Here is a 57671-nt window from a genome sequence, read left to right on the forward strand (position 1 = left end):
ACGTCTTATCCAACAAGGCGCGCGTCATATCATTCATACCAATGGGCCTATTGATGTGAATACGCCTGCCAATCTAAGACAAACCGGTTATGAACAAACGATGCATAAACATGGTTTATCACCAGTGACCTATACTGTTGATTTTAGCTTAGGCTACGAAGAAAAATCAGCAATTTTTAATCGTATTTTTCAAGAACATCCTAACGTTGATGGCATCTTTGCCTCCAATGATACAGATGCTATTCAAATCTATCATCTTGCCCAAGTACTCGGTAAACGAATACCAGACGATTTGAAATTGATTGGTTATGATGGAACTCAACTCATGAGATATATGCATCCTTACTTAACAACAATCATCCAACCTATCAGTCAAATTGCGGATAAAGCCATAGACATCTTAGAGCAAAGAATTCACAATAAGGCTACGCATCAAGAGTATATTTTTCCAGTTGAATTGCATGAGGGAACGACAGGGTAATTTAATAAAAAGGCTCTTTTCGTATAGTGAGTTAATAATTTCTAAATTAGTACATAAATTCAAAGGTGTATTTCCTGAGAAATATAGGAAACACACCTTTTTTTGCTTTCTTACATTATTATAAAACGCAATATAGCGATGAAAAATTTATTCTAACAGAATTTTTCATCGCTAATCGTAGTGTATCGTTTATTTTACAATTTTATATTCAACTGTATTAAGGTTTGGTGTTGGGCCTGATTTAATAATAACTTGAATTCTTTTATTTTGCTTTGCTGCTGACGTAAAAGTGTCAACTGTCTTTTTCTGTGCGTGGTTGCTAGCTAAAATTGACGCTTCTACAGGAATGCTATATTTACCAAATAATTCTGATACGATGCCTGCCCACTTATTAATATTTTTATATTTTTTAGGCATGGATGACGCCATTGATTTAACCTCACCTTTGCTAAGCGTGTATTTAGAAAGAACTTTACCTTCAGCATGTGCGGTGTGATTGTTTTGTGAAACTAGATTAATGTCGTTTGGCAAATTAAATGCTAATGGAGAAAGGATAATGGTACTTGCAATAATTGTTGCTAGCTTCTTTTTCATTATAAAACTCTCCTTTTAATTTTATTCAAACATATCTAACAACCACTGCAAATGTAACATAATTTTACTTACGTTTCTTGTAAAAAGGTATTTCTATCGGAATCACTTGCACAATATAAATAACATCATTTACCTTTATCGTTTGTTTATCCCAAATTTCATATAATAATATTGGGTATACTTGAACCTAACGAAGCACCTATCCAAGGGATGCGTTAGCGCATACAAAACTATACAGTGATATGCTTTTACTTTATAATGGCATTGTATTAATTCATACAGAAGGAGCTGTTCATATGCTAAACATTCAAGATGTCAGCCATCTTCCTGAAGAAGAACAGACGGCTTATAACCGCTTTGTCGAATCGGTGAAGCAGAGCAATCTGCCGGTACGTCCATGCATTAAAATGGAACTATCTGAAATGCAAGATGAAACTTTACTTAAAAGTAAGATTGGTGGAGTTCCATTTTTGAAGTCAGTGGATGATATTCCATTGGATGAAAATACTGAGCCTATGGCCTTGTTAGCACAGATTAACTTAAGCGAACTTCCAGAAGAACAAAAAGTATTTCCTGTAAAAGAAGGAATAATACAATTCTGGATTAGTGCACAGGATGAAATGTATGGTTTGTCTGATGAAAAAGGAAATGACAATCCAAATTCAAGTCTTATTTATATTAAAGACCCAGTTACGAATTTAACATTTGAAGACATACGTGCTCATATGGATTCATTGGCGTTTGATAAAGAGAATATTCCATTTGATGGAACGTTTTCAATAGAATACAAGCTTACTGAACAAACAGTATCTTCTTCTGATTATAGATATGATGAAGATTTACGCTCAATCTGGAATAAAGTTAACCCTTCATTTAAGTTAGAATCAATGTTTGATGGCTATGATGATTTAATGGAACTTGTATTTAATACGTTCTCTGCTGAAGAGCCAAGCAACCAGCTAGGCGGCTATCCACTATTTATGCAAGCAGACCCAAGAGCTTATGACAAAGAATTAAGAGTATATGATACGCTCTTACTACAGATTGATTCTACAAAAAAAGGCAATGCTAAAATTATGTGGGGAGATTTAGGAATTGGTAACATCTTTATTAAGCCCGAAGATCTCTTAGCTTTGAAATTTGATGATTACATGTATACTTGGGATTGCGGATAATGTGAAACGTCCACACTTAATTAATTCTCTATTTCTAGGCGCAATGAACGTTATCGTTTAGAACCTGGGACATAATTATTTTTAAGTTATGAACTCTATATTGTCAGTAGTTGACTGGATTGAAAATACGCTTATACTAAGCTTTTTTCAATCCTAGTCAACCTTGCCGGGGCGGGACTAAGAATTCATAATGAATTCTGTCCCGCTCCCATAAATGATGACACTTATCCATGAAAAATTCTCAATTATTTAACGATAATGAATGATCATACTCTTCTCGCAACAAACTATATACATAACTATCAGAGAATTTTCCGTGCAATCTTTCATTGCTTCTTAAAGTACCTTCTTTTGTGAATCCAAGACGTTGAGGTATTGATTGACTTTTTTTATTATCGGTACTCATACAAATCTCGATACGATTTACATCAAATTCCTCATAAATGTAACGAATTAAAGCTTCAGTACATTTAGTCATAATCCCTTTCTTTTGAAAAGTTTCTGCTAAGTAATATCCTATCGATGTTTTTTTATTAACTAAGTCCAAATAATGCAATCCAATGACGCCGACAAGTTCTCCATCGAACCAAATCCCACTGTGAAAGCCATTGCCATCACTAAATTGTTGTAGCGCCGAACGTATAAACTTTTTACTATCTTCAACTGTTGTTGTGTATTCAACAAAAGGTAAAAATTCGGATAGATACTCACGATTTGAATCTACCAGTTTGAAAAGAAGGGGTGCTTCACGTTGTTCTAGTATTTTCAAACTAATACTTTCATCTATTTTATATCCAAATATCATTATTATCCCTCCATGATTTATAAATAATGATTAGCTAAATTAATCAACAGGTTGATATAACGCATCTACTTCAGCAATCTCTAATCTTTCGAAATGAATACTATTATTGACTTGAAAATCAAATATCTTCATCATGCTCCCTTTAACATACAATAATAAATTATCATTATACTAACATATCCTTACCTCATTCTCGACCACCATCCATATATTTTATTATGTATTTTTAACCGATAATATTTTAATAACTAATTTGTTTTTATTATAAAAATATTATTCCATTACCAAGAAAATTATATTAAGATGATGTTAAGTATTTGTAAATTTAATAAAGGGGTGTTGAAATGTTCAACTTTTTAAAGCCGCCAGCAGCTAAACAACAACTTCCACAAAGTGATGTTGATGCAACTTATAAGCGTTTGCGTTGGCAAGTATTTTTAGGCATTTTTATTGGCTATGCAGGCTATTATTTACTGCGCAAAAACTTTTCTTTAGCAATGCCAGCTTTGATTGAACAAGGATTTAGTAAAGCAGAACTCGGTATTGCATTATCTGCTGTTTCTATTGCTTATGGATTTAGTAAATTTGTGATGGGGACGGTAAGTGATAGAAGCAATGCACGTATCTTTTTAACAGTTGGCTTAATCCTTACTGCCGTTGTGAACTTATTATTAGGATTTGTACCATTTTTCACATCTAGTATTCTTATTATGTTCATTTTATTATTTCTCAATGGTTGGTTCCAAGGCATGGGATGGCCACCGTCTGGTCGTGTACTCGTGCATTGGTATAGTGTGAGTGAACGTGGTAGTAAAACAGCAATTTGGAATGTTGCACATAATATCGGTGGTGGATTAATGGCGCCACTAGCAACTTGGGGTATTTTTGTGACAGCACAATATCATTTAGGCTATTTAAAAGGGTTTGAAGGTGCGTTTATCTTTCCTGCATTATTAGCCATCATTGTAGCTATTATTGCCTTCTTTTTAGTTCGTGACACACCGCAATCACAAGGATTGCCACCAATAGAAGTTTATAAAGATGACTACCCGACGTCTAAGAAAGAAACATTTGAAACTGAACTCACTACAAAAGATATTTTGTTTAAGTACGTGCTAAATAATAAATGGGTTTGGGCTATCGCCTTTGCCAATATCTTTGTTTATTTTGTACGCTATGGTGTGCTTGATTGGGCACCTACTTATTTGAGTGAAGAAAAAAGTTTTGATCTTAAAAGCTCTGGTTGGGCTTATTTTCTATATGAATGGGCTGGAATACCTGGCACAATTATCTGTGGTTATCTATCTGATAAAGTTTTTAAAGGACGTCGTGGACCAGCTGGATTTTTGTTTATGCTAGGTGTTACTTTCTTTGTACTCATCTACTGGTTAAATCCACCAGGACATGCCTGGTTAGATAATATCTCATTAATTATGATTGGATTCCTTATTTATGGTCCTGTTATGCTCATTGGCCTTCAAGCACTAGACTATGTACCAAAGAAAGCTGCAGGTACAGCAGCTGGTTTAACTGGCTTATTTGGCTATTTGTTTGGTGCAGTGATGGCTAACATCGTACTCGGTTTTATTGTTGATCACATGGGCTGGGATGCTGGGTTTATCTTATTAACCATTGTTAGCATTTTAGCTATGCTCAGCTTTATTTTAACTTGGAACAAACGTGGTCAAGAAACCGTGTAATCCAATAAACTAATCTATATACATTTTAAATATATAATAAAGTCTGGGACAAAATTATATTTTAGGCTCTGAGTTCTATATTGGCATTAGTTGACTGGATTGAAAATACGCTAATGCCAAGCTTTTTCAATCCTAGTCAACCTTGCCGGGGCGGGACTAAAAATTCATAATGAATTCTGTCCCGCTCCCTTTTATAAATACTTATTTTTTATTAATGATAGTGTGTTTTAATAATAAACTTTGTTTTTTTGTAGTCAATGCCATAATACAATTTGAAAAATGGTGTCATATAGGTATTTTCAGTTGGGTCTCCCATATGATGAAACTGTGGATATGGCAAGCCCGGTAACTCCACTGTTTTCGCATTTTTAGGTAGATGTTCAACAATTTGAGTACGTTCCATTTCAGTTTTCTTATTTTCACCGATTGGTAATAATATCGTAACGACTAACGTCACAATCAATCCCACATTGATCCAATTACTATAAGTAAAGGTAACATCTGGTGTCACCTCATCTACCATGGTTAACACAATTAATAGAACAAAGATTAAACTTGCTAATGCTGTACGACCACCATATGGTGTGATAAAGAAAAATGGTACCGTACAGACAAATGTACTTAAAGCATACAGCACTAACATGTCGAAACGTGATGTTTGATAAAAATTATATAAAGCAAATCCTATAAAAGCACCAAGGTAAATAATAAATAATATACCTGCTACAATGTGCGTCATGCTAGGGTGTGGTACTTCTAAGTTACGATGGTTAAAGAATAAATATACCGTTCCTAAAAACATGCCGAGTAATAATATCACATTCACTTTATCAATGCGATTCAGTTTCTTAGCAACATAAACACATGCTAGAAAAATAAGCGGAATCAAATACATATTATGCGTATAATAAATATCTAACATCGCATTAAATAAGCCTTGATCTGTTCCTACCGTGCGATAAGCATCTTTTGCTGTAGCAATTGAATAATATGCTTTATTTGAGAACATTGCTATAGCTCCAATAAACAAACTAACAAAACCATAGACTAGATATTTAGAAATACGTTTATATTTTAAATAATAAATAATACTAAAATAAACAGTGACAAACAATAAATATAAGCTTACATGTTCCACAAGTAACATCGATAAAATTGCCAAAATAATATTTAGCACAACATTTAATAGCGTAACTTTCCATTGACGATTAACAATAGCCTGCCCCAACAATACAAAGTAAAGCATGGCAACAGCTGAAGTTACGTAATTTACATATCCTGCTACCCATCCAAATGTTTCAGCAAAAATCTGAGTTGGCATAAGCATCACAATAATTAATGTGACAATACTTTTTTGTAACGCGCGTTTCTTATATGCTAAACGACTCATTAATAAAATTAATAATGATGAAAAAATGGTCATTCCTATCACTCTAATAAAACTTGAACGCACAAAGATAATCTCAATAATATTACTGATATATCGTCCATTATAGTCATAAAAGAAACTTTTTAATCTATCCATCCCAACATGCGTGCGCCAAGTCCAATCATCACCACTTAATGGCGTAATGGCACTTAAAAGTAAGAAAAATAAGATAATAAATACACTTTGATAATTCTTTAATACTTTCATTTAATTTTCTCCTGATACAATTATGTAATTATAAAACATTATATCATCTTTATAGCAAAATGTGACAAAAAATAAAGCGTACAATCTATTTTGTTACTCATAGATTGTACGCTTACTTTTGATTATTTACTTATCAAATGTTCCAGGATTAAATTTTGTTGTCCACTCACCAAATGGCCAGAAACGTAACACAACTTTACCTACAATTTGTTCTTTATCAATAAGCCCTACCTGTGGAAAACGACTATCTAAACTGTTTTGACGATTATCACCTAGCACTAAATATTTGTCTTTAGGAATCTTCGTCTCACCATTAGCATTTTGCAAATCACTCGATTTGAAAGAACCTGTCAGATACTTACCATTTTTATGCTCTTTGTTATATTTTAAATAAGGCTCATCAATTTTTTTATTATTAACATATAGTTGGTCACCTTTATACTCAACTTTGTCTCCAGGTTTACCAATTAAACGTTTAATAAAGTCTCTATCTTTATCTTTTTTAAAGACAACGATATCACCATTATCAATATGGTCTAACGTTTTGGAAATTTTACTCACTACTACTTTTTCTCTATCTTTAAATGTTGGATACATTGAATCTCCCGAAACTGAATATGTAACTCCAATAAATTTAACAACTATACCTACAATGATAAGTGCAACTGCTATAGACACAATCCACTCTAAGATCTCTTTTTTCACTTTTATCCCGCCTAATTATTTTAGATTTCTATTATGCTAACGACTTATGTCTCATTTTACAATTTATAATCTGCGTTATTTGATATATTCTATTTTATCATAGTTCATTTTTAAAATTATAATCTATTCCCGCTAAAAATAAAACTCATATTAACTATAGCTTGTTATTATTTATTTCTTTCAACTTTGTAAGTTAAACATCATTTTTTGTAAGATTAGATAAAGGCGCTTGTGTTGAATAACTCATAAAATAAAAATATCGATAAAACAAGAGGAGTGACACAATGCCTATATTAAATGTTAATCATTTATCTAAAGTTTATGGTAAAAAACAAAAATATAAAGCACTACACGATATTAACTTTTCGGTTGATAAAGGAGAATTTGTAGCAATTATGGGCCCATCTGGTTCAGGTAAAACAACGTTACTTAATGTAATCAGCTCTATTGATACATTATCAGGTGGTACTGTTGAAATTAATGGTCACACATTAAACAACTTAAATGATAAACAACTTGCACAATTTCGTAAAACAGACCTAGGTTTTATCTTTCAAGACTATAGCGTCTTACCAACGTTAACTGTCAAAGAAAACATCATGTTACCACTATCAGTACAAAAGTTATCTGCAGCAGAGATGGAGCAAAATTATAGCGAAGTAACACAAGCCTTAGGTATCCATGACTTAAGTCATAAATATCCTAGTGAAATTTCTGGTGGTCAACAACAAAGAACAGCAGCTGCTCGTGCTTTCGTTCATAAACCAAGCATCATTTTTGCTGACGAGCCTACAGGTGCGCTTGATTCTAAAAGCGCCCAAGATTTACTACATCGTTTAGAAGACATGAACCAACACTTTAATACAACGATTGTAATGGTTACTCACGATCCTTCAGCAGCAAGTTTCGCACAACGTGTCATTATGTTAAAAGATGGTGCTATTTATTCTGATTTCCGACAAGGTGAACACACTAAAAGCGCCTTTTATGACCGCATTATTCAACTGCAGTCTTCAATGGGTGGTGTAGCTAATGACGTTTAATCAAATCATTTTTAAAAATTTACGTCAAAACATCAAAAACTATATGTTGTATTTATTTTCACTTATTTTAAGTATTATACTGTATTATAGTTTTGTCACATTACAATATACAAAAAGTATTAATAACGAGAATGCTGGTACAATTGTTCAAAAAGGTGCAATGATAGGTGCTATTTTTCTCTTCATTATTATTATCATTTTCTTAATGTATACCAATCATTTATTTATTAAACGACGAACAAAAGAATTTGCACTATTTCAATTGATTGGTTTAAATAAACATAACATCTTACGTATGTTATCAATAGAACAGTTTACCTTTTTTGCACTGACAGGTATTATAGGAATATTTATTGGAACGTTTGGTTCACAGCTTTTATTATCAATCTTAATACGTATGATGCATTTATCTATTAATGTCTCAATTAGTTTTGAACCCATGGCGTTGATTCAAACCATGATCATGCTACTATTAGCTTTTATTATGATATTTTTGCAAAATCGACGTTTTTTAAAGAAACGTAGCATTTTAGATATGATGAAAGATAATATATCTTCAGAAGCTACTAAAGCACGCATCACCATACCTGAAACGGTTGCCGGCCTATTAGGTATCATCATGATAGCATTTGGATATTATATTTCCACGGAAATGTTTGGTCAATTTAAAGCCTTAACACTCACAATGTTATCACCTTTTGTTATTCTATTCTTAACGATTGTCGGTGCCTATTTATTTTTCAGAAGTTCAGTTTCTATTATTTTTAAATCTTTGAAAAAATTAAAGCATGGGCGTATTAATATTACAGATGTCGTCTTTACGTCGTCTATTATGCACAGAATGAAGAAAAATGCTTTATCGCTAACAATCATCGCAATCATTTCAGCGGTCACGGTTACGATTTTATGCTTTGGTGTCATTAGTAAATCCAATACTGATTACACACTTAAGGCAACGTCACCACAAGATATCAACTTTTCAAAAGCATCTTCTGCACAAAAATTTGAAGAACAGTTAAAGCAAAAAGGCATTCGTTATCATAAAAAAGAAGTATCTGTCTTAATGACCAAAATTGTCAAAAGTGAGGCACTAAAAAATAAATTAAATGATACAAATAATCAACTAAGCTTGGGTATCATGCCAGATCAAAAAGTACAAGGTAATAAGGCAACACTAACGAATCTCAAGGGTCCATTAAGCGGTATAGTTAACATTCACTTAAATCGCAATGTCACTGTTAAAGGACAATCACAACAAACCTTTAACGTTAACGCAATAAATAAAGATGAAGTGATTTCAATGCTTGCATCAAATGGCGGGCCTGTATTAAAAGTAAGTCCGGAAAAATACCAATCGTTGGCAAATGATAAGCTCATTGCTACACACTATGGCTATAATATTCACACGCATCAACAGCTTAAACAGGCCGAACATATAGCTCAGCGTGTCGCACCTAATGTCACGATTCAAAGTCAAACAACAACCATGCTAGATCAATCAAATGGTATCTTAATGTTTGTTTCTTCCTTCCTTGGTCTAGCCTTCTTAGTTGCAGCGGGTTGTATTATTTATATTAAACAGATGGATGAAACCGAAGATGAAATGAGCAATTATCGTATCTTACGTCGTATTGGTTTCACGCATATTGATATGATGAAAGGTATAGGTTTTAAAATATTATTCAACTTTGGTTTACCTTTATTGATTGCCTTATTACATGCTTTATTCGCAGCTCTGGCTTTTATGAATTTATTAGGGCAACAAGATTTAAGACCTGTTATTGTAGTCATGGTTGTGTATACCATCGTTTATTTAATATTTGCTGTTATTTCATTTATCCATGCAAACAATAAGATTAAACAAGCATTAAATTAATATATTTTGAAAGGATGTATTGTCATGAAATTTAAAGAATTAGTTAAACAATCATACGAGGATTTAAAAAACTTAGAGGTTAATTGGTTTAACGGTATAACATTGACACTAGCTGTTATCATTTTAAGTAGTATAACAACACCTATTCTTGGTGTGCCTGCAGGGTTACTCGGGGGCGCTTATTACTTAAAACGTCGTGAAGAAAAGAATAATCATAAGTAGATAGTATATAGGGGCAGTAACACAGCTAAATGAAATAACTGTGATGACTGCCCCATTTTTAAATTTATAAGAATACATCAGTTAACCATAAACTAGCTAGTACAATAATCATAATACTACCAACAAAACAGATAAAAGCTAAAGCACTCGTGAAGAGCTCACGTTTTTTCGTTACTTGAACTTTATTAGGATCTTCTCCATTCATAAATGCAATAATACGATCTGCATTTTCCATGTTATGTTTATATTTAAGTCGATCTATTCGTATACTTGCAAAAAGGCCTATCATGTATAAAATCAATATGATAAATAATCCTAGCCAACTAAAATAATGTATCATAGGCCCTATCAACACAGCGGCTATTACAAATGTTACTAACATACACCATGTCCATTTGTTCATTTCCTTACGTACTACTTCTCTATCCATTTGATATACGTCTCCTTTAACAAGATCATCTAAGGATACATTAAATAGCGAGCACATCATTAATAAATTGTGGATATCGGGCAAACTTTTATTATTTTCCCAGTTAGAAATCGTTTGTCTAGAAACATATAATTTTTCAGCCAATACTTCTTGTGAATAACCTTGCTGTATTCTATATTTTTTTAATTGTTGCTCAACATTTATCATTTTGCACTCCTTAGATTATCTCTGTGAAAATTTCACTCATTTAAATAAGTGATAGTTTTATAGAAACGTATGTTATAGTATTAATCTATCAAATATCTTTAGAAACTGCAGTATTAATAGTGACAAAATGCTTTGACAATTTGATATCATCGTGTTTTTTAGACGTCCGTATGTCTAAAATTTTATTTATGTGTTACAAAACAATGTGTATCTTTGGTAAAAAAAGGAGCGGAACAGAATGCATTATGAATTCGAAGTCCCGCCCCAGCAAGGTTGACTAGGAATGAAAACAGCTTGGTATAAGCGTATTTTCAATCCAATCAACTACTAACAATATTTAGTTCATAACTTAGGACATAATGATGCCCAAACTGATATGGTGATACCCTTCTGTTAATATTTCTAGCCGTCTATCAAGATACGGTTATCTCTAACTTTCTTAAAGTCCGCTTCACTTGTTTTTTCATATCCTTCATGGTCAAAGAGGTCATGAATTAATTGACGTCCTTCTTTCTTTTTGCTGACATTAATAAATGCTTTTGCAATTTTATTACGCCATTCGTCACTTAAATCTACACGAACCGAAATAGTGTCATTTGGTATTTTATCTGATGTATAAATGACTCTCGTATCTTTATAAACATTAGGTTTAGATTTTTTTAGCTCTACACGTGCATCATCATAAGTAGCCACGGCATCTATATCTCCATCTAGCAACGTCTTTAATGCTTGATCTTCATCTTTAAATTGAGACACACGCAATGCACTTTTAGGAATATGTTCTCTTTGCAAATCAGCTAATGGATAAATATATCCTGCAGCTGAATCTGCATCTTGTAACCCAACTTTTTTCCCTTTTAAATCTTTAAGCTTTTTAATGTCACTATCTTTTTTAACCACAATTTGTGAACGATAATAATCTCCCAATTTCTTAGTTTGATTTCCTTTATCATCAACTAAATAGTCTTTAGATTTTAACAGAACATCTACTGTTCCTTTATCTCGACCAATTGTATAGGTTACTGGCGACATGATAGCCACATCCATTTTTTTAGATGCTAAATCTTCAATCATCTTATAATCGCTAGTTGTACGCTGTATATTCACAGGCGCTTTTAACTCTTTAGACAATAACTTTTGTAATGACTCAATTTTATCGTCATATTTCTTTCCCGTTTGTGATTGAGGCGCAACATATTCAATATTAACAGGCTTCTTTGCTACTTTCTTTTTCTTGTTCTCTTCGCAACCATATAAAGAAATTGCCATACACATTGTTAGTATTAGAATTAGTATAATCTTTTTCAATGATATTCCATCCTTTTGTATGAAATTTCTTTTATCATATACTAGTCAAATCATTTTGACCACCCCATTTTTGACAATATTATTAATTATTAATTTTTTATCCCATTTAATACGATTCCTTAACAAAATTTAGCGATTTATTTTACATTTCAAAAGATCATTGAATATAAAACAAGCACAACGATGATTATGGCAAACCATCATTGTGCTATTATTGTGAGATTGATATCTCAGACTGTTTTGAAATTATATTATAATGCTGTGTAACCACCATCGATTGTAAATACACTACCTTGAGCAAATGTTGATGCATCAGATGCGAGGTAAACGACAATACCGCCTAATTCGTGTGGCTCACCTGGACGACCCATTGGTGTTGCTCCCATCCAATAATCAATCATATCGCCACCAGTATTAAACATTGGTTCAGTTAATGCTGTTTTCATATAACCTGGTGCGATTGTATTTACTTTAATACCGTATTTAGACCATTCCATGGCTAAACTTTTCGTTAACATAATGACGCCTGCTTTAGATGCGTTATAAGATGCTTGCTCTTGTGGTTTATTTGCAATTAAGCCAGACATTGATGATGTATTAATGATTGAACCATTTCCTTGTTTAATCATTTGGCGTCCAACTGCTTGTGCCACTAAGAAAACACCATTTAAGTTGAGATTGATGACTTTTAACCAATTTTCATAAGAAACATCTTCCGCTTTTTCATTAATTGTCATTCCTGCATTATTAACTAAAATATCAATTTTTCCATATTCTCTAACAACATCTTGTACCATCTTATTAACATCATCAGGATTTGTAACATCTACTTTTAATGCTGTTGTTTTAACACCTTCATTGTGTGCAATAGCTTGAGCTGTTTCTTCTGCTAAATCTAACTTAATGTCGGCAATTACAATATCTGCACCTGCTTGTGCTAGCGCTTCAGCCATTGCTTTACCTAGACCCATCGCCCCACCAGTTACGATTGCTACTTTACCATTTACTCTAAATTGATCAATAATATTTGTCATAAATTACACTCCTTCATTCGTTTGTACTTGATTTGTTATTTCTACTTCTTTCGTTGGTTGCTGCACTTTCATAAAGAATGTCAAGATGAAGCCTATGATATAAAGAATGGCATAGACCCAAATAGTTACTTTTTCTGTAGTAAACATTAATGTGACACTTGCTATCGCAGGACCACAAAAATTACTTAATCCTGCAGCCAGGTTATGTACAGATACTGCCGCACCCTTATGTTCCGGCACTAATGTTGGGAAAATAGCAGACATCGGTACATATGCCGCCACTGCGAAACCTAACATTAACGCTATTAATGTCGTCACAAAGATGTTTGGACCACTCCACGATGGCAAATAATAGAAGGCTAAAGTTGATAAGGCCATGCCAATACAACCGAACCAACGCACTTGGCGCACCCAGCCAATTTTATCACCGACAACACCCCAGAATAAGTTAGTGAAGATTGTGATAAAATACATCAGTCCCCATACGCGTAGCCATTCAGATGTTGTAAAGCCGAATTCATCAGTATATACACGCGGTAAAAAAGCAACTAAGCCAAATAGCGATAATTGGTTAATAATCCGCACCACAAAAGCAATAGCTACTTGCTTATTACCTAGAAGCGTGATTCCTCGACCAAATTCTGCAAACATTTCTTTTGTCGTCATACGCTTTGCTTCAACGTCTTCACCTTTTTTATCTTTCACCAAGAACGTTGCAATGAGTCCACCAACTAGAATAAATACAATTGATAACCATAATGAACCCAACTCTCCAATAAATGGAATCGTAAAGCTTGGTAAATATGAACCTAATACACCAATACCTATAGAATACATCGCCCAGAACCAACCCATCGCGGATGCGAGTTTATAGGCAGGTGAAGAATATGTAATCCATACGACAAAGCTATAAATAAACATTGGATAAGCAAAACCGCGGATACCATACATAATAAGCATCATGGCATAGTTTTGTTGTTCTAAACCAAACACTAGAAATCCTACATGAAAGATAATCCAAATAATAAAGGCAAATGTCATGATACGTCTTGGGCTAAATATTTCTGCTAACACACCTGATAACCATGATGCGATAGCCACAACCAAGCCATAAACAGCCAGTACTCTACCAGCTTCTGAGCTACTAAATCCTAGACTCCCAATATATTTAGACAAGAACGCTTGCTCAACACCATCACCCGTCATAAAAATAGCCACTGCAACATAGCCCCAAATAAGTACCATTGGTAAGCCTAAAAATTGACGCTCTGTTTGCTGACTTTGTATCTTATTAACCACGTTTCCATCCCACTTTCATTATTTTGTTTAAACTTTTACATTCCGAATTTTTTTGCTGCTAATTTTTCAAGTGGAATGCCTTGCTTGAAACGTTCAGTATACATTCGAAAACTTTCCACTTCTGCAGCAGTTGGCTCAATAGCAACAGACGTCGTATTCTTAAACGCATAGTTGCTTAAATAAGTGGCTAAATCACTATTGCGTTGGTCTTTTAAATATTGTGCTAATACTGCAATGCCCCATGCACCGCCTTCACTTGCCGTTTGCATGACACGTACATTTGTTTCAAGCGCTGCTGCTAAAAACATTTGCGCAACCTTTTCAGTTTTAAAAATACCACCGTGACCAAGCATAGAATCTATAGTAATATTTTCATTTTCTTTCAATAAATCAACGCCAATTTTCAACGTACTGAACGCGCTATAAATATGCGTTTTCATTAAGTTTGCTAAATTAAAGTTACTATCTACCGACCGCACTAACATAGGATAACCTTGAGGTACATCGGTAATAAATTCCCCAGAGATATAGCCATAAGATAATAAATTTCCCAGGTTATCCTCTCCGTTTAAAGCGCTTTCAAAAACTTTTGTAAAAAGCTCATTTTTGTCGTAATTGACGCCCATCGTTTGTAATACTTCTTCAAAAAGATTTATCCAAAGGTTAATATCAGACGTGCAATTATTCGCATGAATCATGGCTACTTCATAACCATCTGGCGTCGTTACAATATCTACTTCTGGATAAACACGTTGAATAGGTTGTTCTAACACAATCATTGAGAAGATACTTGTACCTGCTGAAACATTACCTGTACGCGGTGCTACACTATTCGTTGCAACCATACCTGTTGCTGCGTCTCCCTCAGGGGCACAAAGAGGACATCCTGCCTGCAACTCACCATTTGGATCAATTAATTTTGCACCTGTTTCGGTTAGTCTTCCAGCAGACTCACCTGCTACGACAACACGAGGTAAAATGTCACCAATCTTTTGGTTATAACCACGCTGCGCAAATAACTTATTAAAGCGGTCCATTAAATCTTGACGATAATCTAGCCGTTGACTATCAATTGGAAACATTCCGGAAGCATCACCAATACCAATCACTTTTTCATCGGTTAAATACCAATGAATATAACCCGCTAATGTCGTCATATATCTTACACGTTCGACATGGGGTTCTGTCTCCATCGCTGATTGAAAAAGTTGTGCGATACTCCAACGCTCGGGAATATTAACATTAAAATCTTCACGTAATACCGTAGCTGCTTCATTCGCATTATTGTTACGCCATGTTCTAAAAGGTACAAGTAAATCATCATGTTCATCAAATACTAAATAACCATGCATCATGCCACTAATACCTAATGACGCTATTTGATTAACAGTCGTATCATATTTATCTTTAACGTATCGTGTCATTTCACCATAACTTTTTTGTAAACCAACCCATGCATCATTCATGGAATAAGTCCAATAGCCATTGTCAAAACTATTTTCCCATTCAAATGAGCCCGTAGCTATTGTATTAAAATCATCATCAATGGCTACCGTCTTAATTCTTGTCGATCCAAATTCAATGCCTACGGAAAGATGACCCGCTTCAATAAAGCGTTTTGTTTCTTCAATATTCATTAACAACCCTCCTTTTCACATTTTATGAAACCGTTACCATTTACAATGCTAACACAATTTATTTTACAACCATAGGAAAATAACATGTATTTCATAGTTAATTTTGAATAAAATAACAACTTTATGCTAAAAGTTCAATATTTCTAACTTTATTAGAAAATATTAAATAGAATTTTCAAAAATATATCTTAAAACTAAAAAACAATAAGGCTATACTGCTATATTGCATAACAATGTATAACCTTATCAATAATGATATATCCGTGAGTGGGATAGTATTCATGATGAATTCTGTCCCATCCTAGCACAGTTGACTAGAAGTGAAAAAATATTGGTATAATCATATTTTCAATCCCGTCAACTACTGCCAATATATCGTTCATAGTCTAAAATATAATGATGTCCCAAACTGAATATTTATCTCTAAATTTATAATTTGGCTGCTTCGATACCATTTGGATATACAATCACTTTTAACGAACCCGATTTATCTGTTCTTGCACGCTCCATTGCTGCTTTTGTTTCTGACAAAGGATATTGATGTGTAAACATAGAATTTAAATCTGCATCAGTATGACTTAAAATTTGAATGCCTGTATCATACGTATTTGCATATCTAAAAATACCAACAAGGTTTATTTCATGATTGGTAATAAAAGGAATATTAAGAGGATTATCCGCCTCTTGAGCTAAACCTACCGCTGCTAGAGTACCACCATTTTTTAATGCTGCTAAAGCACTGCGTAAGGCAATTTGATTTCCTGCTGTCTCAATTGCGTAGTCAACACCATGTTGCTGTGTTAATTCATTTATTCGTTGATTAACATCTTCGTCTTTGACATTAATAGTTGTTGTTGCCCCTAATTTTAGTGCTTCATCTAAACGATTTTGTTCCATATCAGATACGATAATTTGAGTAGCTCCAAAGGCTTTGGCCGCGACAACCGTCATTAATCCCACAGGTCCCATTCCCATTATCACTACAGATGATCCTGGTTGAATATTTGCTCGACGACAAGCTTGTATACCAACTGACAATGGTTCATTCAGCGTTGCTTGTTCATAGCTCAATGTGTCTGGAATATGGAATAAATAATCTTCTGGATGCTTCAAATATTCCGTAAATGCCCCGTCAACAGGAGGTGTTGCGAGAAATACAACGTCTGGGCACAAATTATATTTTCCGGTTTTACAATATTCACATGTTCCACATGGCACACCCGGTTCAACTGCCACGCGATCTCCAGGTTTAAAATGCGTTACATCACTGCCTACAGCTGCTACTTTTCCAGCGCATTCATGTCCTAAAATAAGTGGTGCTTCAACTACAAATTCACCGACACTACCATGAGCATAATAATGCACATCAGAGCCACATACACCAACTGCTAACATTTGTACCAATACATCATGCGGCCCAAGTTCTGGCACATTCACTTCTTTAATTTCAATATCGTACGGTTCATTTAACACTGCCACTTTCATCTTTCTAGGAATTTCATGATCCATCTTTATCCACCTCATTGTTTTGTTGTTACATTGATGTCGATATCTCGATGTTTGATTTTCCACAAGATTGCTAAGTTAATGCTAGCATTATGAATATATTATGTAAACGATTTCAATAATTATTAGTTTGTTAAATAAAAATGTGAGCGGGACTGAATTCATTATGAATTCGTAGTCCCGCCCCAGCAAGGTTGACCAGGATTGAAAAAAGCTTAGTATAAACGTATTTTCAAATCAGTCAACTACTGCCAATATATCGTTCATAGTCTAAAACATAATGATGTCCCAAAATGATGTCCCAAACTGTTCAAATCGTTATTGCTCAATATCATAGGCCTTAAGCAAACGCTTTAATAACCGTTGAATATAATGCTCATCTAACTCTTGAGGCTTAATTAAGATATTAAAATAAATGGGTGAAAATACTAAATCAATCATTAAATCTTGGTCTTCTTCATTAAGATAAGGTGCAATCATCTCTTTAAAATTTCGCCGATTACTTTCAAAGTAACCTTTCATAAATAATCCTCTAGCCTCAGATTGCTTAGAACTGACTAATATCTCAATCACAGCTCTTCCTAAATTCGTCTTATAAATAGCCATGATTTGTGTGGCAAAAGCAAACAATGCATCATATAAATTTATATGATTAAACGTAATATCACGTGTATGCGTAACAAACATATCGATAATAATGGATGCTTTATCTTTCCATCGTCTATAAATCGTTGCCTTCGATACACCAGTATTTTCTGCAATTTGCTCTATCGTAATCTCACCGTAGTGTGACATTTCTAACAAACGTTCAATTTCACTAAAAATCTTTTTATCTATCGTTGGATCCTTTGGTCTTCCAGCCATGTCGTTCCCTTCTTTTACGTGCTATAAATTCAACTAACTCAAATATTAAAAATGCACTTACAAACCAAACTATGAAACCAATAATAACACTTAATAGCCACTGATGTGTATAGTTGAGCATGGCCCATGTTGCGATAATACTACATAAGACACCCGTCATACCAAAAATAGCACCACGACTCACATGCATGGCTACTTCATCACCAAATTGCATACCCGTAATAAATAATGACACTAAAAAGACTGCCGGTAAGGTCGCAAAGATACCTCCAAATTCTTTCCATGGCAAAACGACAGATACAATATAGCTTAATAAGACTGCCGTGCCACCAACTAAAAATTTAATTACAGCAAGTTTCATGTTACGAAAGCCTCCAAATTTAAATGTGTTTTACTAAAAAGATGGCAACTGAAATAATAAACCAACAAACAAGTGCAAAAATGCTACCTTTAACATAACCTTTCTTACTTATATAGATAGATGTTAATGCCACTGTTAATATACAAGAAGCAATACCAATAATTGCACCTGTACTCAAATGCATAGACATTTTAACAAGTTCTTCACCACGATGATCAATTGCCAATGCAATGATTGCTGCTAAATAGACTGCCGGCAGTGTAGCGATAATTCCTCCTAACTTACCTCCAATTTTTTCTGACATAATCGATGCAAATGCCACTGCAAAACCACCGATAACAAAGTGTAGAATAGCACTAGAAATACTAAACAATCTTTTCCCTTCTTTGACATTTTATTGTAAAACGAAACGTACCGTTTACTATTAATATAAATCGTAATTTCTAAATTGTAAACAGGGCAAATGAAAATAAAAACAGTTAGGGATTTAACTGTAACGAAATATCATTGAAACACCAAAATCTTTTCTTCGAGTATGATTTCCACACTCTCATTAATATGTTAAGAAATATTATTTAAAGGTATTAAAGTTGAAAGTTCTATTCGTAACGGATGTTGCCTTTGATACATAAGACACCGTGTTCATTTAGTTAAGTGACATCTATTAAATGATGCAAATATGCTTTATTTTTAAACATAATTTGATATAAAAAGACATGCTAATACAAAGTATTATAAACAAATAAGCCAGTAAATGATTTTTTTAAACTCATTTACTGGCTTATGTTTCTTGGAACGATATCCCAATCTGTGTTATCTAGTGTTTATATATTTTGATTTTAATTTCATAGTAATCATCGTGATCTTTATCACGATGTTCTACTCGAATACCTGACTGTTCGATTGCTTGGATGCTCTTACCCACTTCATCCCTAGCTTGCGTTAAATCATGCGAAAACTGAAATGTTTGTGCTGTAACCTTTTCTGGTCCTACTTGTTGCTTCACTCGTGCTTCTGTTTGTTTAACATTAAGCTTTTGTTGAATGACTTGTTCAATGAGCTGTTCTTGTGCTTCATTAGACAGAGGTAAGACTGCTCGTGCATGTCGTTCAGTAATTTTACCTTCTCTAAGGCGCACGATAACTTTAGGTGCTAATTTCAACAGACGTAACTTATTGGCAATAAAGCTTTGGCTTTTCCCCAAACTCTTAGCTAATTCACTTTGTGTTGTATTACCTATTTCAAGTAGTTTTTTATAGGCTTCCGCTTCTTCTACTACAGATAAGTTCTCTCTCTGAATATTTTCAATTAAAGCAACTACGGCCGTTTCCTCATCACTCATGTCACGAATAATGACATCAGCATGTGATTTTTGTAACGATTGCAATGCCCTAAAACGTCGTTCTCCAGCAATAATTTCATACATGTGCTCTTCAATTGGTCTTACAACAATGGGTTGTAACAAACCATGTTCATCAATCGATTCAGCAAGTTCTTTTAATTTACTAGGGTCAAAAACCTGTCGTGGTTGATAACGATTAGGCACAATACGTTCAATTTGAATGGATTCAACATTAGAATTGCGATCTTCTTCAATATAGCCAACAATGTCTTCTTTATTTTTTAAACCAAATAATTTTGAAAAAGGCTTTTTCATTATCCATTCGCTCCTTCTCATTTGAGGTTATTTTAATCTGTTTTATTTTTCAAGTAAAGGAGATTTATTAGGTGTACCAGGTTTTCTCGGATACTTTTTAGCTGTTTGTCGTTGTTTATCGATAACAATCATTTGTCTTTCACCAGCATTTTCAGGTAAGTCAAAATTGAATGTCGTTGCTAATTTACCACCTAAAACGTTAATAGCAAATTGCGCTTCTTCGAGTTCTTCGCCACCTTTTGACGACTTCAATGCAATAAACTGACCGCCTTTTTTCACAAGAGGTAAGCATAATTCACTAAGTACCGTTAAACGAGCCACAGCCCTCGCTGTTACAATATCATAAGACTCCCTGTAGACACCTTTACCAAAGGTTTCTGCACGATCATGAATAAAGCTAACATCTTGTAATTCTAGCTCACTAGCTAAATGATTAAGAAATTGAATGCGCTTATTCAGTGAATCAACAATTGTAACTTTCAAAGCTGGATAAACGATTTTTAATGGAATGCTAGGAAAACCAGCTCCTGCACCAACATCACAAACAGTTAATGGTTGATTAAAATCATGATAAAAACTTGGTGTAATAGAATCATAGAAATGTTTTAAATAAACATCATGTTCATCGGTAATACTTGTTAAATTCATCTTTTCATTCCACTCAACAAGTAATTGATAATACGTTTGAAATTGTGCTTGTTGTTTTTCAGTCAATACAATATCATGTTCTTTTAATTTCTCAGTTAACCATTTTACAGCGTTCATTCGCTTTTCACCCTTTGCAACTTACCTTGTTCTAAATACACAAGTAAAATTGAAATATCTGCAGGATTAACACCTGAAATACGTGATGCTTGTGCGATATTCAATGGTTTAACCTTGGCTAATTTTTCACGTGCTTCCGTTGCCAAACTATCGACTTTACTATAATCCAAGTCTTCTGGAATTTTCTTTTGTTCCATACGTTTCACTTTTTCTACTTGTTGTAATGATTTATTGATATAACCTTCATATTTTGTTTGTATTTCAACTTGTTCAGCAACTGCTTCAGGCAATTGATGTGCTTCTCCTAAAATTTCTAAAATAGTATCATACGTCATTTCAGGACGACGTAATAAATCAATAGCTAGAATACCATCTTTAAGCTGAGAACCTCCATGTGCTTCAATCACAGATTGCGTATGTGCATTTGGTTTAATGCGAATATGAGTTAAACGGTCAATTTCATCTTGAATTTGTTGACGTTTTTCATTAAAACGTGCATAGCGTGCTTCAGAAATCATACCTAATTCATAGCCTATGTCAGTCAAGCGTAAATCAGCATTATCATGACGAAGTAATAAGCGATATTCGGCACGAGAAGTTAATAAACGATATGGTTCATTGGTACCTTTAGTTACCAAATCATCAATTAACACACCAATATATGCATCTGAACGACTTAGAATTTTTTCACCTGTGCCTAGCACTTTTCCTGCAGCATTAATACCAGCCATAATGCCTTGGCCAGCCGCTTCTTCATATCCAGACGTACCGTTAATTTGTCCTGCAGTATATAGGTTTTTAATCTTTTTCGTTTCTAATGTAGGCCATAATTGAGTTGGCACAATCGCATCATATTCAATTGCATAACCTGCACGCATCATATCGGCTTTTTCAAGACCAGGAATGGTTTCTAACATTTGACGTTGTACGTGTTCAGGAAGGCTTGTAGATAACCCTTGAACATATACTTCATTCGTATTGCGACCTTCTGGCTCTAAGAATAACTGATGGCGTGGTTTATCATTAAAGCGCACAAACTTATCTTCAATTGAAGGACAATAGCGCGGTCCTGTACCTTTAATCATACCTGAATACATCGCTGATAAATGTAAATTATCATCGATGACTTTATGTGTTTCGCCATTAGTATAAGTTAGCCAACATGGCAATTGATCTAAAATATATTCCGTTGTTTCAAAGCTAAATGCTCGACCTACATCATCACCTGGTTGAATTTCTGTTTTAGAATAATCGATGGTTTTCGCATTAACACGTGGTGGCGTTCCAGTTTTAAAACGAACTACTTCAAAGCCGAGTTCTCTTAAATTATCTGCTAACGTAATAGATGGTAATTGATGGTTCGGCCCACTTGAATATTTCATATTTCCTAAAATAATTTCACCACGTAAAAATGTTCCTGTAGTAATGACTACTGCTTTAGCATGATATTCTGTACCAATATTTGTACGCACACCTTTAACTACATTATCTTCAATAATTAAATCATCAACCATACCTTGCATAATATCTAAATGTGCTTCGTCTTCAATAACGCGTTTCATTTCTTGTTGGTATAGCACTTTGTCAGCTTGAGCGCGTAGTGCTCTTACTGCAGGTCCTTTACCTGTGTTTAACATGCGCATTTGAATGTGTGTTTTATCAATTGTTTTCGCCATTTGGCCACCTAACGCATCGATTTCTCTTACCACGATACCCTTTGCTGGCCCACCAACTGATGGATTACATGGCATAAACGCTATATTATCTAAATTGATGGTTAACATTAATGTTTTAGCGCCACGACGCGCAGAAGCTAAACCTGCTTCAATACCTGCGTGACCAGCACCAATAACAATCACGTCATAATTTTGTGTCATGATTCAACCTCCCTTTTCCATTTACATATTTATAGACTACCAATCCACTTATTTATTTTCCTAAACAGAATTGACTAAATAACTGATTAATAAGTTCATCACTAGCTGATTCACCAATGATTTCACCTAAAATTTCCCATGTTCGTGTTAAATCTATTTGTACCATATCCATTGGAACGCCAGATTCAGCAGCGTCAATAGCATCTTGAATTGCATGTCTTGCCTGTTTGAGCAATGCGATATGACGTGAATTAGAAACATATGTCATATCTTGATTTTGAACATCGCCACCAAAAAATAAATCTCGTATTTGAATTTCAAGTTCATCTATACCTTCTTGTTTAAGCATAGATGTTTGTATCAATGGTTTATTACCAATCATTTCCTGAACTTCTTCAATGTTTAATTGCTGTGCTAAATCTGTTTTATTAACAATTACGATAACATCTTCATTTTTAATTACTTCAAATAAAGTACGATCTTCTTTTGTTAAAGGCTCATTATAATTAAGGACAAACAAAATTAAATCGGCTTGACTTAAAGCTTTACGAGAACGTTCAACACCTATTTTTTCTACTATGTCTTCTGTGTCTCTAATACCTGCTGTATCAACTAATCTTAATGGTACACCTCTTACGTTAACGTATTCTTCTAACACATCTCGTGTTGTTCCTGCAACTTCGGTCACGATTGCTTTATTATCTTGAATAAGGTTGTTAAGCATTGAAGACTTGCCTACGTTTGGCTTACCAACGATGACTGTTGATAAACCTTCTCGCATGATCTTACCTTGAGCACCTGTCTCTAATAACTTGTCAATCTCGGCTTTAATATTTTTAGATTGTTCCAATAAAAATTCGGTCGTAGCATCTTCGACATCATCGTATTCAGGGTAATCGATATTCACTTCTACCTGTGCCAATATTTCTAAAATAGATTTTCGCTGTCGTTTTATTAAATCACTTAAACGCCCTTCAATTTGATTCATCGCAACTTTTGATGCGCGGTCTGTTTTAGAGCGAATAAAATCCATAACTGCTTCTGCTTGTGATAAGTCTATCCGTCCATTTAAAAAGGCACGCTTAGAATATTCTCCTGGTTCAGCCATCCTTGCACCATGAGTCATAGTCAATTCTAACACGCGATTAATGGTCAATATGCCGCCGTGACAATTAATTTCAATGATATCTTCTCTAGTAAACGTTTTAGGCGCACGTAATACAGATATCATTACTTCTTCTACTACTTCATTCGTCTCAGGATCAACAATATGACCGTAGTTTATCGTATGAGAATCGACTTCAGCTAATTTGTATTTCCCTTTATAAAGCTTATTACCGATTTCAATTGCTTGTGGTCCTGATAGTCTGACTATTCCAATAGCACCTTCTCCCATCGGTGTCGAAATACTAGTAATTGTATCGAAATCCATAACGCTACTCGCCTCCTTATTCAAGTAAAATTTCATTTTAACATTGTAAATTGTTTCATTTTAAATTGCGAGTATCCCGCTTTATATCTTTAGGTAAGTATTCGGTTTGTCTGACGTTAGACTTACGGATGTCTAATTGTTTCGTCTTGCTAAATTTTTTTATTAAATACTTTAGCTATTTTTAAGACATGTTCCAAACTACTTTGAATTTCTAAAGTCGTCATATTTTTAGCTGGATGCCTAGCAATAACAATGATGTCTTTGGCAATAATATCTTGTTTGTGTACTTTAAAATTCTCTCTGATCGCACGTTTAATCTTATTGCGTATCACTGCATTCCCAATCTTCTTAGAAACACTGATACCTAAGCGAAAATGAGCTATCTGATTCTGATATGTGTATACGACAAATTGTCTGTTTGCTACTGACTTTCCATGGCGATAAATCAATTGAAAATCAGCATTTTTTTTAATTCGATATGCTTTTTCCACGTCCACATCACTCGCTTAATTCATTATCTTATTTTAATATAATACATTCTAAACGAAAAAAAAGACCACTGATGAATCAGTGATCTTATGCTGATAAAACTTTGCGACCTTTACGACGACGACGCGCCAATACTTTGCGGCCGTTTTTAGTGCTCATACGTTTTCTGAAACCGTGCACTTTACTGTGTTTACGTTTATTTGGTTGATAAGTACGTTTTACCATGCAAAACACCTCCATCTTTAACTAATAACTAACTCTTTTCATTCACCTGAGCCAATGAAACTGATTATTTTAATAGATAAATATCATTTCTGTTTATCAGAAATCTTCATTTGTTTTCGTTTTATCTAGTCATAATTCAAGCAACTACTACAATATAACAAAATACTTTTTATAAAGCAAGATAGTTTTAGCTGAACACCAAAAATATTTTCATCACAGTTTTAATTAAAATAAACACTACATATATTTCAATTTAAAAGCAATCAGTATAATTATTTCCCGTAACTGTTATCGTCAAAATATGAGACGTGCATAAGTTATCCACTTATACACAAAAACAACCAAATAAGTTGTGGATAATTTTGCAGTTATGCACATAGTTACGCTCGATTTAACCACATATTCACAGTTATTTGACATGTTCTAAGCTTAACAATTATAATTGTGTGGATAAGTTGCTCGAATATTGATTTTATAAGGGGTTATTTATTCAAATTATATACAATTTGGTTGTGAATAAAGCGATAAACTAAGTGAGTTATCCACTATTTGTGATTAACTTGTGGATAATTATTAACATATTGTGATTATCTTTATCCACCATACTGAATTTTGTGTATAAGTCAAAATTAAAGAAAGATGGAGTTTTTATGTCAGAACAAGAAATCTGGGAAAAAGTTTTAGAAGCAGCAAAGTTACATATTTCAGAAACAAGCATGAACACCTTTTTAAAAGATTCGGAACTATACAAAATTGAAAATAATACAGCAATTGTGCTTGTTGGTTATGAATTTTATGCTAGTTGGCTCAACCAAAAGTACTCAGCCATATTCGAATCCATCTTTTCAGAGATAATGGGATTAGATATTACACCTAAGTTTCTTACAGCCGAACAACTTGCTGAAATTGTTAGTGAAGGGGATTCAGCATCTAAAAAAGCGCCTGCATCATCAAAAGCTAAAGCAGAGGATGAACATGACGCGCACGTAGGTACTGATCAATTTAATACACATAATACCTTCGATACATTTGTCATTGGGCCAGGTAATAGATTTCCGCATGCCGCAAGTTTAGCAGTTGCTGAAGCGCCTGCCGAAGCATACAATCCTTTATTTATCTATGGTGGTGTTGGACTAGGTAAAACACATTTAATGCATGCAATTGGACATCATGTTTTAAGTAATAATCCTAATGCCAAAGTGCTTTATACTTCTAGTGAAAAATTTACAAATGAATTTATCAAATCTATTCGTGACGGCGAAAATGAAGCCTTTCGTGAAAAATATCGAAATATTGATGTGCTGTTAATCGACGATATTCAATTTATTCAAAACAAAGAGCAAACACAAGAAGAGTTCTTCCATACATTCAATGAATTACATCAAAATAATAAGCAAATCGTTATTTCTAGTGACCGTCCTCCAAAGGAAATCGCTAAACTGGAAGATCGCTTACGCTCGCGCTTTGAATGGGGATTAATCGTTGATATTACACCACCAGATTATGAAACACGTATGGCAATCTTACAAAAGAAAATGGAAGAAGAAAACTTAGAAATACCAATGGAAGCCTTAAACTATATAGCTAATCAAATTCAATCAAATATTAGAGAATTAGAAGGTGCACTAACCAGATTATTAGCTTATTCTCAGTTGCAAGGACGACCTATTACTACTGAACTCACTGCTGAAGCACTCAAAGATATCATTCAAGTTCCAAAATCTAAGAAAATAACAATACAAGATATTCAAAAAGTTGTTGGCCAGTACTATAGTGTACGGATTGAAGATTTTAGTGCAAAGAAACGTACCAAATCCATTGCATATCCAAGACAAATTGCAATGTATCTGTCTCGCGAACTTACTGATTTCTCATTGCCTAAAATAGGTGAAGAATTCGGAGGACGTGACCATACGACAGTTATTCATGCGCATGAGAAGATTGCAAATGATATTAAAACCGATTCAACTTTCAAACAAGAAGTAGAAAATCTTGAAAAAGAAATTAGGAATCAATAAGTGGGAAATTATTTTCATTGTTTAGCTATAGATTAGCCCGTCAATTTATGGGAATATATAACTGTAATATTTCTTAAATGAGACTATATATTTAAAATACGATAATGTGATTTTGTGGATAATGTGTAAAAGTCATACACACAGTACACAGTTTATCCACATGTGCATAACTTAGCTATCATCAATGATTGAGAGACTTATCCACTAATCCACAAGCCCTACTATTATTACTATGAATTTAAAACCTATATAATTATATATAAACGACTGGAAGGAGTTTAATTTAATGATGGAATTCACAATAAAACGAGATTACTTTATTACACAACTCAATGATACGTTAAAAGCAATCTCACCTAGAACAACATTACCGATTTTAACTGGTATTAAAATTGATGCTAAAGATAATGAAGTGATTTTGACCGGTTCAGATTCAGAGATATCTATTGAAATTACAATACCCAAACAAGTAGATGGTAAAGATATTGTTACCATTTCTGAGACTGGTTCAGTTGTACTTCCTGGTCGTTTCTTCGTTGATATCATTAAAAAGTTACCAGGAAATGAAGTTAAACTATCTACAAACGAACAATTTCAAACACTTATTACATCTGGACATTCTGAATTCAATCTTAGTGGCTTAGATCCAGATCAATATCCACTATTACCACAAGTTTCAAGAGACGATGCGATTCAACTATCGGTTAAAGTACTAAAAAATGTGATAGCACAAACGAATTTCGCAGTGTCCACCTCAGAAACACGACCAGTATTAACTGGGGTTAACTGGCTTATACAAGATAATGAATTAATATGCACAGCAACCGATTCACATCGTTTGGCTGTTAGAAAATTGCAGTTAGAAGATAACTCAGAAAATAAAAATGTCATCATTCCAGGAAAGGCTTTATCTGAATTAAATAAAATTATGAGTGATAGTGAAGAAGATATTGATATCTTTTTTGCACAAAACCAAGTTTTATTTAAAGTTGGCCATATCAACTTCACATCTCGTTTGTTAGAAGGACATTATCCAGATACAACACGCTTGTTCCCTGAAAATTATGAAATCAAATTAGGCATTGATAATGGTGAGTTTTATCATGCGATTGATCGTGCGTCATTATTAGCACGTGAAGGTGGAAATAATGTCATTAAATTAAGTACAGGAAATGACGTCGTTGAATTATCTTCAACATCTCCTGAAATTGGTACAGTTAAAGAAGAAGTAAATGCAACCAATGTTGAGGGCGGAAATTTAAAAATTTCATTTAATTCTAAATACATGATGGATGCGTTAAAAGCCATCGATAATGATGAAGTAGAAATAGAATTCTTTGGAACAATGAAACCATTCATTTTAAAACCTAAAGCCGATGACTCAGTAACACAGCTTATCTTGCCAATCCGCACATATTAAAACACATAGCGTATATGATTTAGTTCAAATCAAACAAAAGAGAGCAATCTTGCTTTCTTTTGTTTATCAATGCTTCATATAAAGCCTCTAAGAGCTTAAATTAGAGGCTAATTTTTAATTTATGATGAAGTTTTAGTAAATATGTTAAACGCGTTGTATGCCCCTTTAAAATGCAAAAAAACGATATAAGCTACTTTAAACCTCTACTTATTCTCATTTTTACTGTATTGCATCATTTTTTATTGTAAATAACAAAATAAATTATTTGTTAAGCGCTTACACACTTTCTTTTAAATGAAATTTCCTGATAAAACAGGTATAATATACTAATGATATGAAAAAGAAACGGAGTGATTAATTTGGTTCAAGAAATTGCTGTTGCAGGAGACATTACTTTAGGTCAATTTTTGAAGACTGAGGGTATTATTGAATCTGGTGGACAAGCAAAATGGTTTCTCCAAGATGTTGAAGTCTTGATTAATGGAAGTCGAGAAACACGTCGTGGTAAAAAATTAACACATCATGATCACATTGCTATTCCAGAAATTTCTGAAATAGACGACTTCATTATCATTCATCAAGGTGAACAATGAAATTAAAAACACTCCAATTAGAAAACTATCGTAACTATGAAGCAGTTACGTTAAATTGTCATCCAGAAGTGAATATCCTTATTGGTGAGAACGCTCAAGGGAAGACGAATTTACTTGAATCAATTTATACTTTGGCATTGGCTAAAAGCCACCGTACTTCAAATGACAAAGAGCTTATACGTTTTAAAGCTGAGTATGCTAAAATAGAAGGTGAGCTAAATTATCGCCACGGAACAATGCCACTAACAATGTTTATAACTAAAAAGGGCAAACAAGTTAAAGTGAACCACTTAGAACAAAGTCGACTAACTCAATATGTCGGTCATTTAAACGTGGTTCTTTTTGCACCTGAAGATTTAAATATTGTTAAGGGGTCTCCACAAATAAGACGTCGATTTATCGATATGGAATTAGGACAAATATCAGCAGTATATCTGAATGATTTGGCTCAGTATCAGCGTATTCTTAAACAAAAGAATAATTACTTAAAGCAGTTACAATACGGACATAAGACGGACGTCACTATGTTAGAAGTCCTAAATCAACAGTTTGCGCAATATGCATTAAATGTCACTTTAAGACGCGAGCATTTTATTCATGATTTAGAAGCTCTAGCACAGCCCATCCATGCGGGAATAACAAACGATAAAGAAGCGTTATCACTTAATTATTTACCAAGTATTAAATTAAGTGATACAAGCCAAGATGAATCTATTTTATTGTCAGAAGTAATTACGTTTTTAAATGACAATCTTGATAGAGAAATTGATCGTGGTGTTTGTCTTTTCGGTCCGCATAGAGACGATTTGGGATTTAATGTAAATAGCATGGATGCACAGACTTATGGTTCACAAGGTCAACAACGTACGACGGCGTTATCAATTAAACTAGCAGAAATTGAATTAATGAATATTGAAGTTGGGGAATATCCAATCTTATTACTGGATGATGTTTTAAGTGAATTAGATGATTCGAGACAAACACATTTATTAAGTACGATTCAACATAAAGTACAAACATTTGTAACGACAACATCGGTAGACGGTATCGACCATGACATTATGAATAATGCAAGGTTATATCGCATTAACCAAGGTGAAATTATTAAGTAACAGAAAGTGATGGTGACTACATTGTCAGATGTAAACAACACAGATAACTATGGTGCTGGACAGATACAAGTATTAGAAGGTCTTGAAGCGGTTCGAAAAAGACCAGGTATGTATATTGGCTCGACTTCAGAAAGAGGTCTACATCATTTAGTTTGGGAAATTGTAGATAATAGTATTGATGAAGCATTAGCAGGATATGCAGATCAAATAGAAGTAATTATTGAAAAGGATAATTGGATTAAAGTAACGGATAATGGCCGTGGCATTCCAGTTGATATTCAAGAAAAAATGGGGCGCCCAGCAGTTGAAGTTATCTTAACAGTCTTACATGCCGGCGGTAAATTTGGCGGCGGTGGCTACAAAGTTTCGGGTGGACTTCATGGTGTAGGATCTTCCGTTGTAAATGCGTTATCCGAAGACTTAGAAGTCTATGTACATCGAAATGAAACGATTTACCATCAAGCTTATAAAAAAGGTGTCCCTCAATTTGATTTAAAAGAAGTTGGGGAAACAGATAAAACAGGTACGGTGATTCGCTTTAAAGCGGATAGCGAAATTTTTACCGAAACAACAGTATATGATTACGATACATTGCAAAAGCGTATTCGTGAGCTAGCCTTCTTAAATAAAGGTATTTCTATCACATTAAAAGATGAACGTGATGATGAAGAACAACGAGAAGATACATATCATTACGAAGGCGGTATTAAATCATATGTTGAGTTAATGAATGAAAATAAAGAGCCGATTCATGAAGAACCGATTTATATTCATCAAATGAAAGATGATATTGAAATCGAAATAGCCATTCAATATAACAGTGGTTATGCGACGAATTTATTATCTTATGCGAATAATATACACACGTATGAAGGCGGAACGCATGAAGATGGTTTTAAACGTGCACTAACACGTGTGTTAAATAGCTATGGTACAAAAAGTAAGATTATTAAAGAAGATAAAGATAGATTGTCAGGTGAAGACACACGAGAAGGTTTAACGGCCGTAGTGTCAATCAAACATGGTGATCCACAGTTTGAAGGACAAACAAAAACAAAATTAGGAAACTCAGAAGTACGTCAAGTGGTAGATAAACTATTTTCTGAGTATTTCGAGCGCTTCTTATATGAAAATCCAAATGTGGCACGCATCATTGTTGAAAAAGGAATTATGGCTTCACGTGCACGCGTTGCAGCTAAAAAGGCGCGAGAAGTAACACGCCGTAAATCACATTTAGAAATTTCAAGCTTACCAGGTAAATTAGCAGACTGTTCAAGTAAAAATCCTGATGAAAGTGAAATCTTTATTGTAGAGGGTGACTCTGCCGGGGGGTCTACGAAAGAAGGTCGTGACTCTAGAACACAAGCAATTTTGCCGTTAAGAGGTAAAATCTTAAATGTTGAAAAGTCACGTTTAGATCGCATACTAAACAATAACGAAATTCGCCAAATGATTACTGCATTTGGTACTGGTATTGGTGGAGAATTTGATATTTCAAAAGCACGTTATCATAAAATTGTTATTATGACGGATGCTGATGTTGATGGTGCGCATATTAGAACGTTATTATTAACATTCTTCTATCGCTTTATGCGTCCACTTATCGAAGCAGGTTATGTTTATATTGCGCAACCACCATTATTTAAGTTGACGCAAGGTAAACAAAAATATTATGTCTTTAATGATAAAGAATTAGATAAATTAAAATCAGAGTTAAGCCCAACACCTAAATGGCAAATTTCTCGATATAAAGGTTTAGGAGAAATGAACGCAGATCAACTTTGGGAAACAACGATGAATCCAGATAATCGTATGATGTTACAAGTAAGATTAGATGATGCCATTGAAGCGGATAAAACATTCGAAATGTTGATGGGTGACGTTGTGGAAAACCGTCGTCAATTTATTGAAGATAATGCGGTATATGCAACTTTAGATTTCTAAGCACTATGAAATGAACTTTTGAAGGAGGATTTCTTGATGGCTGACTTACCACAATCAAGAATTAATGAACGAAATATAACCAGTGAAATGCGAGAATCATTCTTAGACTACGCCATGAGTGTTATCGTTTCACGTGCTTTACCTGATGTTCGAGATGGTTTGAAACCTGTACACAGACGTATACTATACGGTTTAAATGAACAAGGTATGACACCAGATAAACCATATAAGAAATCAGCACGTATCGTGGGTGATGTAATGGGGAAATATCACCCTCATGGTGACTCGTCAATTTATGATGCAATGGTTAGAATGGCGCAAACGTTTAGCTATCGTTATCCGCTCGTAGATGGTCAAGGTAACTTTGGTTCTATGGATGGTGATGGCGCTGCAGCAATGCGTTACACCGAAGCAAAAATGACTAAAATTACGCTAGAACTTCTTCGAGACATCAATAAAGATACGATTGACTTTTTAGATAATTATGATGGTACTGAAAGAGAGCCGGCAGTCTTACCAGCACGCTTCCCTAACTTATTAGTTAACGGTGCATCAGGTATTGCAGTAGGTATGGCTACTAACATTCCTCCACATAATTTAACTGAAGTCATTGATGGTGTGTTAAATCTCAGTAAGAACCCAGACATAACCATTGCTGAATTAATGGAAGATATTAAAGGTCCGGACTTCCCAACCTCTGGTATAATTTTAGGAAAAAGTGGTATTCGTCGTGCATATGAAACAGGTCGAGGTTCCATTCAAATGCGTGCACGCGCAGAAATTGAAGAACGTGGTGGCGGTCGTCAGCGTATAGTCGTCACAGAAATTCCTTATCAAGTTAACAAAGCTCGTATGATTGAAAAAATTGCTGAATTGGTACGTGATAAAAAAGTAGACGGTATTACTGATTTACGTGATGAAACAAGCTTACGCACCGGTGTAAGAGTTGTAATTGATATTCGTAAAGATGCTAATGCCAACGTAATTCTAAATAATTTATACAAGTTAACGCCATTACAAACATCATTTGGTGCGAATATGATTGCCCTTGTTGATGGGCGACCTAAGTTAATTAACTTAAAAGAAGCATTAGTACAATATTTAGAACATCAAAAGGTTGTTGTACGTCGTCGTACAGAATATAACTTAAGAAAAGCAAAAGATCGTGCCCACATCCTTGAAGGTTTACGTATTGCGTTAGATCATATTGATGAAATTATTAGCACTATCCGCGAGTCAGAGACGGACAAAGTGGCAATGACTAGCTTACAAGAACGCTTTAAGTTAACTGAGCGACAAGCTCAAGCAATTTTAGATATGCGTTTGCGCCGTTTAACTGGATTAGAACGAGATAAAATCGAAGCGGAATATAATGAATTATTGGCATATATCGATGAACTTGAACGAATTTTAGCTGATGAAGAGGTCTTATTACAATTAGTGCGTGATGAACTGACTGAAATTAAAGAGCGTTTTGGTGATGAACGTCGTACGGAAATTCAGTTAGGTGGCATTGATAATATTGAGGATGAAGACCTCATTCCTGAAGAACAAATCGTGATTACGTTAAGTCATAATAACTACATTAAACGATTACCAGTATCAACTTACCGTGCTCAAAATAGAGGCGGTAGAGGTGTGCAAGGTATGAATACATTGGAAGAAGACTTTGTTAGCCAATTGGTTACGTTAAGTACACATGATCATGTGCTCTTCTTTACGAATAAGGGTCGTGTCTACAAACTTAAAGGCTATGAAGTACCAGAATTATCTCGCCAATCCAAAGGTATTCCAGTCGTTAATGCAATAGAACTTGCTAATGATGAATCAATCAGTACCATGATTGCCGTCAATGACTTAGAAAGCGAAGGTAACTATTTAATCTTTGCTACTAAAAATGGTATTGTGAAGCGTTCAGCATTAAGTAACTTTTCACATATCAATAAAAACGGTAAAATTGCGATTGGCTTTAAAGAAGATGATGAACTTATTGCGGTACGCTTAACAGATGGTCAACAAGATATCTTAATTGGTACAGCACATGCATCACTTATTCGTTTTGCAGAAACATCGCTACGTCCACTTGGTCGTACTGCTGCCGGTGTTAAAGGTATCACTTTAAGAGAAGGAGATACCGTAGTAGGTTTAGATGTTGCTCATTCAGAAAGTGAAGATGAGGTCTTAGTCGTTACTGAAAATGGTTATGGTAAACGTACGCCAGTAGGAGAATATCGCTTGTCTAATCGTGGTGGTAAAGGTATTAAGACTGCTACGATTACGGAACGAAATGGTAACGTTGTTTGTATCACTACAGTTACTGGAGAAGAAGATTTAATGATTGTCACAAATGGTGGCGTTATTATTAGATTAGACGTTCAAGATATTTCACAAAATGGTCGTGCTGCACAAGGTGTAAGATTAATGCGTTTAGGTAATGAACAATTTGTATCAACTGTTGCTAAAGTACAAAATGATTCAGAAGATGATGAACAGAGTGAAGCAATGACAGATGATGATAATAAATTAACTAACGATAGTGAAGAAGTCATTGAAAATAGTGCACCAGGTGATGCAATTCATACAGAGGCACCTGAAGCAGAACATGAAGATAATGACAATACATCAAATGATGATCGTATTGATGTTAGACAAGATTTTATGGATCGTGTGAACGAAGACATAAATCATAGTGATGCAACTGAAGATGATCATGAAGAATAAATTGGTATAAAAAGAAAACATAGTCACGCTTTAGAGTTGCTAGAATAGTAGTGCAGTTGGCTGACTTTATCAGTGCCCTTTTAGGGCTGGCCAGTATGAAAGGTTTATAGCCGCAAAACAAACCACCCGTGTGAACGGGTGGTTTTAATTTAAAATCTTATGCTTTAACTTCTAATTCTTTCATGACATATGGAATCTTACTGATTAAAGTTGAAGGTGGTACAACGTACATTTTTTCAGAGAGTTTTTCACCAATGTAGCTATGTGTATATGTGGCACTTGTGACAGCGTCTTTATAGTTATCAAATTGTCCTACAAAGCTTGTAATCATACCTGCAAGTGTATCACCCATGCCACCTGTAGCCATTGCTGGGCTACCAATTGTAAGCTTGTAATCTTCTTCTTTGAAATAGATTTCTGTACCATGTTTTTTTAAGACAACTGTTGCACCAAGTTTATCAACTGCTTCGCGATTACGTTCGTAAGTTTGTTCTTCAATTGGAATACCACTTAAACATTCCCATTCCTTTTGATGTGGCGTAAATATAACGTGACATGTCGGAATTTCTGGTTTAAGCTTGCTAAAAATTGTAATTGCATCGCCATCAACAATCAAGGTTTGATGAGGCTGAATATTTTGTAAAAGGAATGTAATCGCATTGTTGCCTTTAAAATCACAACCTAGCCCTGGACCAATCAGGATACAATCGGTATTTTCAATCATTTTAGTCAACATTTTAGTGTCATTAATATCGATAACCATGGCTTCTGGGCAACGTGAATGCAACGCTGAATGGTTTGTAGGATGCGTTGCGACCGTAATCAATCCACTACCACTAAAAACACAAGCGCGTGCTGCTAGCATAATTGCGCCACCTAAATTTACTGTTCCACCAATGAGTAATATTTTGCCGTAATCACCTTTATGTGTTTCATCTTTTCTTTTAGGGATATTAACTGAATTTAACGTTTCCATTATATATCCTCCTTTAACCTATACTTTAACTGTATGATAATGATTAAATGTCTATTTTTTCTATATATTCTAAGTCCTATAAATACAATAGAAAATACTATACCTGTAATCGCATTTCGTCAATAGATTTTGTAATGAATTCAAGTAGAAGAAAAAGTGGCAATTTTGTAAATATTATTATCTATACAAGTTATGGCTTAGAATTTAACTTGAAATGTGAAAGATACTTTGCTATATTGAAATTAACTTAATAAGTTATTGTTCGTAGGATAAGTAGTATAAACATGTTGATTTCAGAGAGCTTGTGGTAAAAGTGTGAACAAGTAATCACTATTTATATGAATCTACCTACTCATGTGAGCAATCGGTAATACCGTTATAATAGTGAAGTGCAATTGATGCTTTAGCATGAATTGTTAAATAGGGTGGCAACGCGTAAAGACCACGTCCCTTGTCTAGGGATGTGGTCTTTTTTGTGTTTTGCTGCACTATATATAAATTTTGGGAAGGATGAATATTACATGTTAGATATTAGATTATTTAGAACTGAGCCTGAAAAAGTTAAGGATAAAATTAAACTACGCGGGGATGATCCTAAAGTAGTTGATGACGTGCTTCAATTAGATGAACAACGCCGTAAATTAATTGGTCAAACTGAAGAAATGAAAGCGAATCGCAATAAAGTAAGTGAGCAAATTGCTGAAAAGAAACGCAATCAAGAAAATGCGGATGATGTTATTAAAGAAATGCGTGAGCTAGGCGATAAAATTAAAGAAATTGACACTAAACTTAACGAAATTGATAACAAGATCAAAGATACATTAATCCGCATTCCTAATTTAATTCATGATGATGTGCCACAAGGGGCTTCTGATGAAGAAAACGTAGAACTTAAAAAATGGGGAACGCCACGTGACTTCGACTTTGAGCCAAAAGCACATTGGGATTTAGTTGAAGAATTAAACATGGCTAACTTTGAACGTGCTGCAAAAGTATCAGGTGCGCGTTTTGTTTATTTAACAAAAGACGGTGCACAATTGGAACGTGCTTTGATGAACTATATGATTACGAAACATACAACACAACATGGTTATACTGAAATGATGGTTCCTCAGTTAGTAAATGCTGATACAATGTTTGGTACTGGACAATTACCTAAATTTGAAGAAGATTTATTTAAAGTAGAAAAAGAGGGTCTATACACAATACCTACAGCAGAAGTACCATTAACAAACTATTATCGTGATGAAATTATTCAACCAGGTGTCTTACCTGAAAAATTCACTGGCCAATCTGCTTGTTTCCGTAGTGAAGCTGGATCTGCTGGTAGAGATACAAGAGGTTTAATCCGTTTGCATCAATTCGATAAAGTTGAAATGGTTCGCTTTGAAAAACCAGAAGATTCTTGGAATGCACTAGAAGAAATGACAACGAATGCGGAAGCGATTTTAGAAGAGCTTAAATTACCATATCGTCGTGTTATTCTATGTACTGGAGACATTGGATTCAGTGCTGCTAAAACATATGACTTAGAAGTATGGTTACCAAGTTATAATGATTATAAAGAAATTAGTTCATGCTCAAACTGTATAGATTTCCAAGCGCGTCGTGCAAATATTCGATTCAAACGTGATCATGCTGCTAAGCCAGAATTAGCACATACTTTAAACGGTAGTGGACTTGCTGTAGGACGTACGTTTGCGGCAATTGTTGAAAACTATCAAAATGCTGACGGTTCAATTACTATTCCAGAAGCTTTAGTGCCATTCATGGGCGGTAAAACAGAAATTAAACCAGTTAAATAAATAGCGTTATTTGTTGACGCATCGTTATATGTCATAGATTAAATCATCATACAGGGAAAGATTGAGAAAGATACGAACTCAATGGTTTCCCTGTTTTTTTAATGATAAGTTATTTGAATGCGAGTAGTCTAAATAGTTATCAGAAAAATTTATTAAAATTAAAGGTACTTATATAAAGATTTTTAGACATTCGTTTGTCTAACGTAAGACAAACGGCAGTATAAAAGGATTGATACAGTTCTAGTGTTATATTAGACTTATCTTGGTTATTAAATAAAAAGAGGAGGCATAAAATGGATACACATCTTTCCTTTAAACAAGGTGTTAAAGAATGTATACCTACATTATTAGGTTATGCAGGTGTAGGTATTTCTTTTGGCATTGTAGCTGCATCACAACATTTTAGTTTATTAGAAATTATCCTTTTATGTCTGATTGTTTATGCGGGAGCAGCTCAGTTTATTATTTGTGCGTTAGTCATTGCAGGTACACCGATTACAGCAATTATCGTGACGACGCTTATTGTCAATTCACGTTTTTTCTTATTATCAATGACACTTGCACCCAATTATAAGCAATATGGGTTATGGAATAGGGTAGGGCTATCTTCAATATTGACAGATGAAACATTTGGCGTGGCTATTTCACCTTATTTAAAAGGTGAAAAAATTAATGATCGCTGGCTTCATGGCTTAAATATTACGGCATATGTCTTTTGGACGATTGCGTCGATTGGCGGTGCCGTGTTTGGCAAATTCATAAGTAATCCTGAAGTTTTTGGACTAGATTACGCTATTACAGCAATGTTTGTCTTCTTAGCTATTGCGCAGTTTGATGCTATTACCAATTCTAAACTTAAAATATACATTGTTTTAATCATCTCTGTTATTGTCATGATGTTTATCTTTAGCTGGTTTATGCCAACTTATGTGGCAATATTATTGTCTGCTATCATTGCTTCGACATTAGGGGTGGTGATGGAACGATGACAACGTCTTGGTATATGTTTGCTATTATCTTTTTTAGTGGTTTAGTTACTTTGATAATTCGAATTGTGCCTTTTATTATGATTACACGCATACAATTATCTGAGAAGGTTGTTAAATGGCTGTCTTATATTCCTATTACACTGTTTACTGCATTAGTTGTAGACGCTATGATAAAACAACCATCGCACGGCTTAGGCTTTACTATTAATTTATCATTCGTGATTATTACGATTCCGACTATTGTTGTTGCTTTTATTTCACGCAGTTTGACCATAACAGTTGTGACAGGCATTGTGTTAATGGCGGGGCTTCGTTTATTCTTTTAACTTATACTAAATCGCAGTAAGGCATTGCAGTTATCATATTTTTTAGATAAAATAAATTTAAATTTAACTTAATAATAGACATAAATATATCTTATTATGAGAAGCTGAGGGATTTGGCCCAGTGACGCTTCAGCAACCGACAGTAATGCACGGTGCTAAAACCAACGAGATACTCGAATGATAAGTCAATGACCGCTTCTTACTTCATTTAGAGTAGGAGCGGTTTTTTATATTATTTAAAGGAGGAGTAGTCATGATAAATTATACTGTCGATACTTTGGAACTTGGAGCATTTACTACAGAGTCTGGCGAAAAAATAGAAAATTTAAAACTGCGATATGAGCATGTAGGTTATCAAGGGCAGCCTTTGGTTGTGGTTTGCCATGCCTTAACTGGAAATCATTTAACGTATGGAACCAATGAACAGCCAGGTTGGTGGCGTGAAATTATCGATGGTGGTTATATGCCAATTCATGATTATCAATTCCTAACGTTTAATGTGATAGGAAGCCCATTTGGCTCTAGCTCACATCTTACAGACCAACATTTTCCTAAGAAATTGACTTTAAGAGATGTTACCAAAGCAATAGAATTAGGAATTCAAGCATTAGGTTTTAACAAGATTAACATATTAATTGGTGGAAGTCTTGGCGGGATGCAAGTGATGGAATTACTATATAATCGGCGATTTGTTGTTGATAAAGCAGTAATTTTAGCAGCCACCGATAAGACATCATCATACAGTCGTGCATTTAATGAGATTGCTCGTCAAGCCATTCATATCGGTGGTAAAGAAGGTTTGAGTATTGCAAGACAATTAGGATTTTTAACATATCGTTCATCTAAAAGTTATGATGAACACTTTACTCCTGATGAGGTAGTCAATTATCAACGTTACCAAGGTGATAAATTTAAAGAACATTATGATTTGGATTGCTATTTAACTATGTTAGATGTCTTAGACAGTCATAACGTTGACCGCGGTAGAACAGATGTTGATGAAGTATATCAATCTTTAGATACTAAAGTACTGACAATGGGATTTATCGATGATTTACTATATCCAGATGACCTGGTACAGCAATTAGGCGTACGCTTTAAATATCACCGTCATTTCTTTGTTCCAGATAATGTTGGACATGATGGCTTTTTGCTTAATTTTAATACTTGGGCACCTAATTTATATCATTTTTTAAAGGTATCAACATTTAAACGTAAATGAAGTGACAATCATGGATATTGAGGTAAGACATACGACTGTGTAAAATGTCTAAAGATAAGCTAATTTAGACATTTAAATGAAAGTTACTATGCCAGTCCTTTATTTGTTTTAATATGCTACACGGGTTAAAATAGTGCTTATAGTTAAATTTAGTATAGGAGTGGCGAAGTTGTTTTCAAAAATAGAACCTAAAGCTACTATTATCGGTACGCTTGCATTAATTGTAGTCGCTTTAGTCACATATATATTACCAGAAGTGGGTTGGCTGTTATGTTTATTTGCAACCATTCCTGGAATTATTCTCTGGAATAAGTCAATACCATCATTTGGTTTGGCTACAATTGTGACTTTGGTTATTGCAGTATTATTCGGCAATACAATCGTATTAAGTGCCATGATATTAGTACTTATCTCAAGTATTGTCATCGGACAATTACTTAAAGAACGTGCATCTAAAGAACAGATTCTTTACATAGCGACGACGGTCGCCAGCACAATAACTATTATTGGTTTTATGTTATTACAAGTGTCTGGTCATATTCCCAAGGCACAAGTATTAGTTCGAACAGCAGTAAAACCACTAGAAGATTTATTGGATCAAGCGTATGTTCAAAGTGGCATGAAAGCAGAATATGAACAAACATTAAGTTTTATCATTAAACAATTGTCTATTCAGCTTCCAAGTTATATGATAATAGCAATATTTATCCTTATTTTAATCAATTTGCTTGTCACATTCCCAATTCTTAGAAAGTTTAAAATAGCAACACCAATATTCAAACCATTATTCGCATGGCAGTTTAAACGTTCAGTCTTGTGGTTATATGTTATTGATTTAATATGTGTAATGTTTGCAACACAACCGAGTATCTTCCAAAGTATCGTTATAAACTTACAGATTATGTTATCATTATTGATGTACATCCAAGGATTAAGCGTGATTCATTTCTTCGGAAAAGCAAAACGCATGCCAGACGTAGTAACAATAATATTAATGGTAATTGGGACAATTATTTCGCCAGTAACGCATATTGTTGCACTTATAGGGGTGCTTGATTTAGGAATTAACTTAAAACAGATAATAAAAAAAAGATACTAAAAAGCGAATAGAGGTGGAAAAATGAACCGACAATCCACAAAAAAAGCTTTGTTTGTTCCGTACATTTTAATGGTTCTAACGGCGATAGCCCTTGTTATATTGGGGTTTATCTTTAAACCACTTGTTGCAGGGATAGCGGCAGCGATTCTCTTTGTAATTATCGTTATCAGTGCGGTATTAGCTCGACAAGCAATGATAAAAATGGATAACTATGTGGATGATTTAAGTGGCCATATCTCAGCAGGAAGTAATAGGGCAATTAAACGTTTGCCAATAGGAATGGTCGTTTTAGATGCGGATGATCATATTGAATGGATCAATCAGTTTATGTCAGATCATTTAGAATCAAACGTAATTTCTGAACCTATTAATGAGGTTTTCCCCAATATTTTAAAGCAATTGGAAAAGATTCAAGAAGTAGAAATTGAAAATAATAATTATCATTATCACGTGCGCTATAGTGAAGATGATCATTGTCTTTATTTCTTTGATATTACCGATGAGGTGCATACAAATAAGTTGTATGAAGACTCTAAGCCAATTATAGCAACGTTATTTTTAGATAATTATGATGAAATAACACAGAATATGAACGATACGCAACGTTCAGAAATCAACTCAATGGTAACACGTGTTATCAGTCGTTGGGCTTCTGAATATAATATTTATTTTAAACGCTATAGTTCAGATCAATTCGTAGCTTATCTTAATCAAAAGATTTTAGCTGAAATTGAGAAGTCTAACTTTGAAATTTTAAGTCAGTTGCGAGAAAAAAGTGTTGGTTATCGCGCCCAACTTACATTAAGCATTGGTGTTGGAGAAGGCACAGAAAATCTTATAGATTTGGGTGAATTATCACAATCAGGTCTTGATCTTGCTTTAGGTCGAGGCGGAGACCAAGTTGCGATTAAAAGTATGAATGGTAATGTACGTTTCTATGGCGGTAAGACTGACCCAATGGAAAAACGTACGCGTGTGAGAGCGCGTGTTATATCTCATGCTTTGAAAGATATTTTAACAGAAGGCGACAAAGTAATTATTATGGGACATAAGCGTCCAGATTTAGATGCTATCGGAGCTGCAATTGGTGTTTCTCGCTTTGCACTAATGAATAACTTAGAAGCCTATGTTGTGTTAAATGAAGAGGATATTGACCCAACTTTACGCCGTGTGATGAATGAAATTGATAAAAAGCCAGAACTAAAAGAGCGCTTTGTTACATCAGATGAAGCTTGGGATATGATGACTTCTAAAACGACAGTCGTCATTGTCGATACGCACAAACCAGAAATGGTATTAGACGAAAATATTTTAAATAAAGCTAATCGTAAAGTCGTTATTGACCACCATAGACGAGGTGAAAGCTTTATTTCAAACCCGTTATTAATTTACATGGAACCTTATGCAAGTTCAACTGCTGAACTTGTTACAGAATTATTAGAGTATCAACCGACAGAACAGCGTTTAACACGCTTAGAATCAACAGTTATGTATGCAGGAATTATCGTTGATACGCGTAATTTTACATTAAGAACAGGTTCTAGAACTTTTGATGCTGCAAGTTACTTACGTGCACATGGTGCTGATACGATATTGACTCAGCATTTCTTAAAAGATGATGTCGATACGTATATTAATCGTTCTGAACTGATTCAAACTGTAGAAGTGCAAGATAATGGCATTGCTATTGCACATGGTTCAGATGATAAAATTTACCATCCCGTGACTGTTGCACAAGCAGCAGATGAGCTGTTAAGTTTAGAAGGTATTGAAGCGTCATATGTTGTCGCAAAAAGAGAAGACAATTTAATTGGTATTTCTGCTCGTTCGTTAGGCTCAATTAATGTACAATTAACTATGGAAGCATTAGGTGGCGGTGGCCATCTTACCAATGCAGCAACGCAAATTAAAGATGTAACCATTGATGAAGCAATCGAACAATTACAACAAGCAATTACAGAACAAATCAGTAGGAGTGAAGATGCATGAAAGTAATTTTTACACAAGATGTTAAAGGTAAAGGCAAAAAAGGAGAAGTTAAAGACGTACCAGTAGGATATGCGAATAACTTTTTACTAAAAAATAAATATGCCGTAGAAGCAACTCCTGGCAATTTAAAACAATTAGAACAACAAAATAAACGTGCAGCAGCAGATAGACAACAAGAAATTGATGAAGCCAAAGCGCTAAAAGCCAAATTAGCTGATATTGAAGTTGAAATCAGTGCTAAAACAGGTGAAGGTGGCAAATTATTTGGTTCTGTAAGCACAAAACAAATTGCTGAAGGTTTAAAAAAACAGCATGATATTAAATTAGATAAACGTAAAATGGACTTACCACAAGGTATTCATGCTTTAGGTTATACGAATGTACCAGTGAAATTAGACAAAGAAGTTGATGGTACAATTCGTGTACATGTAGTAGAACAATAAGACGCTGTTAATTAAGATAAGATTGATATCAAAGAGGTTTAACTTTTTGATTAAGAGGTGTAATCAATAATGGATAGATCATATGAGCAAAATCAAATGCCCCATAATAATGAAGCTGAACAATCTGTCTTAGGTGCGATTATTATTGATCCAGAATTGTTAAGTTCGACTCAGGAGGTATTGCTTCCTGAGTCATTTTATAGAGGCGCCCATCAACATATCTTCCGTGCAATGATGCATTTAAATGAAGATACTAAAGAAATTGATGTCGTTACACTTATGGATCAACTTACAAATGATGGTACATTAAGTGAAGCGGGTGGTCCGCAATATTTAGCTGAGCTTTCTAATAACGTACCCACGACACGTAACATTCAATACTATACTGACATTGTGGCGAAGCATGCTTTAAAGCGGAAGCTCATTCAAACGGCAGATAGTATTGCTAATGACGGATATAATGATGAATTAGAATTAGATGCTATTTTAAGTGATGCAGAAAGACGTATTTTAGAATTATCATCAACACGCGATAGTGAAGGATTTAAAGATATTAGAGATATTTTAGGTCAAGTTTATGAAACAGCAGAAGAACTTGACCAAAATAGCGGTCAAACGCCTGGGATACCAACAGGTTATCGTGACTTAGACCAAATGACAGCTGGCTTTAATCGTAATGATTTGATTATTATTGCAGCTAGACCATCAGTAGGTAAGACTGCCTTCGCACTTAATATTGCTCAAAAAGTAGCGGTTCACGAGGATAATTATACAGTAGGTATCTTTTCTTTAGAGATGGGGGCAGACCAACTTGCTACGCGTATGATATGTAGCTCAGGCAACGTAGATTCTAACCGTTTAAGAACAGGGACGATGACTGAAGAAGATTGGAATCGCTTTACCATTGCGGTAGGTAAATTATCACGTACGAAAATATTTATCGATGACACACCAGGTATTCGTATTACAGATATCCGTTCTAAATGTCGTCGCTTAAAGCAAGAACATGGTTTAGATATGATTATGATTGACTACTTGCAATTAATACAAGGAAGCGGTTCACGTTTATCTGATAATCGTCAGCAAGAGGTTTCAGAAATTTCTCGAACACTAAAAGCAATCGCTAGAGAATTAGAATGTCCTGTTATTGCGTTAAGTCAGCTATCTCGTGGTGTTGAACAACGACAAGATAAACGACCAATGATGAGTGACATTCGTGAATCAGGTTCTATAGAACAAGATGCTGATATTGTTGCATTTTTATATCGTGATGATTATTATAATCGTGGCGATGGTGAAGAAGATGAAGATGGTGGCAATTTCGAACCACAAACAAATGATGATAATGGTGAAATCGAAATTATTATAGCTAAGCAACGTAACGGCCCAACCGGTACCGTCAAACTTCACTTTATGAAGCAATATAATAAATTTACCGATATTGATTATGCACATGCTGAAATGTAAGAAAAGAATATTTTTATTTCCGTACGTTTAATTTTTATTAATTTTAAATGTACGGTTTTTATTTTGTTTTAACATACTTTTTAACAGCTAAGTATGTATCTTGGAAATTTGTAAAAACATCTTTAAACCTTGATATTAAAGTGTTTTTGAAGTGGATAGACATCAAAATTCTAAAATAATAATGTGAAAAACACTATAAAATTAATGTTCGATTTTTATTTGCAATATCAGATTGTTATTGATAGAATATCTAGTGGTTAATCGAGAAAACTTGGAGGTGCTCTTATGTCATCAATCGTAGTAGTTGGGACACAATGGGGAGACGAAGGTAAAGGTAAAATCACGGATTTCTTAGCGGAACAGGCAGATGTTATTGCACGTTTTTCTGGCGGTAATAATGCTGGACATACCATTCAGTTTGGTGGAGAAACCTATAAATTACATTTAGTACCATCTGGTATTTTTTATAAAGATAAACTTGCTGTAATTGGAAATGGTGTTGTTGTCGATCCTGTAGCTCTGTTAAAAGAGTTAGACGGCTTAAATGAACGTGGTGTATCAACAAGTAACTTACGTATTTCAAACCGTGCACAAGTTATTTTGCCATATCATATTGCTCAAGATGAATTTGAAGAACGTCGTCGAGGAGATAACAAAATAGGTACAACGAAGAAAGGTATTGGTCCTGCGTATGTAGATAAAGTACAACGTATCGGTATCCGTATGGCAGATTTATTAGAAAAAGAGACATTTGAAAGACGTTTGAAAGAAAATATTGAATATAAAGACGCATATTTCAAAGGTATGTTCAATGAATCTTGCCCAACTTTTGATGACATTTTTGAAGAATATTATGCAGCTGGTCAACGTTTAAAAGACTTTGTAACGGACACAGCGAAAATCTTAGATGATGCATTTGTTGCCGAAGAAAAAGTCTTATTTGAAGGTGCTCAAGGTGTTATGTTAGATATTGATCATGGTACATATCCTTTCGTCACATCAAGCAATCCTGTAGCCGGCAATGTCACTGTTGGTACAGGTGTAGGTCCAACCTTCGTTTCTAAAGTAATTGGTGTATGTAAAGCATACACATCTCGCGTAGGCGATGGTCCTTTCCCAACTGAACTATTTGATGAAGATGGGCACCATATTAGAGAGGTTGGTCGTGAATATGGTACGACGACAGGACGTCCACGTCGCGTGGGTTGGTTTGATTCAGTCGTGCTACGTCACTCACGTCGTGTTAGTGGTATTACAGACTTATCTATTAACTCTATTGATGTACTAACAGGTTTAGATACGGTAAAAATTTGTACAGCTTATGAGTTAGATGGAGAAGAAATTACAGAGTATCCAGCTAACCTTGATCAATTAAAACGTTGTAAACCAATCTTTGAAGAATTACCTGGTTGGACAGAAGATATTACAGGCTGTCGTTCATTAGAAGCGTTGCCTGATAATGCACGTCGCTATTTAGAACGTATTTCAGAATTATGCGGCGTTCATATTTCAATCTTTTCAGTAGGTCCAGACCGTGAACAAACGAACTTATTAGAAAAATTATGGTAAAAAGATAAATGCATGCATAGGGAGAGCGGGACAGAATACATTATGAATTCGTAGTCCCGTACCGGCAAGGTTGACTAGGATTGAAAAAAGCTTGGTATAAGCGTGCTTTCATTCCAGTCAACTACTGCCAATATATCGTTCATAGTCTAAAATATAATGATGTTCCAAACTGTTACTGACAATTAGGAACGTGCGGTAAAATTTTACTGCGCGTTCTTTTACTATATTATATGGTAAAAATGGAATGTGTTGCTGTTGAATTAATTTATTAAAAAAACATTAATATGCTGTAAAAATGTCTTGTATTTAAAATATTAGCTATGCTATAATCTATCTTGTGCTTAAGAACGGCTCCTTGGTCAAGCGGTTAAGACACCGCCCTTTCACGGCGGTAACACGGGTTCGAGTCCCGTAGGAGTCACCATTGATTTAGGTCTCGTAGTGTAGCGGTTAACACGCCTGCCTGTCACGCAGGAGATCGCGGGTTCGATTCCCGTCGAGACCGTATTGCTTACCCAATAGGGTAGGCATTTTTTTATGCTTTTATATAAAAGTAGTTGAGTCACTCATGGGTTAATACTACAATAGCATGTTGCAATAAAAACTTAATATTTTAAATGATATGGATAAGAAATCCCGCAATGAATACCCATTGTTATAACATCATTTTGTAATATTTAATTGGATTTTTAAAAATCGGCTAAATTCAAAAGATAGAATAGACTAACTTATTTGTAAATTAGGCATAGAGTGGTAAACTTATAAAAAATATTATTCTATAATTTTACTTATGAAAATAGAATTCGCAGTATATTAATGGTAAATTATATAGTAGATACTTGTGTAGATAGGAACGATTGTTGGATATTTCTACACAGAAGATTTATTTTATATAAGTAAAGAACTTTTTAATAGAACAGATGTGAAGAACTACAATTTTAGAAATGAGGTTTTTAGATATGGCAAGAAAAGTTGTTGTAGTTGATGATGAAAAACCAATTGCTGATATTTTAGAGTTTAATCTAAAAAAAGAAGGATACGATGTTTATTGTGCCTATGATGGTAACGATGCCGTTGATTTAATTTATGAGGAAGAACCAGACATTGTGTTATTAGATATCATGTTACCTGGTCGAGACGGCATGGAAGTCTGCCGTGAAGTACGTAAAAAATTCGAAATGCCAATTATCATGCTAACGGCAAAAGACTCTGAAATTGATAAAGTATTAGGCCTTGAATTAGGTGCTGACGATTACGTCACAAAACCTTTCAGTACACGTGAATTAATTGCTCGAGTTAAAGCTAATTTACGTCGTCATTATTCACAACCTGCCCAAGAAGTGAATAACGCATCAAACGAAATCACAATTAAAGATATTGTGATTTATCCAGACGCATATTCTATTAAAAAACGCGGTGAAGATATTGAATTAACACATCGTGAATTTGAGTTGTTCCATTACTTATCTAAGCATATGGGTCAAGTGATGACACGTGAGCACTTGCTTCAAACTGTTTGGGGCTATGACTATTTTGGAGATGTACGTACGGTTGACGTAACAATTCGTCGTTTACGCGAAAAAATCGAAGACGATCCATCACATCCAGAATATATCGTAACTAGAAGAGGCGTTGGATATTTCCTCCAACAACATGATTAGAGGAGTCTTTGCATGAAGTGGCTGAAACAATTACAATCCCTTCACACTAAATTGGTTGTTGTATATGTTCTTTTGATTATTATTGGAATGCAAATTATCGGTTTGTATTTTACAAATAGTTTAGAAAAGGAACTGACAGATAATTTTAGAAAGAATATTAAACAATATGCAACCCAATTAGAAGTCAATATTGAGCGTAGTTATAAAGACGATTCTGTAAATATGCAGAAAGAAGTTCAAAATTTACTTAATGAGTATGCCAACCGTCAAGAAATTGAAGAAATTCGCTTTATTGATAAAGATCAAATTATTATGGCAACGGCACGTTTGTCATCACATAATATGATTAATCAAAAGGTCAATGATAGTTCCGTTCAAAAGGCCATTTCACTTGGACAGTCTAATAGTCATAATGTGCTAAAAGACTATGGCAATGGTAAGGAACGAATCTGGGTATATAATCTTCCCGTGAAAAATGGTAAAGATACCGTGGGCGATATTTATATCGAAGCAAATATCAATGATGTGTACAATCAATTAAACAATATTAACCAAATATTTATTATAGGTACGGCGATTTCACTCTTTATTACGGTGATACTCGGTTTCTTTATTGCGCGAACCATTACTCGACCAATTACCGATATGCGTAATCAGACGGTTGAGATGTCTAAAGGTAACTATACACAACGCGTGAAGATCTATGGAAACGATGAAATCGGGGAATTAGCATTAGCGTTTAACAATTTATCTAAACGTGTACAAGAAGCCCAAGCGAATACAGAAAGTGAAAAGCGTCGTCTTGATTCTGTCATCACACATATGAGCGATGGTATTATCGCAACGGATAGACGTGGCCGTGTTCGGATTATCAACGATATGGCGCTTAAAATGCTTGGCATGGCTAAAGAAGATTTAATCGGTTATTATATGTTAAGCGTGTTAAATTTAGAACAAGAATTTTCATTAGATGAAATTCAAGAGAACAATGATAGTTTCTTATTGGATATAAATGAAGAAGAAGGCATTATTGCCCGGGTTAACTTTAGTACAATTGTGCAAGAAACAGGCTTTGTGACTGGTTATATTGCGGTGTTACATGACGTTACAGAGCAACAACAAGTCGAACGTGAGCGCCGAGAGTTTGTTGCCAATGTTTCACATGAATTACGGACACCATTAACATCAATGAATAGCTATATTGAAGCGTTAGAAAGTGGCGCATGGAAAGATGGCGCACTCGCACCACAATTCTTATCGGTTACACGTGAAGAAACCGAAAGAATGATTCGTTTAGTTAATGACTTACTGCAATTATCTAAAATGGACAACGAGTCCGATCAAATTAATAAAGAAATTGTCGACTTCAATATGTTTATCAATAAAATTATTAATCGCCATGAAATGTCGGCCAAAGATACAACCTTTGTGCGAGAAATTCCTAATGAAACCATCTTTGCGGAAATTGATCCAGACAAGATGACACAGGTATTCGATAACGTAATTACAAATGCTATGAAATATTCTCGCGGTGATAAACGTGTTGAGTTTCACGTGAAACAAAATGCTTTATATAATCGTATGACCATTCGTATTAAAGATAATGGTATCGGTATTCCAATTAATAAAGTTGAAAAAATCTTTGACCGCTTTTACCGTGTCGATAAAGCACGTACGCGTAAAATGGGTGGTACTGGACTAGGTTTAGCTATCTCTAAAGAAATTGTCGAGGCACATCATGGTCGCATTTGGGCAAATAGTGTCGAAGGGCAAGGCACATCAATCTTTATTACACTTCCATGTGAAGTGATTGATGATGGTGATTGGGATGAGTAATAGAGAGAATATCAAATCAATTATTTTAATTTTACTAGTACTTATGAGTGTGGTATTAACCTATATGATTTGGAATTTCACTCCAGATTTAACACATTTAGACAGCACGGATAGTAAAAAAGTAAGTTCAAAAAGTATTGGAAAACCTATGTCAGCGAAAGAAGAAACGGTAATTTCACCATTTCAAATTATCCGTAAAAGGGGCGATGATGTAAAAGGTATCGAAGGTTCAAAGGCCAATATATTACAAATGGTTGAGCCATTAAAAAAACACAAAGTTAAAAAGGTAGAAAAGTTACATCACGACTATAATTTAACCATTCCCGAGTTAACTAACCATTATGCAGTGCTTGATTTTACATATGACCTTCCATTGAATGTCTATTTAGGACAGGTACTCGATATTAGCGCTAAAATTCCTAAAAACTTTAACTTCAATCGTATATTAATTGATAAAGATCCATATGACCGTCTCGTGTTGTATGCGATTAGTAAAGATCGCCATGATGCTATCAAATTAACAATGGATGCTAAAGCAGAGTCATTTATAAAATCGTTGGATCAACTTGAAAAAGGAATGACCAATTACTCAGAAATTATTACTAATAAAAATACGATTGATAAAGCAACACATGTGTTTGCACCGAAGAAACCCAAAGAAATGATGTCATATCGCATGGTATTCGATACCATTAATGTAGAGGTGATGAATGCAATTCTTTTTGATGATTCTGTCATTGTACGAAGCGGTCGAGGCGGCGCAACAACCTATAACAACAATACGGGAGTTGCCAATTACAACAACGACAGTGAAAAGTATCATTATCGTAATCTCTCAGAAGACGAATCCAGCTCTAGCGATATGGAAACAACGATACCAAGTACCTTTGACTATATAAATAGTCATGGTGGCTTTGTCAATGATGATTATCGTCTGTTCAGCACAGATAATCATAATGGCCAACTGACATATCAAATGTTCTTAAATGGCCACCCAACCTTTAGTAAACAGCATCTAAATCAAATTCAAGTCACATGGGGAGATAAAGGTATTTATGATTACCAACGTGCCTTATTACGCTCTAGCGTTCCGTTAGAAGGTAAGAGCTGTAAATTGCCAAGCGTAGAAAGCGTTCGTTCCTCATTGGCTAATGATCCTAATGTAGATTTTGAAAAAGTAACCAATATCACAGTAGGTTACAAAGAAAATGACAAGCCAGAACAAAATGATATTGAAATACAGCGCAATAGTGAATTTATGCCTAAATGGTATATTGAATATGATGGCGAGTGGTATGCCTATGAGAATGGGAGGCTTGAATAAATGAACTGGAAACTAACAAAGACACTGTTTATTTTCGTATTTATTCTAGTGAACATTTCGCTTATCGTCATCTATATTAATAAAGTTACACAATCTCAAATTAATGATTCCGAAAATGAGAATCAAGTCAATTTTCAACAAGAAGAGATTAAAATTTCTAAAGACATTTTAGATAAAGATGTTAAAGGAATTAAAATGCAGATGATTACAGCAAGTTCTAAAGACTTCACAAGTTATGCTAAAGCACATTCTTCACTAAAAGCCGAAAAATCAGGCAAAATGTTAAAAGGTGATATAGATTCAACCGTAAATGTGAGCGATAGTAACTTTAGTGATTTGAAAAAGTACTTAATGGAACATATTTATAATGGAAAACTCTATCAGTTAGGTGGCGTAAATAATAATAGCGTCACGTATGAACAAACGTATCAAGATTATCCTATTATGAATAATAGTAAAGCCGAATTAAAGTTCTCAATCGATGGTGGCAAAGCAAAAGCATATGAACAAACCATTATGGATAAAATCGAACCTGCAAAAAGTGATAACAATGATAAAAAGCAAATCATAACACCACGTAAAGCAGTTGAAACACTATACTTTAATCGCTATTTAAAAGAAAATGACGAAGTTATTGATGCACGTCTTGGTTATTATTCTGTCGTGAGAGAAACAAATGTGCAGTTGCTACAACCTAACTGGGAAATCAAAGTCAAACATAAAAATAAAGATACCGTGAAGACATATTATGTAGAAGCCACTTCAGATAACCCTAAAGTCATCGATCATTAAACACGCATCGAAGGTTGGGGTGGCTGAAGCTGTCCCCTAAGAAAGCGAGCCAACAATACGATAAACAAAGAAGCCAGTAAATGCATTTACAAAAACGCATTTACTGGCTAAATTTTTTAAAGGATTTACATCCCAGACAGTAGCAACATGTTATTGATGAAACGAGAAATTAGTATGTTCCTTTAAAATCAATATCCAACTTATAAGGTTGCTTACCAATAATAAAGCGGCAAATATAGAATTCACGTAAAATAATACCAATGCCAATACAAATACCTAGCGTTCCAACAACAGAAAAGATGATAAAAATAATACTTGTATTAATAAAAATAGACGTATACTCATATACATATTCTAATACAATCGGATGTAAGAGATAGATAAAGAAAGAGAATGAGTTAATTAAATTAATAACACCAAACATAAAGTATTTATAATGAATACATAAGCTCAATAATAGTAAAAACATACTCATATGATATAACATTAACGATTCACTATAGCTGGTAACATTCCAGTAATCGTGCTTTCCAAATAAAAAGACAAACATTAAATACGAACCAACAGCTAAGGTTAATATAATAAAAGGAAAATCATGTAAAAATGCGATAATTTTATGATAGTTATAACCAATATAGCCACCTAAGAAGAAGAAAAATATCCATCCTAAAATAAAGGTATTATCACTTAAAGGATAAATTTTATGTACAAATGTCTCAAATTGGTGGTTATGATGTAAATAGTATAGAAAGAAATACTGTACAAAAAATGAGCCAATTAATAATAATTTACTGTTAAAAATTTTAGGTGTTATTTTGTAGATAAGATAGCTTAAGATAAAATATTGAATAATAATTAGAATAAAATAGCCATACCAATAACCTAATACAACATTTTGCCAAAACTGATGCCAGAATGGATCACCTAATTTACGCGATTCACTGTAACAATAGAAACAACCGACACATAAATAAGGCAAAATAATGTATTTAAAACGTGACGTTAAATAGGTGATGCGTAATGAAGCATAATTTAATGTTGTTAACAGTTGTGACAAGATAATAAAGCAAGGCGTGCCAAAGATAAAAATATTTTGAGCATAATAGATGACTTTTAATTGTCTAAGATCATCGCCATCAATACCTCGCATATATTGTGTTAATGTATGTGTGATAATAATGATAATACACAACATTGCTCTTAAATAAATAAGTTCTTTCCTTTTTTTATTTTTAACGGCCATCAGCAAAACCATCCCATTTTTTAATTAATTTATTAAACGCATCTTCATTCATTAAGACACGAGGAATACGATAGTTGTTTTCACTAGGTTTAACAGTTTTATCTTCGAGTGTATAGCCATAGCGAATACCTTCTTTTTTAAGTACTTTTATATTTTGATTGCTTACTTCACCATAAGGATAAGCAATAGAATCATTATTTTTATGAAACTGTTTATGAATGAAAAGATTACTTTTGACAATATCATCTTTTAACTTGTCATCAGGTGTACTTGTCATGATGGCTTTTCTGTCTTTAGTCAGTGAATGTAAATTATCCGTATGTGAACTAAAGGTCCAATATTTAGAATGATTTAATATTTTTAAAGTACTTAAATCACTAAGATTTAAATTATGAAAATTTTCATTGCCAATTTGACCAGTAATTATAAATCCTGTAACAGGTATTTTATATTTTTCAATAATTGGATTTGCATTATCATAGACGGATTGTTCCATGTCATCAAAGCTAATCCAAACACTTTTAGGTGGGAATTTACCTTTTTCTTTATAATGTTGAAATTCTTTTTCTGTTAAAAAATGTGCCCCATGTGCTTTAAGCCATTTAATTTCAGCCTCAAACGCTTCTTTACTAATACTATAATTTTTAATTTCTTTGCTGTTAGATAAGGTAAAAAGGGTGTTTTTAAACCAATTATCATCTCGGATACGATGATAATTGAGTGCTAATGCACTATTACCTTTGACGTTGAGCGTTTTTTCTTTGCTTTTTGCACTAGAAATGGTATGTGTTTGGAAGATACATAAGATCGTTAACAACGTTAAAATACTACATAATTTAAAAAACTTTGCCATGATTAATACCTTCTTTTTTATATATTATTTTTCTGCTAATTAAACAAAGTGAGAAGATAATAATGTCAATGATGATAAATTTAAGTAAGGTAAAAAAGATGTCACTCATCGTAACTGCTTCAACGTTTAATAACGTTCTTATGATTAACACGATGTCAATATTAAACGTGAAGAGTGAACCAATAACTAAAATGCAAGCAATCATAAAATAGAGCCAAAATATTAAACTAATAATAAATGTAATTATTTCACGTAATGCATGGCAAAAAGCATGGATTACTAATTTTTTCCTCTGTCTGGACTTGTCCATGTCGCAAACGCTCCTTTTTTACGTCTTAATGCTTTTGGAAAGGCAGAAATAGCGACCAAAGCATTTAACAGCCAATATATTGTTGAATACCAACTTAAGTAAAATATGGTTAAAAGATTAATTTTTTCATAGCGACTATCCACGAATAGCGCAATAACAAATTGTACAGTATTGATAAAAGTCAAAAGCAGCGCTGACAGGATTAATAAAGAAAATTGATAATTTAAGAAATAATAATCTAAAAAATTAGCGTTAATTATATCGATAATTAAAAGAATCACAACGCAATGAACCCAAAGCAATGAAAAGATTTGTTCAAATATCAGCATATACGTTGCTGGATTAAGTGTTTTGATACCTTGTTTGAAGTCCCGAATCAGAACTTCTTGCCCACCTTGTGCCCATCGAAGACGTTGTTTCCATAAGCCAGGTATCGTCTCAGGAACAAGCATTCGACATAATGCGCGTGGCTCATATTTAATGTGTAAGTTGGCAAGATGAAATTTCCAAGAAATCGCAATGTCTTCTGTAATCATATCGATATCCCACTTACCTACTTGTTCAATCGCACGCTTTCTGAATAGTGTGAAAACTCCTGATATAGTATTGACCTTGCCAGTTAAAGATTGGGCACGTTTAATACTGCCAACCATGCTAGCATACTCAATTGTTTGAATTTTACCTAGAATAGACTTCTTATTTCTAATACGAGGATTGCCAGTTACCGCAGCCAATTTCGGATTATCGATAAAATGTTCTAACATGAAATAAGGTGCGTCATCATCAATTAAGGTATCTGCATCAATGCCCATCACTAGATCATATTGTGCATAGTTCAAACCTTGATTTAAGGCGTTTGCTTTTCCTTGGTTTTCTTCTAAATCAACAAAAGTGAAATCTAATGTTTTTTGCAGCTTGTAAATAACTTCAGCAGAATTGTCAGAGCTCCCATCATTAATCACAATAATTTGTTTATTTGGAAACTCTAACGATAACAAATTCGAAATTGTGTCTTCAATCGTCTCTTCCTCGTTAAAACAAGGAATTAAAAAGGAAATACCTTGATCACCGATGTCTTTATTTGGCTTCCTTTTAAGCCAAATTTCTGAAAAGAGCATATAAATAACCGTTCCTACTATCCAAAACATTGACATGAAAAGTGGATAGAGAATTAACAAATTTAAATATTTCATTTTCGCCCTCCATCAAAAATGTATTGTGCATTGATGATGATAAGGTAAAAATTTAGGTATTGCAACACTTTTTTAATTTATAAAAAAGACATATAAAAATAATTTTGTTTGTAAAAAATCTACAAATGAACTCACTAAATTCAAATAAAAATTTTATCTGTAAGAAAAATCAATATGTGTTTCTTTTCTTCTAGCGAAAACAATTATCGTGAAGAAAATCTTTTTTGCTGAAAAAAATTAACCTTAAGGAGTTAGGAATTAAAATAAATGCGAATAAACTTATATACATACTCGATTAAATTGGTCTGTTTTAAATCTGAAGCAAATTCTCCCCAAAATGTGAGATATTCACCATTAATATAACTATTGAAATACGGGTCTTTACGCATATTAGCTGTATTAAAATCTGTTAAACGTGTGTCGGCAATATCAGCTTTCTGCTTAGCTAACGAATGTGTGCTTTGCTGTGCTCTAGGAAAGACGTAGTAAACAGAACGATTAAAATTTTCGACCATAAAGTGGTTAGTGAAAAGTCAGTTGGCGATGGTGACTGTTTGGATGGTTGATGCCAATACATAATAATAATGCTGTGATTTAAATTTTTGAGTCCTTCATGTGTCAAAGAATCATTCCACATCTTAGGCGTATAATGCTTTGCTTGGACAGTGTCTGCAAGCTGATTCATGTATGAAACAAAATCACGTTGCTGTGCGCCTCCACCAGGTACCTCATCTCCACCGATAACCATTTTTAAATTGTCTTTATATGGCGTTTGATAGAAAATACCAGCAACTTCATTGATTAACTGATGAGATACATCAAGCGCTGCCTGATTTTGTTGAAAATCAAGCATTGTATTATCATAGCTAGAAACAACCTGTCGATATTGGGAGGGATGATGTTTATGGAGTAACGTCAGCATGGCTTTTGAATGTGCAGGGAAGTCTAATTCAGGAATAAGCTGGACATGGTGTTTATTGGAATATTGAACAAGCTCACGCAACTCTGCTTTTGTGAGGTAATAGTGATTTGAATGGGTAGACGTTTGACCTAAGACCTTTGAGTAAATACTATAATTGTCATTGTCAGCAAGGTGTAATTGTAGATAACGCCCATTGACACGGCTAAGCTCGCCGATGATTTTCTTAATGCTATCTTTAGTATAATGCGTCCGTGCAATATCAATAGAAATACCCTTTTCAATATCAGATTGCTTACTATGCTTAGGAAAGAAAGTGAATACAATAAGTAATAAAATAACAATAATGGCACTAAGCTTTTTCATAATTGCCCCTCTTTTATTTTTAATATGGTGCATAAGTAATTAGTAATAGTGCAATAACAATTGTTTAAGATAATAAAATAAAAGTTTACGTTTTTCAATATATAGTAATTTTCCATCTATATCTCACAAGGCTTATTTATAGTTTTATGAAGT

At 34.1% G+C, this 57671-nt stretch carries 50 protein-coding genes, 2 tRNA genes and 1 riboswitch (1 of these 53 only partly in view); of the genes, 27 read left to right on the forward strand and 25 right to left on the reverse strand.

Annotated elements, in window-relative coordinates; genetic code table 11:
• On the forward strand, positions 1-481 hold the final stretch of the coding sequence (locus tag HMPREF2864_RS04620) for a LacI family DNA-binding transcriptional regulator (RefSeq protein ID WP_070545236.1). 497 nt of this gene lie to the left of the window's left edge; the window shows 481 of its 978 coding nt (coding positions 498-978); its start codon lies off the left edge, out of view; its stop codon occupies positions 479-481.
• A gap of 189 nt (positions 482-670) precedes the next feature.
• Here HMPREF2864_RS04620 and HMPREF2864_RS04625 read toward each other — a convergent pair whose 3' ends face one another.
• Complete coding sequence (locus tag HMPREF2864_RS04625; protein WP_002461071.1) at positions 671-1075, reverse strand: hypothetical protein; 405 nt, start codon at positions 1073-1075, stop codon at positions 671-673.
• A gap of 296 nt (positions 1076-1371) precedes the next feature.
• Between HMPREF2864_RS04625 and HMPREF2864_RS04630 the strand changes: the two genes are divergently transcribed.
• A complete protein-coding gene (locus HMPREF2864_RS04630; protein ID WP_070545238.1) occupies positions 1372-2250 on the forward strand; it encodes a YwqG family protein in 879 nt (292 codons plus the stop codon).
• Between the two features lie 241 nt (positions 2251-2491).
• Here HMPREF2864_RS04630 and HMPREF2864_RS04635 read toward each other — a convergent pair whose 3' ends face one another.
• Entirely contained in the window at positions 2492-3055 is a 564-nt protein-coding gene (locus HMPREF2864_RS04635) for a GNAT family N-acetyltransferase (protein WP_002479217.1), read from the reverse strand.
• 344 nt (positions 3056-3399) lie between these two features.
• On the opposite strand from HMPREF2864_RS04635, the gene glpT reads away from it, so the two are divergent.
• Positions 3400-4755, forward strand: coding sequence for a glycerol-3-phosphate transporter (gene glpT, locus HMPREF2864_RS04640; protein ID WP_002461068.1), 1356 nt, complete (start codon positions 3400-3402; stop codon positions 4753-4755).
• A 211-nt stretch (positions 4756-4966) separates the two neighbouring features.
• Here the strand turns inward: glpT and HMPREF2864_RS04645 are convergent, their stop codons facing one another.
• Together HMPREF2864_RS04645 and lepB are read right to left on the reverse strand one after the other, a co-directional pair.
• On the reverse strand, positions 4967-6391 hold the full coding sequence (locus HMPREF2864_RS04645; protein WP_070545240.1) for a DUF6056 family protein: 1425 nt from the start codon (positions 6389-6391) through the stop codon (positions 4967-4969).
• A gap of 126 nt (positions 6392-6517) precedes the next feature.
• A complete protein-coding gene (gene lepB / locus HMPREF2864_RS04650) occupies positions 6518-7096 on the reverse strand; it encodes a signal peptidase I (RefSeq protein WP_070545241.1) in 579 nt (192 codons plus the stop codon).
• A gap of 284 nt (positions 7097-7380) precedes the next feature.
• On the opposite strand from lepB, the gene HMPREF2864_RS04655 reads away from it, so the two are divergent.
• Genes HMPREF2864_RS04655 through HMPREF2864_RS04665 form a run of 3 tightly spaced genes read left to right on the forward strand, consistent with a single transcriptional unit; the run spans position 7381 to position 10237 of the window.
• Positions 7381-8139 carry an ABC transporter ATP-binding protein gene (locus HMPREF2864_RS04655; protein ID WP_002492014.1) on the forward strand — a complete coding sequence of 253 codons (759 nt, stop codon included), beginning with the start codon at positions 7381-7383 and terminating at the stop codon, positions 8137-8139.
• Entirely contained in the window at positions 8129-10015 is a 1887-nt protein-coding gene (locus HMPREF2864_RS04660) for an FtsX-like permease family protein (RefSeq protein WP_070545244.1), read from the forward strand. Before HMPREF2864_RS04655 ends, HMPREF2864_RS04660 begins: the two co-directional genes overlap by 11 nt.
• Before the next feature lie 24 nt (positions 10016-10039).
• Positions 10040-10237, forward strand: a complete 198-nt coding sequence (locus HMPREF2864_RS04665) for a VraH family peptide resistance protein (RefSeq protein WP_002461061.1) — start codon at positions 10040-10042, stop codon at positions 10235-10237.
• 64 nt (positions 10238-10301) lie between these two features.
• On the opposite strand, the gene HMPREF2864_RS04670 is transcribed toward HMPREF2864_RS04665, so the two are convergent.
• The 15 genes from HMPREF2864_RS04670 to rpmH form a co-directional block, all read right to left on the reverse strand.
• Positions 10302-10871 (reverse strand): helix-turn-helix domain-containing protein, encoded by a 570-nt coding sequence (locus HMPREF2864_RS04670; RefSeq protein WP_176744205.1) that lies wholly within the window; start codon positions 10869-10871, stop codon positions 10302-10304.
• Between the two features lie 405 nt (positions 10872-11276).
• Positions 11277-12182 carry a phosphate/phosphite/phosphonate ABC transporter substrate-binding protein gene (phnD, locus tag HMPREF2864_RS04675; RefSeq protein ID WP_002461059.1) on the reverse strand — a complete coding sequence of 302 codons (906 nt, stop codon included), beginning with the start codon at positions 12180-12182 and terminating at the stop codon, positions 11277-11279.
• Positions 12183-12433: 251 nt separating this feature from the next.
• Entirely contained in the window at positions 12434-13216 is a 783-nt protein-coding gene (locus HMPREF2864_RS04680) for a glucose 1-dehydrogenase (protein ID WP_070545249.1), read from the reverse strand.
• A gap of 3 nt (positions 13217-13219) precedes the next feature.
• The gene (locus tag HMPREF2864_RS04685) at positions 13220-14515 is read right to left on the reverse strand and encodes an MFS transporter (protein ID WP_002461056.1); all 1296 of its coding nucleotides are present in this window, start codon (positions 14513-14515) and stop codon (positions 13220-13222) included.
• A 35-nt stretch (positions 14516-14550) separates the two neighbouring features.
• The gene (locus HMPREF2864_RS04690; protein ID WP_070545251.1) at positions 14551-16152 is read right to left on the reverse strand and encodes a xylulokinase; all 1602 of its coding nucleotides are present in this window, start codon (positions 16150-16152) and stop codon (positions 14551-14553) included.
• 429 nt (positions 16153-16581) lie between these two features.
• A complete protein-coding gene (locus HMPREF2864_RS04695) occupies positions 16582-17661 on the reverse strand; it encodes an NAD(P)-dependent alcohol dehydrogenase (protein ID WP_002479209.1) in 1080 nt (359 codons plus the stop codon).
• Between the two features lie 315 nt (positions 17662-17976).
• Positions 17977-18522: a TetR/AcrR family transcriptional regulator gene (locus tag HMPREF2864_RS04700; RefSeq protein ID WP_002479208.1), complete on the reverse strand. Its 546-nt coding sequence runs from the start codon at positions 18520-18522 to the stop codon at positions 17977-17979.
• The gene (locus tag HMPREF2864_RS04705; protein WP_002461049.1) at positions 18488-18883 is read right to left on the reverse strand and encodes a DUF3147 family protein; all 396 of its coding nucleotides are present in this window, start codon (positions 18881-18883) and stop codon (positions 18488-18490) included. Before HMPREF2864_RS04705 ends, HMPREF2864_RS04700 begins: the two co-directional genes overlap by 35 nt.
• Positions 18884-18902: 19 nt before the next feature.
• Positions 18903-19256, reverse strand: a complete 354-nt coding sequence (locus tag HMPREF2864_RS04710) for a DUF3147 family protein (RefSeq protein WP_002461048.1) — start codon at positions 19254-19256, stop codon at positions 18903-18905.
• Positions 19257-19700: 444 nt separating this feature from the next.
• A complete protein-coding gene (locus HMPREF2864_RS04715; RefSeq protein WP_002461047.1) occupies positions 19701-20540 on the reverse strand; it encodes a ParB/RepB/Spo0J family partition protein in 840 nt (279 codons plus the stop codon).
• A 42-nt stretch (positions 20541-20582) separates the two neighbouring features.
• Entirely contained in the window at positions 20583-21305 is a 723-nt protein-coding gene (gene rsmG / locus HMPREF2864_RS04720; RefSeq protein WP_002461045.1) for a 16S rRNA (guanine(527)-N(7))-methyltransferase RsmG, read from the reverse strand.
• A complete protein-coding gene (gene mnmG / locus HMPREF2864_RS04725; protein ID WP_002479206.1) occupies positions 21302-23182 on the reverse strand; it encodes a tRNA uridine-5-carboxymethylaminomethyl(34) synthesis enzyme MnmG in 1881 nt (626 codons plus the stop codon). Before mnmG ends, rsmG begins: the two co-directional genes overlap by 4 nt.
• A 52-nt stretch (positions 23183-23234) precedes the next feature.
• A complete protein-coding gene (gene mnmE / locus HMPREF2864_RS04730; protein WP_070572121.1) occupies positions 23235-24614 on the reverse strand; it encodes a tRNA uridine-5-carboxymethylaminomethyl(34) synthesis GTPase MnmE in 1380 nt (459 codons plus the stop codon).
• 149 nt (positions 24615-24763) lie between these two features.
• Positions 24764-25111 carry a ribonuclease P protein component gene (gene rnpA, locus HMPREF2864_RS04735; RefSeq protein ID WP_002461042.1) on the reverse strand — a complete coding sequence of 116 codons (348 nt, stop codon included), beginning with the start codon at positions 25109-25111 and terminating at the stop codon, positions 24764-24766.
• A gap of 79 nt (positions 25112-25190) precedes the next feature.
• Positions 25191-25328, reverse strand: coding sequence for a 50S ribosomal protein L34 (gene rpmH, locus HMPREF2864_RS04740; protein WP_000240855.1), 138 nt, complete (start codon positions 25326-25328; stop codon positions 25191-25193).
• A 650-nt stretch (positions 25329-25978) separates the two neighbouring features.
• On the opposite strand from rpmH, the gene dnaA reads away from it, so the two are divergent.
• The 6 genes from dnaA to gyrA all read left to right on the forward strand — a co-directional run bounded on the left by dnaA (position 25979) and on the right by gyrA (position 35136).
• On the forward strand, positions 25979-27346 hold the full coding sequence (dnaA, locus tag HMPREF2864_RS04745; protein ID WP_002492036.1) for a chromosomal replication initiator protein DnaA: 1368 nt from the start codon (positions 25979-25981) through the stop codon (positions 27344-27346).
• Positions 27347-27632: 286 nt separating this feature from the next.
• On the forward strand, positions 27633-28766 hold the full coding sequence (gene dnaN, locus HMPREF2864_RS04750; RefSeq protein ID WP_083300145.1) for a DNA polymerase III subunit beta: 1134 nt from the start codon (positions 27633-27635) through the stop codon (positions 28764-28766).
• A gap of 350 nt (positions 28767-29116) precedes the next feature.
• Positions 29117-29359 (forward strand): S4 domain-containing protein YaaA, encoded by a 243-nt coding sequence (gene yaaA / locus HMPREF2864_RS04755; protein ID WP_176744202.1) that lies wholly within the window; start codon positions 29117-29119, stop codon positions 29357-29359.
• Positions 29356-30471, forward strand: a complete 1116-nt coding sequence (gene recF / locus HMPREF2864_RS04760) for a DNA replication/repair protein RecF (protein ID WP_037544085.1) — start codon at positions 29356-29358, stop codon at positions 30469-30471. The genes yaaA and recF overlap by 4 nt, the downstream gene beginning before the upstream one ends.
• Positions 30472-30480: 9 nt before the next feature.
• Complete coding sequence (gene gyrB / locus HMPREF2864_RS04765; RefSeq protein WP_002461035.1) at positions 30481-32415, forward strand: DNA topoisomerase (ATP-hydrolyzing) subunit B; 1935 nt, start codon at positions 30481-30483, stop codon at positions 32413-32415.
• Positions 32416-32451: 36 nt separating this feature from the next.
• Positions 32452-35136: a DNA gyrase subunit A gene (gene gyrA, locus HMPREF2864_RS04770; RefSeq protein WP_002461034.1), complete on the forward strand. Its 2685-nt coding sequence runs from the start codon at positions 32452-32454 to the stop codon at positions 35134-35136.
• Positions 35137-35293: 157 nt separating this feature from the next.
• Here the strand turns inward: gyrA and HMPREF2864_RS04775 are convergent, their stop codons facing one another.
• On the reverse strand, positions 35294-36112 hold the full coding sequence (locus HMPREF2864_RS04775; RefSeq protein ID WP_070545255.1) for an NAD(P)H-hydrate dehydratase: 819 nt from the start codon (positions 36110-36112) through the stop codon (positions 35294-35296).
• A gap of 521 nt (positions 36113-36633) precedes the next feature.
• On the opposite strand from HMPREF2864_RS04775, the gene serS reads away from it, so the two are divergent.
• From serS to HMPREF2864_RS04850, 15 genes are all read left to right on the forward strand, one after another.
• Complete coding sequence (gene serS, locus HMPREF2864_RS04780) at positions 36634-37917, forward strand: serine--tRNA ligase (RefSeq protein ID WP_070572123.1); 1284 nt, start codon at positions 36634-36636, stop codon at positions 37915-37917.
• 293 nt (positions 37918-38210) lie between these two features.
• Positions 38211-38906, forward strand: a complete 696-nt coding sequence (locus tag HMPREF2864_RS04785) for an AzlC family ABC transporter permease (protein ID WP_002461029.1) — start codon at positions 38211-38213, stop codon at positions 38904-38906.
• Positions 38903-39232, forward strand: a complete 330-nt coding sequence (locus HMPREF2864_RS04790; RefSeq protein WP_002479197.1) for an AzlD domain-containing protein — start codon at positions 38903-38905, stop codon at positions 39230-39232. The genes HMPREF2864_RS04785 and HMPREF2864_RS04790 overlap by 4 nt, the downstream gene beginning before the upstream one ends.
• An 88-nt stretch (positions 39233-39320) precedes the next feature.
• Positions 39321-39419, forward strand: a riboswitch (SAM riboswitch).
• Positions 39420-39485: 66 nt separating this feature from the next.
• Complete coding sequence (locus HMPREF2864_RS04795; RefSeq protein WP_070545257.1) at positions 39486-40454, forward strand: homoserine O-acetyltransferase MetX; 969 nt, start codon at positions 39486-39488, stop codon at positions 40452-40454.
• 169 nt (positions 40455-40623) lie between these two features.
• The gene (locus tag HMPREF2864_RS04800; RefSeq protein ID WP_070545259.1) at positions 40624-41553 is read left to right on the forward strand and encodes a DUF2232 domain-containing protein; all 930 of its coding nucleotides are present in this window, start codon (positions 40624-40626) and stop codon (positions 41551-41553) included.
• Between the two features lie 21 nt (positions 41554-41574).
• Positions 41575-43542: a DHH family phosphoesterase gene (locus HMPREF2864_RS04805; protein ID WP_002461021.1), complete on the forward strand. Its 1968-nt coding sequence runs from the start codon at positions 41575-41577 to the stop codon at positions 43540-43542.
• Positions 43539-43985: a 50S ribosomal protein L9 gene (gene rplI, locus HMPREF2864_RS04810; protein ID WP_002461020.1), complete on the forward strand. Its 447-nt coding sequence runs from the start codon at positions 43539-43541 to the stop codon at positions 43983-43985. Before HMPREF2864_RS04805 ends, rplI begins: the two co-directional genes overlap by 4 nt.
• A 69-nt stretch (positions 43986-44054) precedes the next feature.
• Positions 44055-45452, forward strand: coding sequence for a replicative DNA helicase (gene dnaB / locus HMPREF2864_RS04815; protein ID WP_002461019.1), 1398 nt, complete (start codon positions 44055-44057; stop codon positions 45450-45452).
• A gap of 285 nt (positions 45453-45737) precedes the next feature.
• Entirely contained in the window at positions 45738-47021 is a 1284-nt protein-coding gene (locus HMPREF2864_RS04820) for an adenylosuccinate synthase (protein ID WP_002461018.1), read from the forward strand.
• Between the two features lie 349 nt (positions 47022-47370).
• Positions 47371-47445, forward strand: a tRNA-Glu gene (locus HMPREF2864_RS04825).
• Between the two features lie 8 nt (positions 47446-47453).
• Positions 47454-47526: transfer RNA gene (locus tag HMPREF2864_RS04830), tRNA-Asp, on the forward strand.
• 454 nt (positions 47527-47980) lie between these two features.
• Positions 47981-48682, forward strand: a complete 702-nt coding sequence (gene yycF, locus HMPREF2864_RS04835) for a response regulator YycF (RefSeq protein ID WP_002479194.1) — start codon at positions 47981-47983, stop codon at positions 48680-48682.
• Between the two features lie 12 nt (positions 48683-48694).
• The gene (gene walK, locus HMPREF2864_RS04840; protein ID WP_002461016.1) at positions 48695-50518 is read left to right on the forward strand and encodes a cell wall metabolism sensor histidine kinase WalK; all 1824 of its coding nucleotides are present in this window, start codon (positions 48695-48697) and stop codon (positions 50516-50518) included.
• Entirely contained in the window at positions 50511-51842 is a 1332-nt protein-coding gene (gene yycH, locus HMPREF2864_RS04845; protein WP_002492045.1) for a two-component system activity regulator YycH, read from the forward strand. The genes walK and yycH overlap by 8 nt, the downstream gene beginning before the upstream one ends.
• Positions 51843-52634, forward strand: coding sequence for a two-component system regulatory protein YycI (locus tag HMPREF2864_RS04850; protein ID WP_002461012.1), 792 nt, complete (start codon positions 51843-51845; stop codon positions 52632-52634).
• Between the two features lie 169 nt (positions 52635-52803).
• On the opposite strand, the gene icaC is transcribed toward HMPREF2864_RS04850, so the two are convergent.
• The 5 genes from icaC to HMPREF2864_RS04875 all read right to left on the reverse strand — a co-directional run bounded on the left by icaC (position 52804) and on the right by HMPREF2864_RS04875 (position 57518).
• Complete coding sequence (gene icaC, locus HMPREF2864_RS04855; protein ID WP_002461010.1) at positions 52804-53877, reverse strand: polysaccharide intercellular adhesin biosynthesis/export protein IcaC; 1074 nt, start codon at positions 53875-53877, stop codon at positions 52804-52806.
• Positions 53867-54730, reverse strand: a complete 864-nt coding sequence (gene icaB, locus HMPREF2864_RS04860) for an intercellular adhesin biosynthesis polysaccharide N-deacetylase (RefSeq protein WP_070545261.1) — start codon at positions 54728-54730, stop codon at positions 53867-53869. Before icaB ends, icaC begins: the two co-directional genes overlap by 11 nt.
• Complete coding sequence (gene icaD / locus HMPREF2864_RS04865) at positions 54714-55040, reverse strand: intracellular adhesion protein IcaD (RefSeq protein WP_002461006.1); 327 nt, start codon at positions 55038-55040, stop codon at positions 54714-54716. Before icaD ends, icaB begins: the two co-directional genes overlap by 17 nt.
• Complete coding sequence (gene icaA, locus HMPREF2864_RS04870) at positions 55010-56233, reverse strand: poly-beta-1,6 N-acetyl-D-glucosamine synthase IcaA (protein ID WP_037540903.1); 1224 nt, start codon at positions 56231-56233, stop codon at positions 55010-55012. The genes icaD and icaA overlap by 31 nt, the downstream gene beginning before the upstream one ends.
• Before the next feature lie 445 nt (positions 56234-56678).
• Complete coding sequence (locus HMPREF2864_RS04875) at positions 56679-57518, reverse strand: family 20 glycosylhydrolase (RefSeq protein WP_237449008.1); 840 nt, start codon at positions 57516-57518, stop codon at positions 56679-56681.
• Positions 57519-57671 lie beyond the last annotated feature (153 nt).

This window comes from Staphylococcus sp. HMSC059F04 (assembly GCF_001812565.1).
GTDB classification, from domain to species: domain Bacteria; phylum Bacillota; class Bacilli; order Staphylococcales; family Staphylococcaceae; genus Staphylococcus; species Staphylococcus lugdunensis.

Bases quoted from the DNA above. Each gene is read 5' to 3' on its own strand.
- HMPREF2864_RS04795 (WP_070545257.1), top strand. From the start codon at position 39,486: ATGATAAATTATACTGTCGATACTTTGGAACTTGGAGCATTTACTACA.
- yycH (WP_002492045.1), top strand. From the start codon at position 50,511: ATGAGTAATAGAGAGAATATCAAATCAATTATTTTAATTTTACTAGTA.
- icaB (WP_070545261.1), bottom strand. From the start codon at position 54,730: ATGGCAAAGTTTTTTAAATTATGTAGTATTTTAACGTTGTTAACGATC.
- dnaA (WP_002492036.1), top strand. From the start codon at position 25,979: ATGTCAGAACAAGAAATCTGGGAAAAAGTTTTAGAAGCAGCAAAGTTA.
- icaC (WP_002461010.1), bottom strand. From the start codon at position 53,877: ATGGCCGTTAAAAATAAAAAAAGGAAAGAACTTATTTATTTAAGAGCA.
- HMPREF2864_RS04785 (WP_002461029.1), top strand. From the start codon at position 38,211: ATGGATACACATCTTTCCTTTAAACAAGGTGTTAAAGAATGTATACCT.
- HMPREF2864_RS04660 (WP_070545244.1), top strand. From the start codon at position 8,129: ATGACGTTTAATCAAATCATTTTTAAAAATTTACGTCAAAACATCAAA.
- rpmH (WP_000240855.1), bottom strand. From the start codon at position 25,328: ATGGTAAAACGTACTTATCAACCAAATAAACGTAAACACAGTAAAGTG.
- mnmG (WP_002479206.1), bottom strand. From the start codon at position 23,182: ATGACACAAAATTATGACGTGATTGTTATTGGTGCTGGTCACGCAGGT.
- rplI (WP_002461020.1), top strand. From the start codon at position 43,539: ATGAAAGTAATTTTTACACAAGATGTTAAAGGTAAAGGCAAAAAAGGA.
- gyrA (WP_002461034.1), top strand. From the start codon at position 32,452: ATGGCTGACTTACCACAATCAAGAATTAATGAACGAAATATAACCAGT.
- HMPREF2864_RS04665 (WP_002461061.1), top strand. From the start codon at position 10,040: ATGAAATTTAAAGAATTAGTTAAACAATCATACGAGGATTTAAAAAAC.
- HMPREF2864_RS04850 (WP_002461012.1), top strand. From the start codon at position 51,843: ATGAACTGGAAACTAACAAAGACACTGTTTATTTTCGTATTTATTCTA.
- HMPREF2864_RS04645 (WP_070545240.1), bottom strand. From the start codon at position 6,391: ATGAAAGTATTAAAGAATTATCAAAGTGTATTTATTATCTTATTTTTC.
- HMPREF2864_RS04790 (WP_002479197.1), top strand. From the start codon at position 38,903: ATGACAACGTCTTGGTATATGTTTGCTATTATCTTTTTTAGTGGTTTA.
- mnmE (WP_070572121.1), bottom strand. From the start codon at position 24,614: ATGGATTTCGATACAATTACTAGTATTTCGACACCGATGGGAGAAGGT.
- gyrB (WP_002461035.1), top strand. From the start codon at position 30,481: ATGGTGACTACATTGTCAGATGTAAACAACACAGATAACTATGGTGCT.
- rsmG (WP_002461045.1), bottom strand. From the start codon at position 21,305: ATGAACGCTGTAAAATGGTTAACTGAGAAATTAAAAGAACATGATATT.
- HMPREF2864_RS04700 (WP_002479208.1), bottom strand. From the start codon at position 18,522: ATGGCTGGAAGACCAAAGGATCCAACGATAGATAAAAAGATTTTTAGT.
- dnaB (WP_002461019.1), top strand. From the start codon at position 44,055: ATGGATAGATCATATGAGCAAAATCAAATGCCCCATAATAATGAAGCT.
- HMPREF2864_RS04690 (WP_070545251.1), bottom strand. From the start codon at position 16,152: ATGAATATTGAAGAAACAAAACGCTTTATTGAAGCGGGTCATCTTTCC.
- HMPREF2864_RS04635 (WP_002479217.1), bottom strand. From the start codon at position 3,055: ATGATATTTGGATATAAAATAGATGAAAGTATTAGTTTGAAAATACTA.
- yycF (WP_002479194.1), top strand. From the start codon at position 47,981: ATGGCAAGAAAAGTTGTTGTAGTTGATGATGAAAAACCAATTGCTGAT.
- walK (WP_002461016.1), top strand. From the start codon at position 48,695: ATGAAGTGGCTGAAACAATTACAATCCCTTCACACTAAATTGGTTGTT.
- HMPREF2864_RS04705 (WP_002461049.1), bottom strand. From the start codon at position 18,883: ATGAAACTTGCTGTAATTAAATTTTTAGTTGGTGGCACGGCAGTCTTA.
- HMPREF2864_RS04775 (WP_070545255.1), bottom strand. From the start codon at position 36,112: ATGGAAACGTTAAATTCAGTTAATATCCCTAAAAGAAAAGATGAAACA.
- icaD (WP_002461006.1), bottom strand. From the start codon at position 55,040: ATGGACAAGTCCAGACAGAGGAAAAAATTAGTAATCCATGCTTTTTGC.
- HMPREF2864_RS04715 (WP_002461047.1), bottom strand. From the start codon at position 20,540: ATGAAAAAGCCTTTTTCAAAATTATTTGGTTTAAAAAATAAAGAAGAC.
- icaA (WP_037540903.1), bottom strand. From the start codon at position 56,233: ATGAAATATTTAAATTTGTTAATTCTCTATCCACTTTTCATGTCAATG.
- glpT (WP_002461068.1), top strand. From the start codon at position 3,400: ATGTTCAACTTTTTAAAGCCGCCAGCAGCTAAACAACAACTTCCACAA.
- recF (WP_037544085.1), top strand. From the start codon at position 29,356: ATGAAATTAAAAACACTCCAATTAGAAAACTATCGTAACTATGAAGCA.
- HMPREF2864_RS04680 (WP_070545249.1), bottom strand. From the start codon at position 13,216: ATGACAAATATTATTGATCAATTTAGAGTAAATGGTAAAGTAGCAATC.
- dnaN (WP_083300145.1), top strand. From the start codon at position 27,633: ATGATGGAATTCACAATAAAACGAGATTACTTTATTACACAACTCAAT.
- HMPREF2864_RS04695 (WP_002479209.1), bottom strand. From the start codon at position 17,661: ATGGATCATGAAATTCCTAGAAAGATGAAAGTGGCAGTGTTAAATGAA.
- HMPREF2864_RS04625 (WP_002461071.1), bottom strand. From the start codon at position 1,075: ATGAAAAAGAAGCTAGCAACAATTATTGCAAGTACCATTATCCTTTCT.
- HMPREF2864_RS04655 (WP_002492014.1), top strand. From the start codon at position 7,381: ATGCCTATATTAAATGTTAATCATTTATCTAAAGTTTATGGTAAAAAA.
- serS (WP_070572123.1), top strand. From the start codon at position 36,634: ATGTTAGATATTAGATTATTTAGAACTGAGCCTGAAAAAGTTAAGGAT.
- HMPREF2864_RS04805 (WP_002461021.1), top strand. From the start codon at position 41,575: ATGAACCGACAATCCACAAAAAAAGCTTTGTTTGTTCCGTACATTTTA.
- HMPREF2864_RS04875 (WP_237449008.1), bottom strand. From the start codon at position 57,518: ATGAAAAAGCTTAGTGCCATTATTGTTATTTTATTACTTATTGTATTC.
- HMPREF2864_RS04820 (WP_002461018.1), top strand. From the start codon at position 45,738: ATGTCATCAATCGTAGTAGTTGGGACACAATGGGGAGACGAAGGTAAA.
- HMPREF2864_RS04630 (WP_070545238.1), top strand. From the start codon at position 1,372: ATGCTAAACATTCAAGATGTCAGCCATCTTCCTGAAGAAGAACAGACG.